The organism is Rhodococcus sp. KRD175, from assembly GCF_017168275.1.
GTDB lineage: Bacteria > Actinomycetota > Actinomycetes > Mycobacteriales > Mycobacteriaceae > Rhodococcoides > Rhodococcoides fascians.
On sequence record NZ_JABFAQ010000011.1, the window covers coordinates 224038 to 280825 of the forward strand.

Consider the following 56788-nt stretch of genomic DNA (forward strand, 5'->3'; position numbering starts at 1 on the left):
GAACACTACGACACGCTCACCTCCCACTCGCATCGATCACCATCCCGGCAACAGGAAGCGGTGGCACACACGACGGTGCGTGCCACCGCTTCACCATGCCGTCGTTGACAGGCCGACCTCCATATGAGAGCGGCTTCGCCGCATGTGAGTGGAACTTCGACCCCTGCTACGAAGTTCCACTCACATAGGTTGGTCTGCGTGACGGCACCAGTTGGGGCCGCGTTCACCATTCGTTAGCCGCGACTGAGCACAGTCCTCGCGGTGAGTGCGACAACCGAACGAGTGCTGCCCACGGCAGGCAAGAAGAGCTTCTTCTCGCGGCCGTGGACCGATTACGCACTGTTCCTGATTCTCGTGGGCCCCAACCTGGTTCTGTTGGCGGTGTTCACGTACCGCCCGTTGGTGGAGAACTTCCAGTTCTCGTTCTTCGACTGGAACCTGTCCTCGCCCACGTCCACGTTCGTCGGATTCGAGAACTACCGCGAGTGGGCCTCCCGCGACGACACGTGGCAGATCGTCGGCAACACCGTCGTGTTCACCGTGGCCGCGGTCGTCGGCTCGTTGGTGCTCGGCCTGATTCTCGCGCTGCTGCTCGATCGTAAACTGCGGGGCCGCAACTTCGTTCGCTCCGCGGTGTTCGCGCCCTACGTGATCTCCGGTGCCGCGATCGGTATCGCATTCCAGTTCGTCTTCGATCCCAACTTCGGACTCGTCCAGGACCTGATGCGCAGATTCGGCCTCGGTGCGGTCCCGGATTTCTATCAGGATCCGAAATGGGCGATGGTCATGATCACCGTCACCTACCTGTGGAAGAACCTGGGCTACACCTTCGTCATCTATCTCGCGGCGCTGCAGGGTGTGCGCAAGGAATTGATGGAAGCGGCCGAGATCGACCAGGCCGGCCGCTGGACCACGTTCCGGAAAGTGCTTCTACCGCAACTGCGTCCGACGACGTTCTTCCTCTCGATCACGGTGTTGCTCAACTCCCTTCAGGTCTTCGACATCATCAACGTCATGACGCGCGGTGGCCCACTGGGCACCGGAACCACCACGATGGTCTACCAGGTCTACGAGGAAACGTTCCGTAACTTCCGGGCCGGCTACGGGGCGACCGTCGCGACCATCCTGTTCCTCGTGCTGTTGATCGTCACTCTCGTACAGGTACGAATCATGGATCGGGACGATCAGCGATGACCTTGGTGAGCAAGCCCGATGCTGCAGTGCCGGAAAAGCCTTCGCTCGGTCGGGACCCGCAGCGCACGCGTCGCAGCGCGAATGTCCTCGGCTACGCGGCCATGGTTGCCGTCCTGCTGATGATCGGCCTACCGCTGTTCTGGATTCTGGTCACCTCGTTCAAGGACCGACCCGACATCTACGTTCAACCGGTCACGTGGTGGCCCAGCACTTTTCACCCCCAGAACTACGACGAGGCGACGACGGAGGTGCCGTTCTTCACGTATCTGCGCAACTCGATCGTCATCACCACGGCGGTCGCGTCGATCAAGTTCGTCCTCGGTGTGCTCAGTGCGTACGGCCTGGTCTTTCTGCGCTTTCCGGGCAAGAACATCGTCTTCCTCGTCATCATTGCCGCACTGATGGTGCCCAATCAGATCACCGTCATCTCCAACTACTCGCTCATCTCCGAGCTCGGTTGGCGAAACTCGTTTCAGGGCATCATCATTCCGCTGGCAGGCGTTGCATTCGGTACCTTCCTGATGCGTAACCACTTCCTGTCGCTGCCACCGGAGATCATCGAGGCCGCGCGCATGGACGGTGCGGGTCCGGTGCGGTTGATGTTCCGCGTCATCCTGCCGCTGTCGGGTCCGACGATGGTGGCGTTCGCGATCATCACCATCGTCACCGAATGGAACGAATACCTCTGGCCGTTCCTGATGTCCGACGACTCGTCGGTTGCTCCGCTACCGGTCGGCCTGACGCTGCTGCAGAACAGCGAGGGCTACACCAACTGGGGAGCGGTCATGGCCGCGACAGTGCTCACCATTCTGCCGATTCTTCTCGTCTTCCTCGTCCTGCAGCGCCACATGATCAAGGGCCTCACCTCCGGTGCGGTCAAGGGCTGATCCACCTCACTATCAGGAGTCGAACACCATGGCACACATCATCAATCGGCGTGGCTTCCTCACGCTCACCGGTGCGGCTGCGGCCGCCGCAGCCCTCGCGGCGTGCAGCGGTCCCGGATCGGGCTCGTCCGGCGGCGGCGGCGTCGAAGGCGATGCGAACACCATCAACTTCTGGTCGAACCACCCGGGCAAGTCCCAGGAATTCGAGAAGGAGCTGATCTCGCGGTTCCAGGCGCAGAACCCCGGACTGACGGTCAATCTCATCGACGGCGGCAAGAACTACGAGGAGGTGTCGCAGAAGTTCAACGCGGCGCTCTCGGGCAACGATGTGCCCGACGTCGTCGTACTCTCGGATGTCTGGTGGTTCAACTACGCACTCACCGGTGCGATCGAGCCCCTCGACAAGCATTTCTCTGCGGCCGGGGTCGACCAGTCCGATTACGTGGATTCGCTTCTTGCCGATTACAACTGGAACGGTAGCCACTGGGCTCTGCCGTACGCGCGCTCGACTCCGCTGTTCTACTACAACAAGGCCGTCTGGTCGGCAGCCGGCCTGCCCGATCGCGGACCGGCCACGTGGCAGGAATTCGACGAGTGGGGCCCGCGCATCCAGGCCGTCGTCGGAAACGGCAAGCTCGCCCATGGCTGGGGCAACGCCGTCGACTATCTCGGGTGGACGTTCGAGGGACCGATCTGGACGTTCGGCGGATCGTACTCCGATCAGTTCGAGCTTAAGTTCGACGATCCCAATACCATTGCGGCAGGCAAGTTCCTGCAGGACATGATCCACACCAAGAAGTACGCGGCGGTCTCCAACGACATTGCCAACGACTTCGCCGCGGGCATCCTCGCCTCCACGATCGCCTCCACCGGAGACCTGTCCACCATCACCAAGGGTGCCGCGTTCGATTTCGGTACGGCCTTCCTGCCGGCCACCGACGGTGCGCCCGGATGCCCCACCGGCGGCGCGGGTCTGGCCATCCCGGCCAAGATCTCCGACGAGCGCAAGGTGAACGCGCTCAAGTTCATCGATTTCGTGACCAACGGTGCCAACACTGCGTACTTCTCGCAGAACACCGGGTACATGCCGGTCCGCAAGTCGGCGCAGCAGGACCCGTCGGAAATCGCGTTCCTCGAGGCCAACCCGAACGCGAAGACAGCCGTCGACCAGTTGGCGCGTACCCGATCCCAGGACGCTGCCCGCGTGTTCGTGCCCGGCGGCGACAAGATCATCGGTAGCGGTCTCGAGCAGATCGCTCTGCAGAATGCCGACGTCGCAACGACATTCGCGTCCGTCTCGGATCAATTGCAGCAGATCATCGACCGTCAGATCACCCCGAAGCTGCCGAAGTAATGGCGACCGTTCACTATGCGGGTGTCTCGCACAGGTACCCGGGCGCGGACTCTCTCGCTGTCGACACGCTCGAACTCGACATAGCGGACGGCGAGTTCATCGTGCTGGTGGGACCGTCCGGATGTGGAAAGTCGACAAGTCTGCGGATGTTGGCCGGCCTCGAATCCGTCGAGAGCGGCCACATCGACATCGGCGGAGTGGACGTCACCTCGCTCGCCCCACGGGCGAGGGACGTCGCGATGGTGTTCCAGAACTACGCGCTGTACCCCAACATGACCGTCGGCGACAACATGGGCTTCGCACTGCGAAACGCGGGAATGAGCAAGGCCGACACAGCGGCTCGCGTATTGGACGCGGCGAGGATGCTCGAACTCGAGCCACTGCTGGGTCGCAAGCCCGGCAAGCTCTCCGGTGGGCAGCGGCAGCGAGTGGCCATGGGGCGAGCAATCGTTCGTCAACCCAAGGTGTTCTGCATGGACGAGCCGCTGTCCAACCTCGACGCCAAATTGCGAGTGTCGACGAGGGCCCAGATCGCCGGACTGCAGAAGCGATTGGGAACCACCACCGTGTACGTCACCCATGATCAGGTCGAGGCGATGACGATGGGTGACCGGGTTGCGGTGTTGCGGGACGGCAAGTTACAGCAGATCGACGCACCGCGGGAGCTGTACGACAACCCCGTCAACACCTTCGTCGCCGGGTTCATCGGATCTCCCGGCATGAACCTCGTCGACGCTCCCGTGCACGAGGGCGCTGCGGTCCTCGGAGACATTCGGATCCCCGTTCCGTCGTCGGCGGGCCAACGCGTCGTCGTCGGGGTTCGGCCGGAATCGTGGGAGCTCGTCGGCGAACATGCGGGTGGACTCCGACTCACCGTCGAATTGATCGAGGAATTGGGTGCGGAGTCGTTCGTGTACGCCTCGGCACCCAACGTCGACGGTCAGTGGACGACGCCCTCGGGACGTATCTCGGTGAGGGTGGATCGCAAGCTGTCGGTCGCCCTCGCCGAGACCGTCCGGTTGAAGCCGGTGCTCGACGAACTGTTCTTCTTCGACTCCGCTACCGGACTGCGGTTGTCCTGACGGGTTCGCCCAGATCCACCGGAAGTGTTGCCCACCCGTGCAATACGCGCGTGTCGCGACGGGTTCCTTCGCCTGCAGACCGTAGGTGGGGGAACCTGTCGAACAACGTCTTCAGACCCACCTCCGACTCTGCTTTGGCCAGCGCCGCGCCCAGGCAGTAGTGGCGTCCGCCGGAGAACGACAGGTGCTTACCCGCGTTGTCGCGCGTGACGTCGAACCGGTCGGGGTCCTCGAACACCAGCGGATCGCGGTTGGCACCGGCCAGCACGAGGACGACCAGTGAGTCCTTCGTGATCGGCACACCCTCCACGACCACGTCGTGCTTGGCGGCCCGAGCCGTCAGCTGAACCGGAGATTCCATCCGCAACATCTCGTCGATCGCGGTGGGCCAGTGCGATGGATCCTGTTGCAGCACAGCCAGTTGATCCGGATGATCGAGCAAAAGTTGGATGCCGCTGCCGAGCAGATTGACGGTTGTCTCGAACCCGGCCGCCAATACCAATCCTGCTGTGGCCCTGAGCTCTTCGTCGTTCAGGCCGATGCCCTCGTCCTCGGCGGCGATCAGTTGGCTCATCAGGTCGTCGCCGGGGTTGCGGCGAAGTTCGGCGATGTGCTGCGAGAGCCACGCGTCGAAACCGATGAGGCCACGCTCCACCTGCTTGAACTGGCTCCACGAGATACCGATGTCGAGGCTGGGTGCCGCCATTTCGCCGAATTCGAGGACGCGCTGATTGTCCTTCTCCGGAACGCCGAGGATGCGGCCGATGACTGCGACGGGAAGGCGAGCGCAGTATCGGTCGACGATGTCGACGACAGGGCTGCCGTCGGACAATTCGTCGAGTAGCGCGTCCGCGGTTTCCTGCACCTGATCTCGCATCTGCGCGACCGCCCGGGCGGTGAAGACCGAGGACACCAGCTTGCGGTAGCGGGTGTGATCGGGCGGCTCGACCGACAGCAGGGACGGCGGAAGGATCGGATGCAGGGCACCGGAGCGGGTGTGGCGTTCCACCCACTTCAGCGGTGCCGGCAGCGTGCCGCCCAGCTGGGTGACCCGAAAATCGTCGGAGCGCAGCAGCGCGAACGCCACCCGGTGATGCACGGTGATGTTGGAGATCCGAGTCTTCACCAGCGGTGCCGTCGCCCGAAGTTCCTCGTACACCGGCGTCGGATTTGCCCGCGTCGCGGGATCGGCGACCAGCATGGCCTGCCGGTCACCGGCGGCCGCAGCACGCTTGGCTCCGAACCTGATGACCCCGTGTGCCGCGATCCACCGTACGAATTCCCTCATCCGACTGTCCTCCCCGTTGTCCCGCCCTATGTGAGTGGTTTCTCGTAGCAGACTACGAAGTTCCACTCACGTGCTACCAGATCTTGACGCGCTTCCCCGGGTCCAAGTACAGCGCATCACCGGGCTGAACGTCGAACGCTTCGTGAAAACTGTCCAGATTGCGCACGACTCCGTTGCACCGGAACTCCGGCGGCGAGTGCGGATCGACGGCGAGACGACGGATCGCTTCGGCGTCTCGTGCCTTGGTGCGCCATACCTGCGACCAGCCGAAGAACACGCGCTGCAACCCGGTCAGGCCGTCGAGCACCGGTGCGTCCTTGCCCTCGAGCGAGATCTCGTAGGCGGCGACGGCGATGGACAGGCCACCCAGATCGCCGATGTTCTCTCCGATGGTGAATTCGCCGTTGACCTTGTGGCCGGGCAGTGCCTTCGGCTCAAATTCGTTGTACTGCTCGATCAGGGCTGTGGTGCGCTTGCCGAATTCGGTGCGGTCGCTGTCGGTCCACCAATCCACCATGTTGCCGTCGCCGTCGTATTTGGCACCCTGGTCGTCGAATCCGTGCCCGATCTCGTGCCCGATGACGGCTCCGATTCCGCCGTAGTTGGCTGCGTCGTCGGCCTCGGCGTCGAAGAACGGCGGCTGCAGAATGGCTGCGGGAAAGACGATTTCGTTCATCCCGGGGTTGTAGTAGGCGTTGACGGTCTGCGGCGTCATGAACCATTCGTCGCGATCGACCGGTCCGCCGAGCTTGTCGAGATCACGCTGATAGTCGGCTTCGTAGCCGCGGCGGTAGTTGCCGAGCAGATCGTCGGCGGTGATGTCGACGCTCGAGTAGTCGCGCCAGCGGTCGGGGTAGCCGATCTTGGGGGTGAACTTGTCCAGCTTGTCCAAGGCTTTGCGGCGCGTCTCCGGGCTCATCCATTCGAGCTCGGAGATGTTGCGGCGGTAGGCCTCGGTGAGGTTGTCGACGAGCACCTGCATGCGTGCCTTCGAGTCCGCCGGGAAGTGGCGTTCGACGTAGAGCTTGCCGACGGCCTCGCCGAGGACGTCCTGTACGAGCGAGACGCCGCGCTTCCAGCGCTCGCGGTTCTCCTCGGTTCCGGTCAGCGTCGTTCCGTAGAACGCGAAGTTCTCGTCGACGAGTGCGCTGGTCAGGAACGGAGCCCGGGCATGGACGACGCGCCACGCGAGCCACGCCTTCCACGTCTCGATGTCCTCCGACGTCCACAGGGACACGAACGTGTTGACGAACGGTGGCTGGCGCACGACGATCTCGGCGAACTGTTCGGTGGTGCCGCCGAGGCCGGAAATCCATGCGGTCCAATTGAATCCGGGCTCGTTCTGCACCAGAGTGTCGAACTGGACGAGGTTGTAGCTCTTCTCGGCGTCGCGCCGGGCGACGACGTCCCAGTGGCCCGCGGCGATCTTGTGCTCGAGATCGAACACCGTCTGCGCGTCGTACTCGACGCCGCTGAGCGCGAACATCTTCGCGATGTGCGCGATGTAGCTCGCGCGGATGTCGGCGTACTCGTCCTGGCGGTAGTACGACTCGTCGGGCAAGCCGATTCCGGACTGGCTGAAGTGCACCAGGTAGCGGTCGGATCGCTTGGCGTCGGTGTCGACGTAGTGAGCGATACCGCCGCCGACTCCGGTGCGTTGCAGAGAGCCGAGAACGCCTGCGAGCGTGACCAAGTCGGTCGCATCGGCAACGGCGGCGAGCTCGTCGGCGATCGGGGTGGTGCCGAGCTGTTCGGCCCGGTCGGCGTCCATGAAGCTCGAGAACAGGTCGCCGATCTTCTGTGCGTCGCTACCGGCGGGCGGATTCGCGGCCGCCGATTCTTCGATGATGGTCTGTACATCGACCTCGGCGCGGTCGTACAACGTCCGGAACGCACCGTCGACGGCGCGGTCGGCGGGAATGCTGTAGTCCTCCAGCCATTTGCCGTTGACGTGCACGAAGAGGTCGTCCTGCGCGCGTGTGTTCTCGTCCTGGTAGCTGAGATCGATGCCCGAGTTCACTACTGAAGTCATGTATCCATCTTTACACTCTTGCGCTCGATTGAACGGGTGTTTAATGTGCTGTACATGCGTTCAGCATCGGAGGATCTGACCACTCGCGCGCGGATCCGCGACACCGCGATCGACGTCTTCGGCGTGCAGGGTTTCACCGCCGGTGTGCGGTCCATCGCCGGCGCCGCCGGCGTCTCACCCGGGCTGCTCAACCACCACTTCGGGTCCAAGGACGGACTTCGCGCGGCGTGCGACGAGTACGTCCTGCGCACGATCCGCGAATCGAAGGCCGCCTCGGCCGGTCCTACCGGGGTGATGGAACAGCTTGCTCGCATCGACGAGTACGCACCGCTCGTCGCCTACATCGTGCGGAGCTTCTCCTCGGGCGGAGCGCTGGCCCGAGAGTTGTTCGAGCACATGGTCGACGACGCGGTCCGGTACCTCGACGACGGAGTGCGCGACGGCCGATTCACACCCAGCCGCGACCCCGCGGCGCGCGCCCGGTTCCTGACGCGCCAGAACGTGGGCGGTCTGCTGTTGTACGTGCAGATGGCCGGCCCGGACGTGGATTTCCGTGCGGCTCTGAGCGCGCTCGGCGACGAGGTCATGCTGCCGGCACTCGAGCTGTACACCGATGGATTGTTCACCGATTCTCGAATCTTGGACACCTATCTGGAGGCCGAGCAATGACCGACGCCATCGCAGTCGACGATCTGGTGAAGACGTTCGGTTCGGTCCGGGCCCTCGACGGCCTGAACCTGCACGTCGAGACCGGTGATGTGCACGGCTTTCTCGGCCCCAACGGGTCGGGTAAATCGACCACGATCCGCGTCCTGCTCGGTCTCGTGCGCGCGACGTCGGGGACGGTCCGGTTGCTCGGCGGTGATCCGTGGGCCGACGGCGTCGCACTGCATCGACGGCTGGCCTACGTTCCCGGAGATGTGACGCTGTGGCCGTCGTTGACCGGCGGGGAGGTGATCGATCTGCTCGCCAGGATGCGCGGCGGTATCGATTCCGGCCGCCGGGCCGAGCTGATCGAACGGTTCTCCCTCGACCCAGGAAAGCGGAGTCGCACCTATTCGAAGGGCAATCGCCAGAAGGTCGCTCTGATCTCGGCCCTGGCATCGAACGTGGAGCTGCTGCTCCTCGACGAGCCCACTTCCGGTCTCGATCCCCTGATGGAGCAGCAGTTCGCCGAATGCGTGAAAGATGCTGCGCGACGCGGAGTCACGGTGCTGCTGTCCTCGCACATCCTGTCCGAGGTGGATGCGTTGTGCAGTTCGGTCACCATCGTCCGGGACGGGCGCACGGTGGACACCGGGACCCTGGCGTCGATGCGGCACCTCACCCGCACGACGATGATTATCACTGTGGATCGAGTACCCGGCGATCTCGACAGGCTCACCGGGGTCAGTGGGGTGACCGTGGACGGGTCCACGATTACCTGCACGGTGGAGAACGAGGCGCTCGCTGCGGTGATGCACGTCCTGGCCGACGCAGGCGTGCAGAGCATGATCAGCTCCGCGCCGACTCTCGAAGAGCTGTTCCTGAGGTACTACGCATGAACAGCCTGAGCGGAACGGCGGCCTTGCTGCGGTTGTATCTACGCCGCGACCGACTCGTGTTGCCGATCTGGGTCGTTCTGCTCGGAGCGCTCCCGCTGCTGTACGCGGTCAGCTTCGAGGGGCTGTATCCGACGGCGGCAGACCGTCGAGCGTTCTATCTCGGCACCGAGGCAGTGCCGGCGCAAGCGGCTCTCGTGGGGCCGATCTTCGGTAGCGACCTCGGTGCCCTGGTGTCGTGGCGCGCCGGACTGATGCTGACCCTCGTTCCGTTGGCGGCGATCCTCACTGTCGTTCGGCATACCCGCGGTGAGGAGGACGCGGGTCGTGTCGAGCTGGTCGGGTCGACTGCAGTGGGCAGATTTGCAGGGTTGACAGCGGCCGTGCTGCTTGCGGGCGGCGGTGTGATGGCGACGGGAATGCTGACGTTCGTCTCGCTGTGGGCGTTCGGTCTGCCGGTGGCCGGGAGCGTCGCGTTCGGTGCCTCGATCGTCGTCGCCGGTGCGGTGTTCGTCGGCTGCGCGGGGCTGGCAGCACAGGTGGCGTCCGGGGCTCGCGCGGCTCGCGGCTATGCCCTCGGCGTGTTGGCCGCAGCGTTCGTTCTCAGAGCGATCGGCGACATCGGTTCGGGAACCCTGTCGTGGTTCTCGCCGATCGGGTGGTCGGCGCAGGTGCGACCGTTCGCCGACGAACGGTGGTGGCCGCTGTTGCTGTCGCTGGCGACCGCTACGGCGTTGGTCGCCGCAGCGTTCGTGGCAGCGAATCGACGCGATCTCGGCAGTGGTCTGCGGGCCGAACGCCGCGGCCGGGTGGCTGCCGTTCCGTCACTGTCCGGTCCCGTCGCCCTCGCGTGGCGACTGTCCCGCGGAACCACCGTCGTCTGGACCGTCGGCCTCGCCCTGTTCGGTATCGCGATCGGGTCGTCCACGGACGGCATCGGTGATCAACTCGGCAGCAGCGCCGCCATCAGCGACGCACTGGGCAAGTTCGGCGGCACCACGATCGAACAGTCGTTCATCGCCGTCGTGCTGAGCATGGTCGGCATCATGGTGGCGGCCTATTCCGCGTCGGCCGTGCTACGTCTGCACAGCGAGGAAGAGTCGGGTCTGGCCGAGATCGTGCTGGCCGCCGGCATCTCGCGCCGTCGGTGGGCGGCGGGGTATCTGCTCTTCGCCGTCCTCGGCCCGGTGTGGCTACTGCTGGTCGTCGGCCTCACCATCGGGCTGACGTACGGGTCGGCAACCGGCGACATGTCGCGCGAACTGCCGTCCGCCGTGGTCGGCGCTCTGGCTCAGCTCCCGGCCGTGTGGGTGGTGACGGCCATCGGCGTGGCATTGTTCGGCGCTGTCCCTCGATTCGCGACCGTCCTGTGGGCGGTCCTCGGCGGCTTCGTTGCCCTGGGGCAGATCGGGGCGGTGGTCGGGCTGCCCCAGTGGTCACAGGACATCTCGCCGTTCACCCACCTGCCCAAGCTGCCGGGTGGAGAATTCTCGGTAATGCCCTCGCTGTGGCTCGTCGCCATCGCCGCCGCCGCAGGCGGTGCCGGAAGCACCGCGCTGCGTCGACGGGACGTCCGCGGCTGAGTGAATCGGCCGCGACTCAGTTCGGTGTCGAGTCGCCGTACTGGTTCTCGACGTTCTGCTGGAATTCGTCGGCGCATTGTTGTTGCGCTGCAGTATCGCTGCCTGCGTTGGTCATGCAGTCGGTGAAGTCCTGTCCACCGACTGCGTTGAACAGGCCGACGCCGACGACGACGAGAACGATCGACAAAGCCGCCGCCACGAAACCGAGAATGATCGCGATGAGAGACACGGTGCCGTTGGTGGCGACGCGCTTCTTGTACCTCGACCGACCGATGAAGCCGAGGACGATCGCGATCAGGCCGAGAACAATGCCGCCGACGATGGTCCAGGAGAACAACACGCCGAGAATCGCGAGAACCAGAGCCACTGTGCCGATGGTGTTCTTCGGCGCTACCGGCTGTTGCTCGTATCCACCCTGCTGATATCCACCCTGCTGGGGGTACTCGCCGGGTGAAGGGTAGTTTCCGGGCGGGGGATAGTCATTCGACACGTCTGATACCTCCGAGATCGGCGATCGTGAACGCTCGGAGTGTATGCAGATCTCAGTCGTGCGCGCAGACGCCACGTGCCCCCGTGATCAACTTGTCATCGAGCGTTCCTGTCAGCCGCCCAGTCGCGAGTGCATCTCCCAGATCAGGATCTCGGCTGGTTCCGAGGCTGTAATTCGCTGTCCGCCAGTGGAACTCATGCGTACCGCGTCACCCTCGTACAGTTCTCCGACACCCTCCATCGAGACGGTGCCGCGGACCACGAACACGTGCACGAACGGTGCGTCGGGAACGGTCACGGTCGAATCCGGTGTCAGTCGCGCAGCGTGCAACGCGGCCGATTTCTGGCCGATGCCGATGGCCGCCTGACCACGGTGTCGGTTCATTCCCGACGCGACGGTGACGAGTCCGCCGCGCAGCAGTTCGTCGTCGATCTCGAGTTGCTCGTAGCCCGGTGCGGTGCCGGGGCTGTCGGGCATCACCCACATCTGTACGAAGCGGACGGGTTCGGTGTGCCGATTGCCGTCGATACTCCAGGAGTCGTTCTTCTCCGAGTGCATGATGCCTTTGCCCGCACTCATCCGTTGCGCCAGTCCGGGATAGATGATGCCGGAGTGCCCGATCGAATCCTGATGCACCAGAGAGCCCTGCACCACCCACGTGATGATTTCCGTGTCGCGGTGCGGATGCGTCTCGAATCCCTGCCCGGCGGTGACGATGTCGTCGTTGTTCACCAACAACAGGCCGTGGTGGGTGTTCTCGGGGTCGTAGTGCTGACCGAAAGAGAACGAGTGCTTCGAGTCGAGCCAGGACACACGGGTTTTCAGTCGATCACCGGCACGATGCACGTCGATGTGGGCGGTCAGTGGAGCGGACATGTCCCCACTGTACGAGCATGTCGATGCACCGGCGTACGACCTGCATAACGTTCGGGTGTCTTTGCCGCCGGGGTGTGACGGCGGCCCCGAGTGGGTAGGTTCGGACACGGTACGGTCACACGCTCTGCAACTCCCCGAAGGCGGCGAGAGATACTCATGGTCGGTTCCAGCTCGAGCGCGGCACACGCTGTTCGACACTTGCTCGAGGACGCACTGGTGTCGTGGTTGCCAGGTCAACGATGGTTCGGCGCAAAGGGTTCGACGGTGGGTGCCGTGCGGATCGTCGCTCGGGACGTACTGCACGACGAGCCGCATTTCGCCGCCGAGCACCTGCTGGTCGAGGTGGACCTCGTCCAAGACGGCACGTCGGTGACCCAGACCTATCAGGTGCCCCTCGGTTTCCGCACCGAGGTACCCGAGGAACTACGCCCGTGGCTGTTGCCGGTGCCCGGTGAGGTGGCAGTGTTCGACGGGTTACGTGATCCGGAGATCATCGCCCTGTACGGTGACGCGTTCTCCGATGAGAACCCCACGGGCAGTATCGAATTCAAGGTCGTCGGCGGTTCGAGCGTGCCGCAGGGCATGCGCGGTCGGGTTCTGGGTGCTGAGCAGTCCAACACGTCGGTGATCCTCGGTGATCTGCTGCTGCTCAAGCTGTTTCGTCAGGTACCGCCCGGAATCAGTCCGGACGTCGAGTTGCACCGTGCGCTGGCCGAGGCCGGCAGCGTCAACGTGGCACCGCTGCGAGGGTGGCTCGAAGCCCAGGTCGGCGGTGAGACGACCACGCTGGGGATGATCCAGGACTTCGCCGCGAATTCTGCCGAGGGATGGACCACTGCGCTGGCCAGCGTGCGCGAGGTGTTCGATTCCCCCGACACACCGATCGAGGATTTGTCCGCCGATTTCGCTCCCCACGCGTATCGACTCGGCGCTGCCGTCGCGCAGGTACACCACGACCTCGCTTCGGTTATGGGTACCGCCGAACGTTCCGTGGAATCAACGGCCGTCGAAGAGATCCTCGAGCGCATCTCCGGAGTAGCGCGAGTGGTTCCGGAGATCGCCCAGTACATCCCCGCCGCGACGGCCCTGATCTCACGGGCAGAGGCGTCGAGCAGTACCACCGTCCAACGCATTCACGGCGATCTGCATCTAGGGCAGGTATTGGGGACCCCCGAACGGTGGCTGCTCATCGATTTCGAGGGAGAGCCGGCCAAGACGCTGGACGAGCGCAGACAAATGGACAGTGCTTTGCGCGACGTCGCGGGAATGCTGCGGTCGTTCGACTATGCCGCCAACCACCTCCTCGTCGACCTGCCGGAGGACCCGGCTAGACGGGAACGCGCCGAGCAGTGGGCTGCGCGGAGCATCACGGCCTTCTTCGATGGGTACGCATCGGTGGCCGGCCACGATCCACGCGACGAAGCCGATCTGCTGCGCGCATACGAACTGGACAAAGCGGTCTACGAGGTTCTGTACGAAGCGCGCAATCGACCGACCTGGCTCTCTCTGCCGATGCGCGCGGTCGAACGGTTGGTCAGCTGACGGCCGGGAAACGGGCTGTAGGGGCGGGCGTGGACCGGCCCGTCTACGACAAGTACCGTATTGCCTGACACGGGAGGCAGGACATGAACGGTATTTTGGCAATTTTCGGCATCGTGGTGGTAGTCATCACCATCGTGGTCGTGGTCGTGCTCGTCGCGGTGTTGTTCGTCGCGTCGATCAAGCCCGACAAGCTGAACATCGACCTCGGTCGCAAGAAGCGTGAACGGGAAGAAAGTTCCTCGAAGGTCTGAGACCTCGGTCACCTCTGGCACCGATTCGCGCAGACGCGGAGTTGTATCGATTCGAAGCGTCGGTCGACGCTTCCGGTTCTACAACTGGAGACCTCGTGAGCACAGCACTGTCAGCGCCTACGGAGCCCGACTGCAGGGCGCGCCTGTTCGGTGAGACTGTGCCGGCCCAGTTCGCTCGTTTCGTGATCGTCGGGGTATCGAGCAACGGCGTCTATGCACTGCTGTTCGTCGCTCTCGCGTCGTTCGGGTCTTTCCCCGCCAATCTGGCGGGAGCGTCGGCGAGCACCGTTCTCGCCAATGAGTTGCACCGTCGCCACACCTTCCACGCCGCCGACCGCGTCGGCTGGTTCCAGACCCAGTGGGAAGCGGGAGGACTCGCACTGATCGGGCTGGGTCTGAGTACCGCCGCGTTGGCCGCAGTCCACCTCCTCGTTCCCGCCGCCGCCACGTACGTGCAAGTTCTGGCTGTGATCGCCGTCAGCGGTCTGGTCGGTGCCGCTCGATTCCTCGCCCTTCGCGGATGGGTATTCCGTTCGCCGAGCCTCCCCGGGATGGAAGCGGCTCATTCGTGATGCTGTGACAGAGCACGACCGGTCTCGAAGATCGGTTGCTACCTGTAACAGAGTTTCGGCGAGGCTTCGTGATAGTCGCCCGTATCGACCTAGGCTCGTGAGCTGACGTCAATGCGAGGAGGCATGTCGAATGGCCAGGGATCTGACACAGCTCGAGCTTCTGCAGGAGCTGGTGCCCACTGCCGAGGACAACGTGAACCGTCACATTTCGATGGCGCGCGAATGGCATCCCCACGACTACGTGCCGTGGGACGAAGGCCGTAACTTCGCCGCCCTCGGCGGTACGGACTACGACCCGGGGCAGTCCAAGCTCTCCGACGTCGCGCAGGCCGCGATGATCACCAACCTGCTCACCGAGGACAATCTGCCGTCCTACCACCGTGAGATCGCCGAGAACTTCTCCCGGGACGGTGCCTGGGGAACGTGGGTCGGCCGCTGGACTGCCGAAGAGAACCGTCACGGCATCGTCATGCGCGACTACCTCGTCGTCACCCGAGGCGTCGATCCCGTCGCCCTCGAAGAAGCCCGCATGATCCACATGACCAACGGCTACGCGTCGCCCGCCGGCGCAGGGGTCGGTCTGTTGCACTCGGTGGCGTACGTGACGTTCCAGGAACTCGCGACCCGTGTCTCGCACCGCAACACCGGCAAGGTCTGTGACGACCCGATCGCCGACCGCATGCTCCAGCGCATCGCCGCCGACGAGAACCTGCACATGATCTTCTACCGCAATATCACCGGCGCAGCGATGGACATCTCGCCGGATCAGACGTTGCAGGCCGTCTCCGACATCGTGACGAACTTCGTCATGCCCGGTGCCGGCATGCCGAACTTCCGCCGCAACGGTGTGTTGATGGCCAAGCACGGCATCTACGACCTGCGTCAGCACCTCGAAGACGTCGTCTGGCCCGTGCTGCGCAAGTGGCAAGTGTTCGAGCGCAACGACTTCACCGCACGCGGTGAGAACAAGCGTGAAGAACTCGCCGCGTTCCTCGAAGACCTCGAGCGCCAGGCCACCAAGTTCGAGGAGATGCGAGATCGCTCGCTGGCCCGCGAACGCGCCAAGGCCGAGGCGCGCGCGTCCTGAGGTGACCCATGTGAGCGGAACTTCGTAGTCTGCTACGAAGTTCCGCTCACATAGGGTGTGGTGTGAACGAATTCTGGGACCGCATTTCCGCGGTGAGTCCTGATCCACCCGTGTGGATCGTCCAAGTGGCTGCCCTGGCGGCGCTCGTCATCGTCGTGTTGCCGCAGACCTGGCGGATTGCACGCAATGTGGTGACCATCGCGCACGAGGGTGCGCACCTGTTCGTCGCGTTGATCACCGGGCGTCAGTTGATGGGTCTTCGGCTGCATTCGGATACGTCCGGCGTCGCGATCTCCAAGGGCAAGCCCACCGGTCTCGGGGTCATCGCCATGACTTTCGCGGGCTACGTCGGGCCGTCGCTTCTCGGACTCGGAGCCGCTCTGGTGCTGGGTACACAGCGGGCGTCGGCGGTGTTGTGGATCGGCATCATCTCGATTACGTTGATGCTGTTGATGATTCGTAATATCTACGGACTGCTGTCTCTCGTCACCGTCGGTGGGCTGCTGTTCGTCGTATCCTGGTGGGGTACCGGGGAACAGCAGGTCGCTGCGGCGTACTTCATCACGTTCTTCCTGCTGATCGCCGGTCCGCGCCCCGTTCTCGAACTGCAGAAATCCCGAAGTGCCGGACGGGCGCGGGACTCCGACGCCGATCAACTGGCTCGGCTCACCTTCCTGCCCGGCATCGTCTGGGTCGGACTGTTTCTCGTCGTCACCGTCGGCGCACTCGCACTGGGGGCGTGGAGAATCCTCGTTCCGGTGCAGTGACGGCGGCTTGGATGAAGCGCTAGAACACCACCCACAGCAGTGATGCGAGGGCGAATATCGCCAGTCCCAGTGTCGTTTCCATGACCGTCCAGGTCTTGAGGGTGGTTTTCTCGTCCATGCCGAAGAAGCGGCTGACGAGCCAGAAGCCGGAGTCGTTGACGTGGGAGAGCACGGTGGCTCCGGCAGCCAGTGCGAACACCAACAGCGCGATCTTGAAATTGCTCAGATCGAGCTCGGCGACCTGGACCGAGATCAGCCCGGCGGTGGTGGTCAAGGCGACGGTGGCCGAACCCTGCGCCACGCGTAGCGCGGTGGCGATCAGGAAGGCCTGCAACAGGATCGGCAGTCCGAGATCGGACAACGAGGCGGTCAGAGACTGGCCGATGCCACTGGCCCGAAGTACTCCGCCGAACATGCCGCCGGCACCGGTGATCAGGATGATCGAGCAGATCGGCCCGAGGGCCTGATCCATGTACTTGGCACCGTCGGCGACGGGGAAGCGTCCCGGCGCGAGGATGAACAGAGCCAGCAGCAAGGTGATGAGCAGCGCGATGGGCGTCTGACCGATGAGAGTCAGGGCCGCTGCCCAGGTTTCGTCTCCGGTCAGCACACCCGAGGTGGTCAGCGTGTTGACGACGGTGTTGAGCGAGATGAGGACCAACGGCGTCAGCAGGATGAGCAGCACCGCAGCGAACTTGGGGGCGGGGTCGCGGAGTGCGGCCATCTCCTTGTCGTGTTCTTCGGAGTTCTGCGACCCGGCTGCGAAGAGGTCGGCAGGCGCGGTGACGAATCGTTTGCCGAGCTGGGTACCGACGAGGTAGGAGCCGACGAACCAGGAGACGACGGCGACGGGAACTCCGACGAGAAGCACCGAACCGATATCTCCGCCGAGGAGTTCCGTGGCGGCGACGGGGCCGGGGTGCGGGGGAACGATGGCGTGCATCGCGGCGAACGCGCCTGCGGTCGGCAGCGCGTACAGCAGCACCGACCCGCCGAAGCGCTTGGCGACTGTGAAGATGATCGGTAGGAAGACGACGAGTCCGGCGTCGAAGAAGATGGGGAAGCCGAAGATCAGCGCGGCGACACCGAGGGCGAGCGGTGCGCGCTTGGCTCCGAATCGGTTGATCAGGGTATCGGCCAATACTTGAGCGCCACCGGTGATTTCGAGCAGTCTGCCGACCATCACACCCAGGGCGACGAGTAGAGCGACCGAACCGAGGGTGGAACTGAAGCCCGAGAGCAATGCCGACGGCACGTCTGCCAGTGGAATGCCCGCTGCGACGGCGGTGACGGCGCTGACCAGAACCAGCGAGACGAAGGCGTGCAGTTTCACCTTCATGATCAGGAACAGCAGAACTGCGACGGCTGCTGCGGCGATCAGGAGTAGGGGAGTCGTCCCGTACGCCGGTTCGATCGGATCCATCTGTGTACCTCGTTCACTCGGCTGGAGATTCGACCATAACGGACAGCTCGGTGCCCGCGCGGGGATACCGAGCACGGTCGTCGGACCTGGAGTTCGTGGTGGAGTACCGTGCGGGTATGAGTGATGGGGATCACGTAGTGGGTGGGGACAGCTCCGACAAGCCTTCGAAGGACGCTCTACGCGAGCAAGCGCAGCGCTATGCCGCAGCGGCTCGGCTGAAGATGAAGGAGCGACGCGAGAAGGCGTCGGGGGGCCTCGGGTCCGTGGTCGCCGACCGTGCAGGAAATTGGGATCTCGACGATCAGAACACCGTGGCGATGGACCGTCAGCAGAAGCTCTGGAACGGGGTGATGGATCGCTACTTCCGGATGGAGATCGACGGTTGGGAGACGATTCCCGAGTCGCCGGTTCTGGTCGTCGGAGTGCATTCGGGTGCGCCGTTCGTGTGGGACGCGTGGACGGTGGGTGCGCAGTGGTGGCGGCATTTCGGCGACAAGCGAATCCTGCACGGCACTGCGCACGACGCGCTGATGGCATTTCCGTTGATCGGCAAGGTCTTTCGATCCATGGGTGTGTTGCCGGCGGCTCCGGACTCGATGTCGACCGCATTGGCCGAGGGCCGAGACGTGATCGTGTGGCCCGGTGGTGAGGTCGATTCGCTGCGTCCGTGGAGCAAGCGTGACGAGGCGACACTGGGTGGTCGTACCGGTTTCGTCAAGCTTGCGATCCGGATGGGTGTGCCCATCGTGCCGGTGGCGACCGTGGGCGGGGCCGACGCCATGCCGGTGCTCATTCGAGGCGACAAGCTCGCAAAAGCGCTCGGACTGGACAGGTTTGCGCGCCTGAAGGTCTTTCCCATCGCCATCTCGCTGCCGTGGATCATCGCGCCTGCCGCGCTGCCGCAGATTCCGTTGCCGGCCAAGATCCGAACCCGGTTCATGCCTCCGGTCGAGCTCGACCACGATCCGTCGCGCTGTGACGACGAGGCCTACGTCGACGCGAAATACGACGAGGTCCGCGCCAGTATTCAGGCCGGCATGGACGAGCTCGCCAGCAAGCGCAAGTTCCCGGTGTTCGGCTAGTTCGCTCGCGCCGAGCATCGCGGACCGTAGCTGACCGCGATCGTTTCTAGCGTCTCCTCTCGTACGGATTCACCGATACGACGAGGGGCGCACGAGATGATCGAAACATCGGGATTGACCAAGACTTTTCGGCAGGGCAAGAAGACCGTGGAGGCGGTGCGCGGCATCGATCTGACGATCGGTGAGGGAGAACTGGTCGCTCTCCTCGGCCCCAACGGTGCAGGCAAGTCGACCACGCTGCGAATGCTCACCACGCTGCTGGCACCGACGTCGGGTTCGGCCCGGATCGCGGGGTTCGACGTGGGCAGGGACCGGGACAGTGTCCGGCGCAGTCTCGGCTATGTGGGGCAGGGAAACGGCGCGGGACACAACCAGCGCGTGCGTGACGAACTCGTCGTGCAAGGCCTGTGCTACGGCATGACTCGTCAGCGATCACGAACTCGCGCAGACGAATTGATCGACGCACTCGAGCTCGGCGAACTGCGCTCGCGCACCGTCTCGACGCTCTCCGGCGGACAGCGTCGCCGACTCGATATCGCCCTGGGGCTGGTGCACCGACCGGCACTGTTGTTCCTCGACGAGCCGACCACCGGAATGGACCCGCAGAGTCGGGCCAACCTGTGGGGTCACATCCTCCGGCTACGACGCGAGATGGGCACGACCATCGTTCTGACCACCCACTACCTCGACGAGGCCGATTCGATGGCCGAGCGGGTCATCGTCGTCGACCGCGGAACCGTCATCGCCGACGACACCGCCGCGTCGCTGAAATCGGAACTGGCAGGCGATCTGATCGTTCTCACCGTGTCCGACGCGTCGGCGCTCCTTCCGCTTCTCGCCGGCATCGACGGCATCAGAGACGTCACGAGATCCGGTTCGCGGCTGAACCTGCGTGTCGGACGCGCCGAAGTCGTTCTCCCGGAAGTGGTGCGGCGGAGCGAGTTACACGGTATCCGCGTCCATACTGCGGACATGACCCGACCGACTCTCGACGACGTGTTCCTCGGACTGACCGGCCGTAGTCTTCGGGAAAGTGCCGCAGCCCTCGACAACGCGAGCGTGGCAGGAGAACTCCGATGAACGTTCTCTCCGGAAGCACTCTGGTGATGGGTCGGGAATTGCGGCCGATGGTGCGCGATCCGTTCACCGTCATCTTCAGTCTCGTCCAACCGCTGATCCTGCTCGCTCTGTTCGGCCCACTGCTCACCGATGTCCCCGGTCTCGGCGACGGAAGTGTCTGGGACTGGTTCGTGCCGGGTGTTCTCGCGATGATCACCATCTTCGGCACTTCCATGACGGGCTCCAATCTGCTGGCCGAGTTGCAGCAGGGTTCTCACGAGCGAATGTTGGTGACCCCGTTGCCGCGATCTGCCCTGCTCGTCGGGCGGGCGTTCAAGGAAATGGTGCCGCTCGCTGCGCAGGCCGTGTTGATCGTTCTGGTCGCATTGCCGCTGGGGTTGTCCGTGAATCCGATCGGTGCCGCTGTGGGAATCGTGCTGCTCGGGGTGTTCGGCGTCGGGCTCGGCGCGCTGTCCTACGCGTTGGCTTTGGCTGTGCGCGGACAGGATTGGGTGTTCTGGTCCATTCAGCAGACGTTGATGTTCCCGCTGCTGATCCTCTCGGGCACGATGTTGCCGCTGACGGCCGCACCGGTGTGGATGCAGTTCCTGGTGAACATCAACCCGCTCGGATATCTCGTCGACGCCGAACGTGCACTGTTCGCCGGAGACTTCGCGAGTTCGACGGTGACGGCAGGTGTCGTCGCAGCCGTAGCCACCGCGGCGGTCGGGTTGATCGTCGGCATCCGGGCTATGGGCTCCTCGCGCGAGTGAGGCTAAGCTCGCGTCATGGATCGGCCTGCGGTAATTCTCGAGAACGACGAGACGGTGTACGACTTCTATCTGCGTCATCAGCAGAATCGTCAGGTTGCGAGGCTGGCGTACGCCGCCCTCGCCCGACGCTTCCGCCCGCGGGTGTCGTACTCCGACGGTGCCCAGGAGGAGCTGCGGCGTCTGGTGTACGACAACACGCGTCTGCTCATCGCGGTCAATCACCTCACCGAGAGTGATCCCTACACCCTCGCAGCGGCGGCCTGGGCGTCGCCGCTGCGTCCGGTGATCGGGCGCACCAGAGTGCTCGCGAAGGACGAATTGTTCCAGGACCCCAAGCAGCGCAAGCGAATCGACATGATGGGCGGCATTCCCGTCTTTCGCGGCAAGAATCACGGGATGCGGGCAGTCAGCGCGGCAGGCAACCGCATGATGGACATCAGTGCCGAAAGAATGAAGCGCGGCGACGACCTCGCGGTGTTCCCGGAAGGCACCTGCAACCTCGAGGACCCGACGACGGTGCAACACGTCGGCAGCGGAATCGGCCACATCGCGATGCGGGCCCGCAAACTCGGCGTCGAGCCGACGTTGATCTGCATCGGACTGAGTTACGGCCCCGGCTCGGCGAAAGTGAAGCAGGCGAGCGTCTACTTCGATACGCCCATCACCGATCTGCCCCAGAAACCGATCGACATCACCCGGGTGGTGGCAGGGGGAATGCAGAAAGCACTCGACGGAGCGGTGGCTGCGTACTGACTGCGCCGCCGGGGTTGGTAGAAACAGATGACAGATAATTCGATTCGGCGTTGTGTCAGGAGATATTCGTGAGCGATCAGATCAAGACGGCCATCGTTACCGGTAGTGCCCGGGGCATCGGTGCAGCAGTGGCCAAGCGACTGGCCAAGGACGGTTTCGGCGTCGCGGTGGTCGACCTCGACGAGGCCGCATGCAGCGACACCGTCGGTGCGATCGAGTCCGCAGGCGGGCAGGCCGTGGCCATCGGCGCGAACGTGGCCGACGAGGAGTCGGTGCAGACTGCAGTCGACCGCATCGCGAGCGAGTTCGGTGCACCGACCGTACTGATCAACAACGCTGGCATCACCCGCGACAACCTCCTGTTCAAGATGACGGTGCAGGACTGGGATTCCGTGCTCGGCGTACACCTGCGCGGCTCGTTCCTGATGACGCGTGCAGTGCAGAAGCACATGATCGACGCCAAGTGGGGCCGCATCGTCAACCTGTCGAGCACCTCGGCCCTGGGCAATCGCGGCCAGGCAAACTACTCCGCGGCCAAGGCCGGCATGCAGGGATTCACCAAGACTCTCGCCATCGAGCTCGGCAAGTTCGGCGTCACCGCCAACGCCATCGCCCCCGGATTCATCGAAACAGAGATGACGGCAGCCACCGCCGAGCGGGTCGGAATGTCGTTCGACGACTTCAAAGCTGCTGCGGCGTCGCAGATCCCGGTCAATCGCGTCGGACATCCCGACGATATCGCCCACCTGGCGTCGTTCTTCGTCAGCGAGGGTGCCGGCTTCATCTCGGGTCAGGTCGTCTACGCAGCCGGTGGCCCGAAGGACTGACGTCTCCCGAACGCGTGAATGGACCATTCACGAGCCCAGACGGGTGTGAATGGTCCATTCACGCAGAGCGCGAAGGCGACTACGGCGTCGGCATTCCGCCGTTGACGTTGAGGGTGTCGCCGGTGACGTATCCCGATTCCGCTGAGGACAGGTACACGTACGCGCCGGCGATCTCGGCCGGCTGACCGGCCCGGCCCAGTGGGGTTTCCTTGCCGAATTCCGGCAGTGCCGACGTCGGCTGCCCGCCCGCGGCCTGCAGTGGAGTCCAGAATGGGCCCGGTGCAACGACATTGACCCGAATCCCCTTCGGTGCCAACTGCTGCGCGAGAGCCTTGCTGATGGTGTTGATGGCCATCTTCGTCGTCGCGTAATCCACCAGTCCGGGCGAGGGGGTGTACGCCTGGATGGAGCTGGTGTTCACGATCGTCGAGCCGGCAGGCATGTGCGGCACCGCTTCCTGAATGATCCAGAACAGTGCGTACACATTGGTTTTGAAGGTCTGGTCGAACTGCTCCGACGTGAGATCCGCCAGATCCTCGACGAACTGCTGCTTGCCTGCAACGTTGATCAACAGGTCCAGGCCGCCGAGCTCGTCGACGGCGGTATGCACGAGGGCGCGGGCAGCTTTCTCATCGGTGAGGTCTGCCGGTGCCAGGACGGCGGTGCGACCGGCGTCGCGAACCAGCCGGGCGACGTCCTGAGCGTCCTTCTCCTCCGACGGCAGGTAGTTGAGAACTACGTCGGCACCCTCGCGGGCAATGGCGATGGCGGCCGCACGGCCGATGCCGGAGTCGGCACCGGTGATCAGGGCCTTACGGCCGGTCAGCCGTCCGGACCCGCGGTACGTCTGCTCGCCGTGGTCGGCCAGGGGTTGTAGATCGGCAGCGAGACCGGGCGGATCCTGGTGCTGCTCAGGGAATCCGTCCTGGCGGTACTGCGTGACGGGATTGGTGAAGGTGTACTGATCACTCACGATGGGGTCGTCTCCGAACCTGGTATTCATTGCGTGGGGAACCTGCTGCTCGATTCCGTCTTCACGCCGAATGCCCAGAGTCGCCCGCAAACAAACTGAGTCGGGTCTCTCCCTGGTTCACGCCATCCCCCAAGTTCACACCATCCCCACCAACGGATGAATGCGGCATTCAGCTACTTGGAGTAGCTGAATGCCGCATTGATCCGGAAGGGGGGGCGTGCCGGAAAGCAAGGCTGTGGGCTAGGAGTACGTGTAGAAACCCTTGCCGCTCTTGCGACCCAACATTCCCGCGTCCACCATGCGCTGCAGCAGCGGGGGCGGAGCGTAATGCGGCTCGCGGAATTCGGCGTACAGCGATTCTGCGACCGCGAGGGTGACGTCGAGGCCGACGGTGTCGGTCAGACGCAACGGTCCCATGGGGTGGGCGCAACCGTTGACCATGCCGTCGTCGATGTCCTCGGCGCTGGCGAAGCCGGATTCGAGCATCCGGATGGCCGAGACCATGTAGGGGATGAGCAATGCGTTGACGATGAATCCCGCACGGTCACCCGCACGAATCGTCTTCTTGCCCAGGGTGTTCGCCGCGTAATCGGTGACGGCGTCGACGGTCTCTTCGCTGGTGAGGAGGCTGACGACGATTTCGACCAACGGCAGTACCGGTACGGGGTTGAAGAAGTGCACTCCGACGACCTGGTCGGGTCGCTTCGTCGCGTTGGCCATCTTGATGACGGGGATCGACGAGGTGTTCGTCGCCAGGATTCCTTCGGGTTTGACGATGGAATCGAGCTTGCCGAACAGATCCAGCTTCAGCGATTCGATCTCCGGTGCCGCCTCGATCACGAGGTCGCGATCGGCAAAATGGTTGATATCGAGCGTCAACGAGATTGCGGCGCGGGCTTTCTCGGCCGCGTCGGCGTCGATGCGGCCGGACTTGACGGCCCGCGCGAACGATTTGTCCAGGCGTGCTTCGGCGGCGTCGGCGGTGCCCTGGCTGGTTTCCAGGATCAGCACCGAGCTACCGGAGCGGGCGCACATTTCGGCGATACCGGCACCCATGGTGCCGCCGCCGATGACGCCTACGAGTTCGATGTTGCTCATTTGAGCAGCGCCCGCGACATGACGACACGCTGAATCTGGTTGGTGCCCTCGTAGATCTGCGTGATCTTGGCGTCGCGCATCATGCGCTCGACGGGGAAGTCGGTGGTGTAGCCGGCACCGCCGAAGAGCTGGACGGCGTCGGTGGTGACCTCCATCGCGACATCGGAGGCGAAGCACTTCGCTGCGGCAGAGATGAATCCGAGGTTCTTCTCGCCGCGCTCGGCGCGTGCTGCGGAGCTGTAAACCATCAGGCGGGCAGCTTCGACCTTCATTGCCATGTCGGCGAGCATGAACTGCACGGCCTGGAAGCTCGAGATCGACGTGCCGAACTGCTTGCGGTCCTTGGTGTATGCGATGGCTGCGTCGAGAGCGCCCTGAGCGAGGCCGACGGCCTGTGCGCCGATGGTGGGCCGGGTGTGGTCGAGGGTTTCGAGCGCGGTCTTGAACCCGGTGCCGGGCTCACCGATGATGCGGTCTCCGGGGATCTTGCAGTTCTCGAAGTAGAGCTCGGCAGTGGGCGAACCCTTGATGCCGAGCTTCTTCTCCTTGGGGCCGACGACGAATCCTTCGTCGTCCTTGTGCACGATGAACGAGCTGATGCCGTTGGCACCCTTGTCGGGATCGGTGACGGCCATGACGGTGTACCAGTCGGACTTGCCGCCGTTGGTGATCCAACACTTGGAGCCGTTGAGGATCCAGTCGTCCCCGTCGGCCTTCGCGCGGGTGCGCATGCTGGCGGCGTCGGAGCCGGCTTCGCGCTCGGACAGTGCGTACGACGCCATCGCGCCGCCTGCGAGCGAGGGCAGAACCTGCTTCTTTAGCTCCTCGGAGCCCTTGAGGATGAGGCCCATCGTGCCGAGCTTGTTGACGGCGGGAATCAGTGAGGACGAGCCGCAGACGCGGGCGACCTCTTCGATGACGATGCAGGCGGCAACCGAGTCGGCACCCTGACCGTCGTACTCCTCGGGAACATGCACGGCGTTGAAGCCGGACGCGTTGAGGGCATCGAGCGCCTCCTGCGGGAAGCGCGAGTCCTCGTCGACCTCCTTGGCGTACGGGGCGATCTCCTTCTCCGACAGGGCCCGGATCGCTGCGCGCAGCTCCTCGTGCTCCTCGGGTGACTGGTAGAGATCGAAGTCGGGATTTCCGGCCATGTCGGCCACGCTCCTCGCGATGTCGGGGGTACAGCACTGCCCAGAAAGGGCACTCAGTGCCAAGCTTCACCCCAGTGTACGACCGGACCGGCCTCGATTCAAGGGTGGGGCTCGCCAAGGCGGCACTGAGTGCCACCTTGGGTGGGCGTCACTCCGGAAGGTGGCGGGCCAACGCGTCGGCGACGGTGTTCACGGACGTGCCCCGCGGGAATGTCGCGACCACGACGTCTCCCGAGGACTGGGCGCGGACCTGCGCCAACGCTGCGCGCAAGTCGGTGACGGACGTCGGCAGGCCGTCGCGAATCATCCGTCGTAGAAAGTAGTTGTGGGTCGCGGTCACCGAGGCGGAGAACTGCAGGATCTCCAGATGAGGGTGGTCGGGAAGCGCCCGCTGCAGGTATTCGACGAAGAGACGGTCGTAGCGGAACACGGTGACGATCTCGCGATCGCGCAGGGCGGGAATTCGATGCACCACCTGATATCGCAGCCGCGACATCTCTTTCCAGTCCGAGAATCGCTCGTACACCAACTGTGCGGCATCGCAGACGGCCTGCCATGGGTCGCCGGTGTCGGCCGCGAGCAGAGCGCCGACCTGCTCGAGCAGGATCTCGTGATCGGCGAAGACGACGTCTTCCTTGGCGCGGAACTGCCGGAAGAACGTTCGACGCGAGATTCCGGCCGCCACCGCGATGTCGTCCACCGTCGTCGAGTCGTAGCCCTTGACCGAGAACAGATCCAGGGCCGCGGTGGCCACGGTCAGCCTGAAGTCGGTGGATTCCTCGGGTTCTCCGCGCATGCCAGTGAAGGTAGCGGAGTTTCGGCAGGGGCACTGAGGTCGTCCTTCTCGGTGGCTGATTGCTAGTGTTCGCAAGTAGCCTGCTTCGCAGTGCTCGGCGAAGCGGAAGGACGTCATGACCACGGATTCGAGTCGACCGCTGTACAGAATGAAGGCCGACTTCTTCAAGACGTTGGCTCATCCCGCGCGCATTCGAGTGCTGGAACTGTTGAGCGAACGCGAACACGCAGTGTCCGAGATGCTGCCCGAGGTGGGCATCGAGCCGGCAAATCTGTCGCAGCAGCTGTCGATTCTGCGTCGCGCGGGTCTCATCGAGGGCACTCGGGAGGGATTGTCGGTGTCGTACACGCTGACATCGCCCAAAGTGGCGGACCTCCTCGTGGTGGCCCGGGAGATATTGACCGGCGTGGTGGCCAACCAGGTGGAACTGCTGGACGGCGAGTCCGGATCGCGCACCTGAGCCGACCGTCGAGGGAGGTGTGCAGCATCTCTCCGCATCTGATTCATTACTTGCTAAACTTAGCAATCAACTGGATCAAGAACGATGAGCTTTCAGGAATCGTCGCATGTCCGAACCGACGAAACGCACCCGTACGAACGACGCCTTGAGGGCGGTATCCGCCCTTCTACCCCGCTGGAGCGAGTGGAAGCCCGCGCTACGCGCACCCGGTTCGGATCTTCTCGCCGGCCTCATCGTGGCGCTGGTGGCGCTGCCCCTCGCGCTCGGATTCGGAGTCAGCACCGGGCTGGGTGCAGCGGCGGGACTGACCACCGCCATCATCGCGGGAGTCGTGGCCGCGGTATTCGGTGGCTCACGGTTTCAGGTATCGGGTCCGACCGGTGCGATGACGGTGGTGCTGGTCCCGATCGTCGCCGAATACGGGCCGACGGGAGTGCTCGCGGTCGGGCTGCTGGCCGGCATCATTCTGTTGGTGCTCGCGGTAGCAGGAATCGGCCGAGCCGTGCGGTACATGCCCGCGCCCGTCATCGAAGGATTCACCGCGGGCATTGCCGTTGTCATTGCACTGCAACAGGTTCCGTCGGCGCTGGGCATTACGGACGCGGAAGGCGACAAGGTCTGGCAGTCCGCGTTCGATGCTGTCCGTTCGTTCGTCGCGCATGCAAGCATCCTCACCCCCGCTGTGGCGATCGCCGTCGCGATCGTCATGCTCGTCGGCGGCCGCCTGGCACCGAAGATCCCGTTCTCACTGGTCGCGGTTGCTGCCGCTACCGTGGCCACCCAGCTGCGATCTGGACATCGCCCGCATCGGCACCATTCCGTCGTCGTTGTCCGCCCCGAGCCTGGGCTTTTTCCACCTGGGTGACGTGACGGCGTTGCTGGTCCCGGCGTGTGCCGTCGCCGCTCTGGCTGCCCTGGAATCGTTGCTGTCCGCCACCGCCGCGGACTCGATGGGCGTCGGCGCTCGCCACAACCCCGACCGGGAGTTGGTCGGACAGGGCCTTGCGAACATCGCCGCACCCCTGTTCGGGGGCATCCCCGCCACAGGTGCCATCGCCCGGACTGCGGTCAACGTTCGATCCGGTGCCCGCACCAGGCTCGCGGCCCTCACCCACGCGGTGATCCTCGCCGCCATCATGTACTCCGCGGCGGGGTTGGTCGCCGATATCCCGCTTGCAGCCCTGGCCGGAGTGCTGCTCGCAACCACGGTGCGGATGGTCGAGACCGCGTCCATCCGGGCGATCACCCGCGCCGGCCGCGGGGATACCGTGGTGATGGCGGCCACCTTCCTCGTCACGGTGGTCCTCGATCTCGTGACGGCGGTGGCGGTCGGCGTCGGGTTCGCTGCCGTCCTGGCTCTCCGGGCCATTGCGCGATCGGCCACGGTCGAGCAGGTCCCGTTGAACACACTCGATGCGGTCTCGAAGGAAGAAGGCGACCTGCTGCGGGAACACATCGTCGCGTACCGCATCGACGGTGCGCTGTTTTTCGGTGCCGCGCACAGCTTCCTGCCCGAACTCGCCGACGTCTCGGACGTGAAGGTGGTGATCCTGCGCATGTCCCGAGTCACCACGATCGACGCCACCGGCGCAATTGTTCTCAAGGACACCATCACCGAACTCGAACACCGACACATCACCGTCCTGATCTCCGGTGCCAAGCCCGAGCATCTGCGTCCCCTCGCGGCCCTGGGTGTGTTCACCACCAGGGACGACGACGCTCGACACGTCTTCGACACCACCCCGCAGGCCATCGCCTGTGCACGCACGCTGGTGACCGAGGCGGCCACTCCCCGCGGGTAGGGTCGTAGGTCACACTTGCGTACGAAAGGACCAGCTCATCGTGGCTCTCGTTGCCGGAATCGACTCTTCCACCCAATCGTGCAAGGTTTTTGTTCGCGATGCCGACACAGGGGAGTTGGTGCGTCACGGCCGTGCCGGTCATCCCGACGGCACCGAGATCGACCCGCAGCGGTGGAAGGAAGCACTCGACGAGGCCGTCGACGCCGCCGGCGGGCTGGACGATGTCGCTGCGGTGTCGGTCGGCGCGCAACAACACGGCATGGTCTGCCTCGACGACAATGGATCCGTGGTCCGTAAAGCATTGCTGTGGAACGACACTCGGTCGGCCCAGGCGGCAGAAGATCTGATCGCGGAACTCGGCGAGAAGACCGGTGGCAACGGCGGTCAGGCCTGGGCCGACGCGGTCGGCGTGGTTCCGTTGGCCTCGATCACCGTCGCCAAGCTGCGGTGGCTCGCCGACAACGAGCCCGACAACGCCGATCGCGCTGCGGCGGTGTGCCTTCCACACGATTGGATCGGCTGGCAGCTCGGTGGTGCGTCGGGGCTCGACGCCTTGGCCACCGACCGCGGCGATGCGAGCGGCACCGGATACTTCTCGGCGGCCACGAACGAGTATCGAACGGATCTGTTGCAGCTGGGTTTTCGTGGCCGCAACCCATTGCTGCCCCGCGTGGCAGCGCCGAACGAGGCGATAGGCCACACTGCCGCCGGTGCGCTGATCGGCCCGGGTACCGGAGACAATGCCGCGGCGGCGCTTGCCCTCGATGCGCAGCCCGGTGATGTGGTGGTCTCGATCGGCACGTCCGGCGTCGTCTCGGCGGTGACCACCGCAGCCGCGGCCGACGGTTCGGGCCTGGTCGCCGGATTCGCCGACGCCACCGGGCGTCAGCTGCCGTTGGTGTGCACGCTCAACGCGGCGCGTGTCCTCGATGCGACGGCGCGAATGCTGGGCGTCGATCACGACGAGTTGTCGCGGTTGGCTCTGTCGACGACGAGCGACGGTGTGGTGATGGTGCCGTACTTCGAGGGCGAGCGGACGCCCAATCTCCCCGACGCGTCCGGTGCGATTCATGGACTACGACTGAACAATTCGACTCCGGGCCACCTGGCTCGCGCTGCCGTCGAAGGACTGCTGTGCGGACTGGCCGACGGTATCGACTACCTGCGTGCACAGGGAGTGGACGTGCAGCGAGTACTGCTCATCGGCGGCGGTGCCAAGTCCGCGGCGCTCCGAGCCTTGGCCCCGGCAATTCTCGGGGTGCCGGTGGCCGTACCCGAGCCCGGTGAATACGTCGCCGACGGGGCAGCGCGCCAGGCAGCATGGACTTTGGCCGGGACCAGTGAGCCGCCGACCTGGGCGCAGGCCACCTCGAAGACATACGAGGCAGACCCCACGCCGGCGGTGCGAGAGCGCTACGCGCATGTGAGTGGAAACTCGTAGCAGCGGTCGAGTTTCCACGCACATGCGGCGCAGCCGCTCAGGGAATCAGGCGCGCATCTCGGTAACGCTGAATCACCGAGGCGATGGCATCGGGCGTGGATCGGAAGCCCAGGAAGCCGGCCTTCTTGGACTTGTTCATGTCTGTCAGGCATTCCATGTCGCGGCCGAGGTCACCGTCGGTGTGCCACCACGACGCCAGCCGGGAGACATCGCTCTCGACCAGATCGTGCTTCTCGGCGATGCGCTTCCACGCGGCGGCCGCGTCGGACATGCGGGGTTCGAGGGAACGCGGTTCGGTGTCGAAGCCTTCGGGTTCGACACCGAAGTGCTCGGCGAACTGCGGCCACAGCCAGCGCCAGCGAAAGACGTCACCGTTGGCGATGTTGAACGCCTCGTTGCGCGCGTTGTCGTCGGTTGCGGCCCAGACCATCTGCTCGGCGAGCAGGTCGGCGTCGGTGAGGTCGGTCAAGCCGTTCCACTGGGTTTCGGAGCCGGGGAAGACGAACTTCTCGCCCAGTTCCTTACAGATCGACGCGTAGACGGACAGCGTCAGCATCATGTTCATCGCGTTGCCCACGGCAAAACCGGAGACGGTGTGAGCGCGGTGCACACTCCATCCGAACCCGTATTTGTCTGCGCCGGCGAACAGTTCGTCTTCCTGCGCGTAGTAGAAGTTCGGCGTGTCGAGGCGGTCCTCGGTTTCGTGGAACGGCGTCTCGGCCATCACGGCCTCACCGTATGCATCGAACGGGCCGAGGTAATGCTTGAGTCCGGTCATCAGCGCGACGTGCTTCACCGAATCGAGGGGGCCGAGAACATCGAGCACATTGCGTAGGGTCGCCGAGTTGACCTCGATGTTCTCCTGCTCGGAGTCCTTCTTCATCCACGCGGTGAAGAACACGACCTCGGGGCGGACGTCCTTCAGCGCTTCCTCGAGGGACTGCGGGTCGAGCAGATCCGCCGCGACCGGCACGACGCCGTCGACGGGGGTACTGCCGCTACGACTCAGTCCGTAGGTGGTCCAGCCTGCATCGAGTGCTGCGCGGCACAGCGCCTGCCCGGAAATGCCGGTGGCGCCGACGATCAACGCGCGCGTGGTGTTCGTAGTCATCGGATCCGGTTACCCACTGGAGCCGATGCAACACGTGACGCTTCACTCACGTCAGGGCCAGTACTTGTTGGACGACGAGCACGATCGCGCCCACGGCCGAGACGGCGATTGCCGTGATACGTAGGCGTCGTCGATCGAGAACTCGGTTGATCACCCGAGAGAGCAGGAACCCCAGAACTGTCGCCGGGGCCAGGAACGCGAACAGCGTGGCGGTGTGGCTGTTCACCGCTCCGGCCACCGTCAACACCGCGATGGAGATGATCGAGCCGACGAGGAAGAAGCAACTCATCGTGCTGCGGAGTTCGGCTCCGGAGTTGCCTTGCCACACCAGAGCCATCGGTGGCCCACCGATGGAGGTGGCGGTTCCCAGAACTCCCGACGCGGCCCCGGCGACGACGAGATTACGTCTGTGCGGCAACGGAACCCAGCCGAACGACGTCAGCGCGACGCCGCCCAGGACCACGAGTGCCAACAGTATCGCCAGCCCGCGTTCGGGCAACAGGACCAGTAGCAGCGCACCCACCACCGAGCCGGGGAGTCGTCCGGCGAGTGCCCACCCGGCTCCCGAGAGATCGAGAGCCGTCCGGTCGCGTACCAGTACGAGCACGCTGACCACGACCGCGAGCATGATCAGCGTTCCCGGTACCAGTCCGGGGTCGACGATGGCCACGATGGGGGCGGCCAGCATGCCCATGCCGAAGCCGATCGACGCCTGCATCGCGGATGCGAAGAAGATCGTGAGCGCGACGACGACGAAGCCGGTGACACTCAGGTGCGTGAGTGTCATGTTCCGGCGGCGACGAGACCGAGATTTCCTGCCACGAGCGGATAATGGCATTCGGCAACATGATCGGCCTCGTCGGCGTCGTGTGCGACGGGTGGTGCGTCGCTCGCGCACAGGTCGGTCGCCTTCCAGCAGCGAGTACGGAAACGGCATCCCGACGGCGGATTCAGTGGCGACGGCACCTCGCCTTTCAGCAGAATCTTGTCCCCGCGGCTCGACGCGTCGAGTGTGGGTGCGGCCGACATCAACGCTGCGGTGTAGGGGTGGGCGGGCCGATCGAATACTGCCTCGGTGGCTCCGGATTCGACGATGCGGCCCAGGTACATCACCGCGACTCGGTCGGCGACGTGCCGGACCACCGAGAGATCGTGCGAGATGAAGACGTAGGAGATGCCGAGTTGCTTCTGCAGATCGTTGAGCAGGTTGAGCACCTGGGCCTGGACCGAGAGATCGAGAGCCGACACCGGCTCGTCGCAGATGATGACGTCGGGGTTCAGTGCCAGAGCTCGCGCGATGCCGAGGCGCTGCCGCTGACCGCCGGAGAACTCCTGAGGGAACCGGTTCTCGTCGCTCGGTCGCAAGCCCACCAGGTGCAGCAGCTCACGCACCCGCGCGGAGCGGTCACGTCGAGTCTTGTACAGGCTCTTGTGGGTTCGCCACGGCTCGCCGATGATGTCCCCGGCCGTCATGCGTGAGTTCAGTGAACCGTACGGATCCTGGAACACCATCTGTACGCGGCGGCGCCAGGCGAGGAGTTCCTTGCCGCGGAGCGCGAACGGATCCGTGCCGTCGAAGGCGACGGTGCCCGAGTCCGGGCGTTCGAGCATCATCAACGTCCGCGCGAGAGTGGACTTGCCGCAGCCGGATTCGCCGACCAGGCCGAGGGTTTCGCCCCGCCGCAGGTCGAGGTCGATGGAGTCCAGAGCGCGTAGCTTCCCGCGGCCGACGTCGAAGGTCTTGTTCAGGCCACGAACGGTCAACAGTTGCTCAGACATTGCGCGATACCTCGTTCGGGAAGTGGCAGGCCGACAGGCGGCCGTTGCCGACGGATTCGAGCGGCGGGCGGCTACTGATACAGATCTCACGGGCGAGAGGGCAACGTGCCTGGTAGACGCATCCGTCGGGGATCGAGTGCAGATCCGGCGGGGTGCCGCCGATGGATTTGAGATCCTCGCCGCGGACGGCGTGCACGGGGACCGAGTCGAGCAGTCCCTTGGTGTAGGGGTGGCGCGGCGATCCGAACACCTCCGAAACCAACCCGGTTTCGACGACGTTGCCCGCGTACATGATTGCCACTCGATCGGCCTCTTCGGCCACCAGAGCGAGGTCGTGGGTGATCAGGACGACGGCCATGTCGTGCTCGGTGCGCAATTCCTTGAGCAGTGCCATGATCTGCGCCTGCACGGTCACGTCGAGGGCGGTGGTCGGTTCGTCGGCCAGCAGTACCGACGGACTCAGGGCCACAGCCATCGCGATCAGCAGGCGTTGCCGCATGCCGCCGGAGAACTGGTGCGGGTAGGAGTCGGCGCGTGATTCGGGCTCGGGGATACCCACGCGGGCCATCAGGGCGATCGCTTCGACTCGCGCCTGCTTGGCCGACATACCCCGGTGGATCCGAAACGGCTCGGCCAGTTGAGTTCCCACGGTGTAGACGGGATTGAGTGCGGTCAGTGCATCCTGGAAGACGATGGCCAGTTCGGTGGCCGCGATGGTGCGTCGCACCTTGGTCTTGGCGGTGACCAAATCGACGTCGCCCATCTCCACCGAGCCGCCGGTGATGTCGGCGATCGGCTCGAGCAACCCGACGATGGCCTGCGCCGTCATGGACTTCCCGCAGCCGGATTCGCCCAGCAGAGCTAGGGTTTCACCGCGGCGGGCGGTGAAGGTGACGTTGTCGACGGCGCGAATGACGCCTGACGGCGTCCGCAGGTCGACGGTCAGTCCGCGTACGTTCAGGGCGACACTACCGGTGTCGGGTCGCGCCGACGGTGCGCTGGTTGCCGGTGCGCTCATGAGACGACCTTTCGTGCGGGGATCAGGCGAGACCGCTTGGAGCGGGGGACATTGAGTCGCCACCGCTGCGCGGGATCGGTGGCGATGCGGGCCCAGGCGGCGAGAACGGTGGCCGAGACGGTCGTCAACACGATCGCGAGGCCGGGGAAGAAGGAGAGCCACCAGGCGGTCTGCAGGTAGGTACGGCCCTGCGAGACCATCAGGCCCCAGGAGACGTCGGGCGGCTGAATGCCGATGCCCAGGAAGCTCAGTGACGATTCGGCGAGAATGACGAAGCAGAAGTCCAGGGTCGCGACGGTGAGCAGGGTCGGCAGCAGGATCGGGGCCACATGGCGTCTGATCACCGATCCGCTCTTCGCGCCGAACGTACGGGCAGCGTCCACGAACAACCGACTCTGCAGTTCTGCGGACTCGGCGCGGGCGGTACGCAGGTAGATCGGGATACGCGTGACCGTCAGGACCAGAACGATGTTCGCGGCACTGGGCGAGAAGACGTAGAGCACGACGACGGCCATCAGCAGGGACGGAAAGCTGAGGATGACGTCGGCGACGCGCATCGCCGCGGTCTCGCGCCAACCGCGATGGAAGCCGGCCCACATTCCGATGAACGAGCCGATGATCGCCGAGAGGATCACGGCCGGAATGGCTACCGACAGTGTGGTTCTGCTCGCCACGATCAATCGGGCCAGCATGCTGCGTCCCAATGGATCGGTGCCGAGGATGTTCATCCAACCGGTGTCGAGGGTGAACGGTGGCAGGTTCGAGCGATCGAGATCTTGGTCGGTGGCGGCGTCCCCGACCAACATCGGGCCGAAGACTGCGGTGAGGAAGACCAGCACCAGGATTGCGGCAGCGACGGTGGCGACTCGGTCCCGCAGGAGTAGCTTCCACAGCGGGGCCGACGACTTGCGGGCTTCCACCGGAGCCGTCGGTGGAACATCCTCCGGCTCGGATGTTTTCGGTGCTTCGAAGTCGAGTGACATGTTCTTAGACCTTCACCTTGTCGCGAACCCGGGCATCGAGCAGTGCATAGCAGGCATCGATGACGATGTTGAGCACGAAGATGCTCACCGCCGTCAACAACACGGCCGCCTGCAGAACAGCGAAGTCGCGCTGCAGGATGGCGTCGATCATCAGTTTTCCGATACCCGGCCAGCCGAAGATGGCTTCGACGACCACCGCGCCGTTGACGAGTCCGACCATCAGGTCGCCGGCCACGGTCAGCGCCGGTGCCGCGGCGTTGCGCAGAGCGTGGTGGGTGACAACTCGAAGGTCGCCCGCCCCTTTGCTTCTCGCCAATCGAACGTACGGTGCCGACAGTGCCGAGACCATCGCGCCACGGACGACCTGAGTCAGGACGCCGAGCGGTCGAATGAGCAGCGTGGCGATCGGCAACACCCACGAGAGCATTCCGCTGTCCACCCCGGAGGTGGGCAGCCAACCGAACAGGATGGCGAAGACGTAGACGCCCATGATGGCGAACCAGAAGTCGGGAATGGACGCCGCCGTCATCGACAGCAGGCTCGAGATGCGATCGGCGAGCGAGTTCGGCCGGTATGCGGCCCAGCAGCCGATGATCACCGCACCGAGGATGGCGAGGAACATCGTTGCGAACGCCAGCTGCAGCGTTGCGGGGAAGGCGCGCAGGGCCATTGCCGACGCGTCCTCGCCGGTGCGCAGTGACTGCCCGAAGTCGAGTTGTACGACACCCTTGAAGTAGTCAAGCAACTGAGTCAGCACCGGCTGATCGAAGCCGTTGGTGGCGCGGAACGCTTCGCGCTGCGCCTGGGTGGCCGACTCGGGTAGGTACAGGCTGGTGGGGTCGCCGGTGAGCCGAGCGAGGAAGAAGACGCCCAGTAGAACGACGAACAGCGGGATCAGGCTGGTGTAGATCCGTCGGCGCAGAAATCTGAACATGTCAGGGCCTCTCGGTCTCGGCGCGGGTCATCGCGGCCAGATGCATTTCGTCGACCGTGGCCGAGTCCGGGGTGTAGTCCACGGAGGCGGCCTTGGCGAGCACCCCGTTCATGTGCGCGATGTAGGCCATCTGCATGATGTCCTTCGGTTCGTCGGCGAACACCTGGGCGTACGCGGCCTGCCTGTCTTCTCCGGTGAGAGCGCCGGCAGCGGCGATCTCCTTGTCGAAGTCCGCTGTGCCGTAGGCACTCTGGAACCCATCACTGGTGAAGTACTGATCGACCGTGAAGGCGGAGTCGCCGGCCTGGTTGCCGTGCTGGATGACCAGCAGGTACGGACCGACGTCCGGGAACGGCCGCTCCTGGTACTCGGCAGTTCCTGCGGCGTCCATCATTTCGATCTTGACATTCATGCCGATCTTGGACAGCGAGTTCTGAATGACCTCCACCGTTTCGTTGATCTTCGGGAACTGACCGGTGCGTCCGATGAGACGGATCTCGGTGTCCACCGGAACCCCGTCGGCACGGGCCTGCTCGATCAACGTCCTGGCCTCGTCCATGTCGTAGGGCCAGGGAGTCAGGTCTTCGTTGTATCCCACGACGCCCTCGGAAATGAGCTGTGCTGCAGGTGAACCGAGTCCGCGGAACAACGCCTTGACGATGCCGTCGCGATTGATGGCGTAGTTGATCGCCTGCCGAACCCGCATGTCGTCCAGTGGCGGTTGCGCGGCCTGCATGCGTAGTGCCGTGGTCTCGTTGTTGGGATAGGCCACGCCGAGGTCGCCTGCACCGTCCTCCGGTCCGACCGACGTGGCGATCTCGGCCTCGCCGTTGGTCACCATCGACGCGCGGACACTGCCCTCGCTGCGCCATTGGTATTCGGCCCTGGCGTATTCGGGCTTCGGGCCCCAGTAGGTCTCGTTGCGTACCAGGGAGAGCTTCTGGCCGTAGTCCCACCGCTCGATCGCGAACGGGCCGGTGCCGATCGGTTCGCGTACCCGCTCGGTGTAGCTCGCAGTGCGCGGAACCATCTCCACGAACGAGAGCCGCAGCGGCAGAATGGGATCGGGCTCGGGTGACTGCACTGTCAGCGTCAACGGGTCGACGGCTTTCACCACCAGGTCGGCGTCGCCGAAAACGTATCCCTCGACGTTGCATCCCAGTTCGGAGTTGACGGTGCGGTCGATGGAGAACGCGGCATCCTCGGCTTCGAAGGGGCTGCCGTCGCTGAACGTCACGCCGGGGTGAATGGCGAACGTCCACTCGGTGTCCGAGGTCTGCTCCCACGAGTCCGCCAACTTCGGTTCGAGATCACCGGTACTCGGATTGCGCTCCATCAGCGGCTCGGTGATGTTCGAGCGCGTGACCACTCCGACCGACGTCAGCGATACGTCGCAGGCTTCGAGGGTGGGCGGTTCCTGAGGCAGAACGATGCGCAAGGTGTCTGCGCGGGCTGCGGCTCCGTTGCTCGAGTTCGCGACGGTGCAGCCGCTTGCGATCAATGAAAGTGCTAGTGCGCCAACAGCAATAGCGGCGACGCGATGGGTCCGTCCCTGCTGCACGGAGAGTGCAGGGCTCATGGTGGCCTCCAGTGGGAAAAGGGATACGCGTCATCGAGCCGCATTCGGATCTGTGACGGTAGACACACGGTAGGAGTGGGTGATCTCCACCGTCAACCGGACGAAAGCGACGTTTCGGCCCGTTATCCACGTCACAATCGTGCTGGATCAGTGCGGCTACTCGCAGTTCAGCGCCTCTGAGCAGGTCGAACGTCCAAACGGGTTAGGTATACCTGCATGCTGAGGGTCATGTTCATGCCGTTTGGGTATCGGTCCATGTTATTTGCGTGTTGGACAGGTATCCGAGAAGCGGCATACCGTACAGGAAACGCGCACGCTCCACCACATCGCGAGGAGAACAACGGTGACCACCGGTCAACAGGAAAAGTCTGTGTTGCAACAAGATTCACGTCAGGGGGGCCGCGTGCTCCGAGTCGGGCCGCTGAAGCCGTCCCTGATGGACACTCTGGTTGCCGACTACGACGCGCTGACCTTGCCCGACGGGGACGAGCGTGAGCAATTCCTGGCCGAACACGGCCCGTCGATCACCGCCGTCGTCACCTCCGGCCGAACCGGCGTCGACGCAGCGCTGATGGAGCGGTTGCCGCAGCTCGGAGCCGTCGTGAACTTCGGAGTCGGATACGACACCACCGACGTCGACGCGGCCACCGAGCGTGGCATCGGGGTCAGCAACACCCCGGACGTGCTCACCGACTGCGTCGCGGATCTTGCTGTCGGCCTGGTGATCGACACCGTGCGTGGGCTCTCGTCCGCGGAGCGATTCGTACGGGCCGGCCGCTGGCCGGCCGAGGGCAACACTCCGCTGACCCGCCAGGTCACCGGCAAACGAGTCGGGATCATCGGGCTCGGCCGGATCGGATCTGCAATCGCGGACCGGCTCACCGCATTCCGCTGCCCCATCTCGTACCACAACCGCAACGAGATCGACGGTTCACCGTATGCGTACGCGGCCAATCCTGTAGCGCTCGCCGAGAGCGTCGACGTACTGATCGTCGCCGCCTCGGGCGGCTCGGGAACGGCCCATCTGGTCGATCGCGCGGTGCTCGACGCGCTGGGGCCGCAGGGCTATCTGATCAACGTGGCGCGCGGAAGCGTCGTCGACGAGGAGGCGCTGATCGAACTGCTCGCCTCCGGGCAGCTCGCCGGTGCGGGTCTGGACGTGTTCGCCCACGAACCGAACGTGCCCGACTCTCTGCTCGCGATGGACAACGTGGTGCTGCTGCCGCACGTGGGCAGCGCAACGGTGGAGACTCGCGCCGCCATGGAAGCACTGACACTGGAGAACCTCGATCGATTCCTGGCCGACGGCTCCCTCGTCACGCCGGTGACGAAGTGACCGTCGTCGTCGGCTACTCGCCGACCACCGAAGGAAAAGGCGCGCTGCCCTTCGCATTTCGCGAGGCCCAGATGCGCGGAACGGATCTGCTCATCGTCGCCGAGGACAACAGCGCGGCAGACGCCGAGTTCGCTGCCACCGTCGAATCGGCTCGCGAGGAGGCGTCGGCGGTCGGTGTCACGACGAAGATTCACGACAACGAGGCCGGCCGCTCGCACGCCGACAACCTGATCGACCTGTCGTTCGACGAGCAGGCTCAGCTGGTCGTCATCGGCATCCGACGTCGATCGCCCGTCGGAAAGTTGTTCATGGGCAGCATCTCTCAGCGCGTACTGCTCGAGGCGCACTGCCCGGTGACGGCCGTCAAGCCGCCGGTGGGGGCACCGCGGTAGTTGGGTCGGCCGGCCGGCCGGCGATACTGCGTTGGTGCATTCGGTAGTGAGGTTGGCGGCGGAGGATACAAAGGTGAGCTGTTGACGTTGCAGCGCGCTGCCCAGAAACTCATCGGCACGAAACTTCCGGTGGGTATGCGCTGATCTATCTCTCCAAGAAATCTCGCGTAGCGAGTTCTCGAACCTCAGTGGTGCTCGAATTCGCATGCCGATTCGTGTCGGTGGGTCGGGCTACGGTCTTCGTACCCAATGGTGGGAACCGTCAGCCAGCGCACTCGGGCAGACAACCGTTCCCAATCCTGGCAACGCATCACCTGGTGCCTCGAACGGACCGTCAGCGAAAACGACGACGAAGCCGAACTCGGCTGGAAAGTATTCGGCACCGTCGCCACAACACCGTTCATCGCGCGCACCGATCGCGACACACTGCAAGCGATTGCAGATCTCACCGTAGTGACACCGGACGACCTGGCGGAAACGACCCGAACCGGCGACAATAGAGATTGACAGAGAGACGGAGGGCCCTCGATGACCACCACCGAGAATCGCACCACAGGCCGAGGACGCTCGTTGAAAGTCCGATCCGCAGCGGCCGAAGCCTCCATCAAACTCCGCGAATATGACAACAAGCCGGTCCCTCAATGGCTCCGTGACGTCGCCGCTGGCAAAGACACCAAGCCGCCCAAAGACTGATCAACCCACGAACCGAACCCCATCTCGTACCGCACTCGCGCGGTCACCGTCCCGTACGCAACTCGATCAGCGTCGCATCACGCCCACTCACGTGTCGGCAGCACATCGGTCATGAAGCGATGCAGTGCCGGGTTGTCGTTGTCGACGCGCCAGGCGGCGTCGAGTTCGACGGGGCGTTCCTTCACGGTCCGAACCGGTCGGAACACAACGCCTTCCGGCCGCATGGTCGACGCCGACTCGGGCACCAGGGCCAGTCCGATTCCCGAGCGAACGAGCACCAGCATCGTGTGCACCTGCGTCACGTACTGCACGTAGCGCGGTGAGACCCCGACGATGGTGAAGGTGCTGATCAGCAGTTCGTGGAAGTACCGCGCGTCGACGGGCGAGTACATGATGATCGGCTGCTCGTCGAAGTCCTCTACCGACAGCTCGTCCTTCGCGGCCAGCGGGTGTTCTTCGGGCATCGCCGCGATCAACGACTCGTGCAGCACCGGCCGGGACGCGATGCCCGGTCGCTTGAGCGGGGGTCTGGCCAACCCGAGATCCAGATCGCCGATGGCCAAGGACTCCATCTGTACCGCCGAGACCATCTCGCGTAGAACGATTTTCACGTCCGGTAGCTTCTCGCGCGCGGCGTCGAGCAGCTGCGGGAGCACCGCATGCGCCGATGCCCCGGTGAATCCCACGATCACTGTCCCCAGGTCTCCGGTGGGAACGCGTCGCACCGTCAGCAGTGCACCCTCGGCGAGGTCGAGGATGCGTCGGGCCTCGGGTAGGAAGGCCAATCCCGCGGCCGTCAGGGTCACCGACCGGCTCGTGCGGTCGATCAGCTGCACGCCGACTTCGCTCTCGAGTTGTTGGATCTGCCTGCTGAGCGGCGGCTGCGTCATGTGCAGACGTTCGGCGGCGCGGCCGAAGTGCAGTTCCTCGGCGACGGCGATGAAGCAGGACAGCCTGTTGAGCGAGAACATCGATTCATTCCTTGCATCGCGCTGGGAGTTCCGGCGTGCCTTTTCGTATAAATCTAGCGCACGTGGTCCACGCTTCGATGATTAGTAACCTTCCCTCCGGTAAGAGTAGAGTTGCTCGCGTATTGGACGCCCATCCCGGTTGTCGTCCCTCGTAACCATCGAACGGAGTCGTCGTGTCTCGAGCTGCCCAGGTGCCCGGCACCGCCGTCGAAGACGTCTCGGTGCTGGGTGCGTTGCGCTCACCGAGGCGACTGAAGACCGAGGTTCTTGCCGGGCTGGTGGTGGCGCTGGCGTTGATCCCGGAAGCCATTTCGTTCTCGATCATCGCCGGTGTCGATCCCCGCGTCGGCCTGTTCGCGTCGTTCACGATGGCCGTCACCATCTCCATCGTCGGGGGTCGACCGGCGATGATCTCCGCGGCCACCGGAGCCATCGCCCTGGTGGTCGCCCCCCTGGCTCGCGAGTACGGCCTCGACTACCTCATTGCCGCGGTTATCCTCGGAGGAGTCCTGCAGATCGTGTTGAGCGTCCTCGGTGTCGCCAAGTTGATGCGATTCATCCCGCGCAGTGTCATGGTCGGATTCGTCAATGCGCTGGCGATCCTGATCTTCACCTCACAGGTGCCGTACCTGATCGGGGTGCCGTGGTTGGTCTACCCGATGGTCGCCGTCGGACTGCTCATCATGTTCTTCCTGCCGAAGCTCACCACTGTCGTGCCGGCACCTCTGATCGCCATCGTGATCCTCACCGCCGTCACGCTCGTCTTCGCGCTGGCCGTCCCGGACGTGGGCGACGAGGGCGAGCTGCCGTCCTCGCTGCCGTCGTTCCTGATCCCGGACGTGCCGTTCACGTTCGACACCCTGTCGATCATCGCGCCGTTCGCTCTGGCCATTGCCCTGGTCGGTCTGCTCGAATCACTGATGACGGCCAAGCTCGTCGACGACATCACCGACTCGCACTCCAACAAGACTCGTGAGGGCTGGGGTCAGGGCGTGGCGAATCTGGTCACCGGACTCACCGGCGGTATGGGCGGCTGCGCGATGATCGGCCAGACCATGATCAACGTGAAGGTCTCCGGTGCCCGCACCCGTATCTCCACGTTCCTCGCCGGCACCTTCCTGCTGATCCTGGTGGTCGGTCTCGGCGACATCGTCGCACTCATTCCGATGGCCGCATTGGTCGCCGTGATGATCATGGTGTCGGTCGGCACCTTCGACTGGCACAGCATTCACCCGAAGACGTTGCGGCGCATGCCCAAGAGCGAAACTCTCGTCATGGTGGCCACCGTGGCTGTCACCGTGGTCACCCACAACCTCGCGTACGGCGTCGTCGTCGGAGTGATCACCGCGATGGTGCTGTTCGCTCGCAGGGTTGCCCATCTGACCGAGGTCGTCGACGTCGCACATCCCGACGACGACACCCGCGTCTACGCCGTCAAGGGCGAGTTGTTCTTCGCGTCGAGTAACGATCTGATCTACCAGTTCGACTACGTCGGAGATCCGAAGAACGTCGTCATCGATATGTCCGAGTCGCACATCTGGGACGCGTCGACCGTTGCGACCCTCGACGCCATCACCACCAAGTACGCCGCCAAGGGCAAGACGGTGGAGATCGTGGGCCTGAACGCGCCGTCGACCGAGCGGCACGATCGTCTCAGTGGGAACCTGGGTGCCGAGCACTGACTAGGGTGGTTGGTCGGGCGAAGAGAGGCGGCACATGACAGACGACGGCGTACACATGCAGATCGGGCAGGTAGCTCAGCGAACCGAGCTGTCGATTCGCACGGTTCGTCACTACGACGATGTCGGTCTGGTCACGCCCTCTGCTCGGACCGTCGGCGGCTTTCGGCTCTACACCGAGTCCGACGTCGAACGACTGCTCGTGATTCGCCGGATGAAGCCACTCGACTTCACGTTGGCCGAAATGAAACAGCTACTGGAATCCCTCGACGTTCTCGGCGACGAGAACGCGACCGACGACGCGAGGTCGTCGGCCGCGGCCTTCGTTCGTGATTGCCACACCAAGGCCGAGGAAAGCTGCCGCACGTTGCGGCGGCAGCTCGCCTACGCCGAGGAGCTGACCGAGGTGCTGTCGACTCGCGGCGCAGCGGCCCAAATCTGACCGCCCAGTTCTAGCCGTCCACGACCACCGGGACGATGAGGGGCTGGCGGCCCAGGGTCTGCTTGGCCCAGCGGGCCGATTCCTGCACGATGCGCTTCTCGATGTTCTCGCGGGACGCAACCTTGACGTCGCTCTCGCGTGTGAGGGTCTTGCCGATCGCCTTGGCCAACGAGTCGAAAGCGTTTGCCTCGTGGGCGAATCCGCGTCCGATGAAGTCGACGTCGTCGACCAGCAGCCCGGTGTCGGGATCGACGATGGCGATGACGGTCAGCACGCCCTCGTTCGCGAGGAGGCGACGCTCGGCCAGTGAATCCTCCGTCACGCCACCGACGGCACTGCCGTCGACGTAGATCAGCTCGATGGGGACGGAGCCGGTGATCTGCGCGACGCCGTCGTACAGGTCGATGACGCTTCCGTTCTCGGCGATGAGCACGCGATCGCGAGGAACACCGGTCCTGATTGCGAGATCGGCATTGGCACGCAGGTGCCGCGACTCACCGTGTACGGGAAGCACATTGGCGGGTTCGAGGATGTTGTAGCAGTAGACGAGCTCGCCGGCGCTGGCGTGACCGGAGACGTGCACCTTCGCATTTCCCTTGTGCACCACGCGCGCACCCTTGTCGACCAGGCCGTTGATGACGCGGTAGATCGCGTTCTCGTTGCCGGGGATCAAGCTGCTCGCCATCAGCACGGTGTCGCCGTCGCCGACCTTGATCTGGTGCTCACCCGACGCCATCCGCGACAGCGCCGCGAGGGGCTCGCCCTGCGAGCCGGTGCAGATCAGCGTGATCTTGTTGGCCGGGAGCCGGTTGAGCTTCGGGAGGTCCACGACGAGGCCGTCGGGAACGTCGAGGTAGCTCAGGTCGGTCGCAATCTTCATGTTGCGCACCATCGATCGGCCGACGAACGCAACCTTGCGGCCCTGTGCGTGTGCGGCGTCGAGTACCTGTTGAATGCGGTGCACGTGACTGGCGAAGCTCGAGACGATCACGCGTCCCGTCGTTTCGCGGAACACCTTCTCGATGGCCGGGACCAGGTCGCGTTCGGAGACCATGAACCCGGGCACTTCGGCGTTGGTGGAGTCGACGAGGAGGAGATCGAGCCCTTCTTCGCCGAGGCGTGCGAAGCTCCGGAGGTCGGTGATCCGACCGTCCAGCGGGAACTGGTCCATCTTGAAGTCACCGGTGTGCAGCACCAGCCCGGCGTCGGTACGAATGGCGATGGCCAGACCGTCGGGAATCGAGTGGTTGACGGCAATGAACTCGAGTTCGAACGGGCCTTCCTGTCGGGTTTGCCCCGCCTCGACCTCGATCAGCGTCGTCGAGACCTTGAACTCCTCGAACTTGGCAGCCAGGAAATGCAGCGTCAGCCGCGACGAGATGACGGGAATGTCGCCACGCTCGCGCAGCAGATACGGGACGCCGCCGATGTGGTCCTCGTGCCCGTGCGTCAGAACGATGGCAACGACGTCGTCGAGGCGATCCCGGATGCAACTCCAGTCGGGGAGGATGACGTCGACGCCGGGCTGATGCTCCTCGGGAAACAGCACGCCGCAGTCGACGATGAGCAGCTTTCCGTCGAATTCGAAGACGGTCATGTTCCGGCCGATCTCGCCGAGACCGCCCGTCGCGATCACGCGAAGGTGCCCTGCCGACAGCGCTGAGGAGGATCGCTTTCGAGGTGCGGCGGGGGATCTGCGGTTCCGTGGTGATCTCGACATGCCTCTTACGCTACGGGGGCCGCCCGACCTGGCTTCGACCCCGGTCCGAAGATCCACGCATTGCTCGCCGTCGAGGGTGGAATGCCGACCGTGTCATGGCCGTCCTCGAGCCATGGGACAGCTCGTCGTCCACGTCGATCTCGCGGCCGGCGCTCGTGTCGTCAGGGGGTGCAGAGTGAACGCGATGCAGCAACCAAGGCTGCAGCGTGCACGATGTCCCTGTCGTGGGCGGTGTTCGTGGCAACGACCGCTTGGACGAGGTCCGTGTAGCACGTCGGTGATCGAAGGGCTTGCGCGTTCGAGGCAAGCTGGGTGACCACCGCAGAAGTGAGTGCGGTGATGCGTTCCCGGATCGGCGCGAGGTCCGCGGGCGCATCGGGAGCGCCGGCCGGATCGGCGTGCCACTGGGCCAGGCGGAGCGATTGGATCGCCTTGCCCACCTCGATCTGGTCGCGAACCACAGTCCCTGCGCGTTCTGGTGCAAGTCCGAGCCCGATGGCAGCGTTCTGCGCCGCATCGATCACCTGGGCCTCGCGCTCGGGATCGCTGACGGGGCCGCCTGTCTTCCACTTCACCGCGGCCACGCTGTCTGCGGTGGCCAGACGGTCTGCAAGAACGTCGGTCAGAGATTGCAGATTCTCGGCAGGCGTCTCGGCCGCGCTCGTCGCCGCCGTCGGTAACAGGACCAGCGGTACGACCGCTGAGATCACGGCAATTCTGGCGATGCGACGCAGCCGCGACGCGTTTGCCGGTAAGGACACCTCAGGAGACATCTCACGCACCTTTCGTTCGACGGTTCGACGCCGATAGTGCCCGACGACGGTGAACAACAAGGGAACCGCCATTGCGGAATCACACGTCATCACTTTAAAGTGATGACGCGCAACATCGGATTGCGTCTTGTGCTGGAGGGGTTCGTCGATATGCGTATTCACACCGTGGTGATCATCGGTAGCGGCTTCGGAGGTCAATGCGCCGCCAAAGCCCTGCTCGACCGCGGTATCGACGACCTCGTCATTCTCGAGCGAAGGCCCTTTCTCGGTGGAACCTGGAAGCAGAATCGCTACCCGGGCGCGGCAGTCGACGTGCAGAGTCCCCTGTACTCCATTGCCTCCGAGCCGTTCGAGTGGTCGCGCATGTTCGCCGAGCGGGAGGAACTCGAGCGCTACACCCAGCACGTGCTCGAGTCCAACGGGCTGCCGCAACGCACACATGCCGACACCGACGTTCAGAAGATCCAATGGGTCGGCGATCACTGGCTGATCACCACGTCGCACGGTGATTACGCAGCGAAGTTCGTCGTCAATGCATCCGGGCCGCTCAGCACCCCGGTGATCCCCCCGTTCTCAGGCCGAGAGAAGTTCCGCGGCAAGCAGTTCCACACCAACGACTGGGACACTTCCTACGATCACGCCGGAAAACGGGTAGCCATCGTCGGTAGCGGTGCCAGCGCCGCACAGGTGATCCCCGCGATCCAGCCCGACGTCGAGGCGTTGCACGTCTTCCAGCGCACACCACACTGGGTGATGCCGCGTCACGATCGCGAATTCACGCCGCTGCAACGAAAGTTGCTGCGATTCGAGCCCATTCGACGGCTGGTGCGAGCCGGCATCTACTGGAGTCTCGAGACCCGCATCATCGGGTTCAAGTACTCGCGGCGGATGCTGAAAGCCGTGGCCCAGCGGACTGCCCTGAAGCACATCGAGTCTCAGGTTCCGGACTCCCAGCTTCGGGCGAAAGTCACCCCCGACTACACCATCGGGTGCAAGCGCGTGCTGCTGTCCAACACGCTGTATCCCGCACTGGGAGAAGCGAACGTGACCCTGCACGACAAGAACGACGGCATCGCCGAGATCACCGAAACCGGGATCGTGACCACCTCGGGGGAACACGTCGACGTCGACCTGCTGGTGTGGTCGACCGGATACGACGCCACCGACGGGGTCATCTCGTATCCGGTGATCGGGCGGGACGGCCGGGCGCTGTCCGAGGTCTGGGATCCCTACCCCCGCGCTTACCTCGGCACCACGATTCCCGGTTTCCCCAACCTGTTCGTGGTCACCGGACCGAACACCGGAATCGGGCACACCTCCGCCATCTTCCTCATCGAGGCGCAGATGGAGTACATTGTGCGAGCCGTCGACGCAGTTCAGCACGCGGGTGCAACCGCCATCGAGGTCACTGCCGCCGCCGAGCAGGAGTACACCGACACGATTCACCGCGAGATGGACGGCACCGTCTGGAAGGACGGCGGCTGCCACAGCTGGTACCAGTCGAAATCCGGGCATGTCGTCGCCATGTTCCCCGGCTTCAGCTTCACGTTCCGACGGTGGGCCAAGCGTTTTCGGCCGGAAGCCCATCACATCCATCGGTCGTCCACCGACGTGACGACGAAGGACGAGGTATCGGCATGAAGAATCATTCGGGCCAGGTAGCGCTGATCACCGGGGCGGCAGGCGGTATCGGCTCTGCTGTGGCGGCAGCACTGCATCGGCGCGGTGCCTCGATCGTTCTGGTCGACATGGAGTCGACCGATCTCGAATCGGTTGCTGCAAAGCTGGGCAACCAGCGCGTAGCGATCGCCCATGCCGACGTCACCGTGCGAGAGCAACTCGACGCGGCGGTCGCCACCGCGATCCAGACGTTCGGCACGCTCGACATCGTGATGGCGAATGCGGGAATCTCCAGCGGTGCACAGGCATCGACGATCCGTTCCGTCGACGACGGTGTGTTCGAGACAGTCATCGGGGTCAATCTCGTCGGTGTGTGGAACACGGTGCGAGCGGCGCTGCCGCACATCGTCGAGTCCGGGGGCTACGTGCTGCTCACCTCCTCGACGTACGCCTACCTCAACGGTCTGGCGAACGCACCGTACGCGGCCTCGAAGGCGGCGGTGGAACAACTCGGTCGTGCTCTGCGTGCGGAACTCGCGGGCACGAAAGCGACAGCGGGAGTGCTGTATCCGGGGTGGGTGGCGACGCCGATCGCCGACGTTGCGTTCGGCGGCGACACCGTCGCTACGGCGATGACTGCCCGCGCCTTTCCCTCGCCACTGCTCCGCCCGATCACACCGGACAAGCTTGCCCGCGTGGCCGTACGAGGCATCGGACGCCGAGCCGCGCGCATCGCCGTTCCCGGTCGCTGGATCCCGATCTCGATATTGCGCGGCATCGTCAACCCGATCATGGACGCCGCGATGGAGCGGGATGCCGAATTGATCCGTCTGACTGCCGAACTGGATGCCCGGCGGTCATGAGCACCGTGTCCGAAGCGGCCGGCCGCGCCTACGGCGGTGAGAGCGCGGCCGACCGCGACGACCGCAGGCGGCGGCAGCTGCTGGATGCGGGACTGCGGGTGTTCGGCAGCGTCGGGTACCGCGCCGCGACCGTCCGTGGACTGTGCCGTGAGGCCAAGATCGCCGATCGCCACTTCTATCAGTATTTCGACAAGACCGAGGATCTTCTGCTCGCCGTCTATGCCGAATGCATTGCACGCCTGACCGATTCGGTGTCCGACGCAATTGTGCAGGTGAATCGGGACGGTGATCTGAGGGCTGTCACCGAGCAGTTGCTCGACCCGTTCTTCCGGGTCGTCGAGGACCCGCACCTGGCCCGCGTGGTGTGGATGGAGGTGCTCGGCGTCAGCCCTCGCGTGGAGCAGACGTATCTGACGGTGATGCAGCAATTCGGCACCCTGCTGCTCGGCTACCTCCGCACGTTCGCCGGCGAGGTGCCGTCGGGCCCGGAGCTCGACGTGGACCTGCTCGCCACCGCTGCCATCGGCGCAATCAGCCACACCGCCATGACCTGGTACCAGAGCGGCTACGCCGCAGAACGACGCATCGTCGTCGCCACGATCGCGACCATGCTCGCCAATATCGTCGCGCCGCTGCAGACGTAGAGTCCGATCACCAACGCGGGCAGGTGTTCTCGAAGCGCGGATCGATGCTCTGCATGTATCCGGTGTCGTCGCGGTCACGAATTCCGCAGTCCAGGTACTGCTGATGCAGTGCCGCGAGCGCGTCCTCGTCGATCTCGATGCCCAGACCGGGTCCGGTGGGAACGGCCACTGCGCCGTCGACGAAGTTCAACACCCCCGGCACGACGACATCCTCGTTCTTCCAGGGCCAATGCGTGTCGCAGGCATAGGTCAAGTTCGGTGTCGCCGCTGCGAGATGAACCATGGCGGCCAGACTGATTCCGAGGTGGCTGTTCGAGTGCATCGACAGTCCCATCTCGAACGTCTCGCAGATTCCGGCGAGCAACCTCGATCGCTGGAGTCCGCCCCAGTAATGGTGGTCGGACAACACCACCTGCACCGAGTCCTTCACCACGGCAGGCTTCAGGTGATCGAAGGCAACGACACACATGTTCGTCGCCAGCGGCATCTTGGCTTCGCGCGCAACCTCGGCCATCCCGTCGAGCCCGGGTGTGGGATCTTCGAGATATTCGACGATGCCGTCGAGCTCGGCGGCTACCCGGATGGATGTGTCGACAGTCCAGGCGGCGTTGGGATCCAACCGCAACGGCAGCTCCGGGAACGCCTGCCGGAGCGCCTTGATTCCGGCGATCTCCTCGTCGGGCGGAAAGACGCCGCCCTTGACCTTGATTGCCCCGAAGCCGTACTCGTCGATCATCTTTCGGGCCTGACGAACCAATCCGTCCGGATCGATCGCCTCGCCCCATTCGTCGGGCTCCTGGCCGGGATGAGCTGCCCACTTGTAGAACAGATACGCACTGAACGGAACGGAGTCCCGAACCTTGCCGCCGAGCAGGTCGGACACCGGTCGACCCAGGACCTTGCCCTGCACGTCCAGGCACGCGATCTCGAAGGGGGAGAACACCCGATCGGTGGTGCTGGCTGTGGTGATCATGCCTGCGACGCCGTCGCCGCCTGTGATCGACAGGGTTCCCAGGACGGCATCGATGGCATCTCGGATCTCGTTGAGCGCGAACACGTCCAGACCGAAGATGGCGGTGGAGGCCGCTTCCAGTCGAGCCAGATGAGCAGTGTCGGCGTACGTTTCACCGAGTCCGACGACACCGGCGTCGGTGTCCAGCTGAATGATCGCGCGGAGCGCATACGGCTGATGCACGCCGACGGTGTTGAGCAACGGAGGATCGACGAAGGCGATCGGTGTGATTCGAGCCCCGGTGATCAGTACCGGTTCTTGCATCAGTGCACCGCGAGCTCGTCTGCCAACACGGCCCGGCCGGCGGCAACGATTGCGGTGAGTTCCTCGAGGTGCGGTGCGCTGATGTCCACCAGGGGTGGGCGAACCGGCCCTGCTTCGATGCCCTCCATCGTCACGCCGGCCTTGATGAGAGAGACGGCGTAGCCGGGAACCTTGTCGCGCAAGCGCACGAGCGGGTGGAAGAACTCGCGGAGCAGTGCGGCAGTGAGCTTTTCGTTTCCGCTGTCGAGAGAGCGGTAGAACGCCAGTGCCAGTTCGGGTGCGAACGCGAATGTCGCGGAGGAATACAGCGTGACACCGATCGCTCGGTACGCCTGCTGGGAGACCTCGGCGGTGGGTAGTCCGTTGAAGAACTGGAAGGGCTTGCCCGACGGCTCCAGAGCGTCCAGTACCGCGCGGACGATGCGGCCGACCTGATCGAGATCGCCGGTGCCATCTTTGAATCCGACGACGGTGGGAAGCTGCGCAACCTCGACGGCGGACTCCTCGGTGAAGCGAGCGTTGCCGCGGTTGTAGACGATCAGCGGCAGATCCGATGCGGCGGCAACGGCCTTGGTGTAATTCACGAGACCGGCTTGCGGCATCGTCACCAGGTACGGCGGCAGCAACAGGATGCCGTCGGCTCCGTTGGCCTTCGCCGCGTGTGCGAATGCCTTTGCCTGCGCGACGGATCCGCCTGCACCGGCGTAGACAGGAACGCGGCCTGCGACGCTGTCGACTGCGGTACGGACGATCTTGCCGAACTCCTCGAGTTCGAGGGCGTGGAATTCGCCGGTGCCGCAGGCAATGAACACTCCACCGGGTCCCGCGTCGACACCCTTCGTGATGTGAGCGGCCAGGAGGTCGTAATCGACCTCACCGGATGCGGTGAACGGGGTGACGGGGAAGAACAGAACTCCGTCGAGCATGGGGGTCTCCTCGAGAACTAGGTTGGGTGTGTCAGTCTTGGGTGAGCTGGCCGTCGATGCGGCGGAAGATGCCGTCCGGATTTCCGTCTGCGATGGCGTTGGGCAACAACGATTTCGGTACGTCCTGGTACGCGACCGGGCGCAGGAAGCGTTCGATCGCGAGCGATCCGACCGACGTGGTGCGGGAGTCCGAGGTCGCGGGGAACGGCCCGCCGTGCACCATGGCATGGCCGACCTCGACTCCGGTGGGCCATCCGTCGAACAGGATCCGGCCGGCCTTGAGTTCGAGCACCGAGAGCAGCTTTCCGGCCTCGGAATGATCGGATTCGTCGGCATGAATGGTGGCGGTGAGCTGACCTTCGAGCTGTGACGCCACCCGCCGAACCTGCTGGGCATCTGCACAGCGCACGACGAGGCTCGACGCGCCGAACACCTCGGCCTGCGCTGCCTCCGAGGTGAGGAACGTGGCCGCATCGGTGTCGAACAGCGCTGCGCGGCAGGCATTCGGGGCGTCGGTGTCGGATCCCCGCGCTACCACCGTCACCGCGTCGGACAGTGTTCGCACACCCTCGGCGTAGCTCGAGGCGATGTTCGGCGTCAGCATCGTCGAGGGAGCGGATTCTTGCACTGCGGCGGCAGCGGCGTCGATGAACGACTGCAAGCCCGGGCCGTCGACGGCGATGACCAGACCGGGATTGGTGCAGAACTGGCCCGAGCCCATCGTCAGCGATGCGACGAACGCGCGGCCCAATTCGGCTCCACGGGTGGCGAGTGCACCGTCCATGACGAACACCGGATTGATGGAACTCATCTCGGCGTACACCGGGATGGGCTCACGACGACCCGCCGCAGCAGCAACGAGAGCTGTTCCACCCGAACGCGATCCGGTGAATCCGACGGCCTTGATGCGAGGGTCGGTCACCAGAGCGGTGCCGAGTCCGCGGCCGGAGCCGAAGAGCAACGAGAATGTGCCGGAGGGCATTCCGGTGGAGATAACCGCGTCGGTGATGGCGCGGGCGACCAGCTCGGACGTTCCTGGATGGGCGTCGTGTGCTTTGACCACTACGGGGCATCCGGCCGCGAGGGCAGAGGCGGTGTCGCCACCGGCGACGGAGAAGGCGAGGGGGAAGTTGCTGGCACCGAACACAGCAACCGGCCCGAGGGGGATCTGACGCTGACGGATGTCTGCACGCGGCAGCGGGCTGCGCTCGGGCTGGGCGGGGTCTATGCGGGCTCCGTTCCAACTGCCCTCGCGCAGAACCGAAGCGAACAGACGGAGTTGACCGGTGGTGCGGCCGACCTCGCCGGTGATGCGTGCCAGCGGCAGACCGGACTCGGCGACCGTCCGCTCGATGAGCGTGTCGCCCAGGGCCGCGATGTTGTCGGCGATGGTCTCGAGAAACCGTGCGCGAGTGTCCGACGAGGTAGCGCGGTAGTCGGCGAAGGCGTCGGCCGCTGCGGCACAGGCGCGCTCGACATCCGAGTCGTCGCCGTGGCCGTAGGCGGGTTCGAGATTCTCTCCGGTACCGGGATCGATTCCGTGAATCTGCGTCCCGGCACCGAAAACCGGAACGCCGGCGATGATCATCCGACCGGTGAGGTCGGTGGACTGTGTCGTCGACGCTGTCATGGGGTGACTCCTAAGGCAGTGGTGCGGTACGTGCAGTGACGCCGAGGCCGTGACCTGGCTCATAACTCACCACCGTAGGAGCCGGATCGATACATGTCCAAGTCTAAAAATGTTGTGTTTGATGCAGTCTCGGTATCGCCTGGCTGACCGTCTACTCGAGCGTGGATGCCGATCCTCGATACCTCGACTGCATCAGTCGATGCGCAGATGGTGTTGGACGGGAATCGATAGCTGGCCATACTGTCGTCTGTGAGCCGAGTCACCAGAGGTATGCGAGAAAGGTCGGGCATGGTCGTCCACACCAGCACCCCCGTCGTCACCGAAATGCGTGTCATTCCCATTGCCGGTCACGACGACATGTTGCTGAACCTCAGCGGCGCGCACGCGCCGTATTTCACCCGCAATCTGGTGGTGCTCACCGACTCGGACGGGCGCACCGGCGTCGGCGAAGTGCCGGGCGGGGAGCCGATTCGGCAGACGCTCGAAGACGCGCGCGTGCTGGTCGAGGGGCAGAACATCGGCCGGTACAACGCGGTGCTGGCCGCCATGCGTCGCGCGTTCGCAGATCGTGATGCCGGTGGCCGCGGCGCGCAGACGTTCGATCTGCGGATCGCCATTCATGCGGTGACCGCAGTGGAATCGGCATTGTTGGATCTGCTCGGTCAGCATCTCGGCGTCAGCGTCGCGGCGTTGTTGGGCGAGGGGCAGCAGCGCGAGAAGGTGCAGGCGTTGGGCTACCTGTTCTTCGTCGCCGATCGCAACAAGACCGATCTCGCATACCGGAGCAGCGCCGACGAGGCGGCCGGAGCCGACGACTGGCTGCGGATCAGGCACGAGGAGGCGATGGATCCGGAGTCGATCGTGCGCCTCGCCGAGGCTGCGCAGGCACGCTACGGCTTCCAGGATTTCAAGCTCAAGGGTGGTGCACTGCCGGCACCCGAGGAGGCCGCCGCTGTTCGTGCTCTGGCCGAGCGCTTTCCCGAGGCGCGAATCACGTTGGATCCCAACGGCGGCTGGTTGCTGAAGGATGCGATCGAGACCTGCCGAGGGCTGCGTGACGTGCTGGCGTACGCCGAGGATCCCGTCGGCCCCGAGGGCGGTTTCTCGGGCCGCGAGGTGATGACGGAGTTCAAGCGGGCCACCGGGTTACAGACCGCGACCAACATGATCGCGACGGACTGGCGCGAGATGGGCCACACCGTCCGGTCCGGTGCCGTGGACATCCCGCTGGCCGATCCGCACTTCTGGACGATGGCCGGGTCGGTGCGTGTCGCGCAGCTCTGCGACGCGTGGGGCCTGACGTGGGGATCGCACTCCAACAATCACTTCGACGTCTCCCTGGCGATGTTCACGCACGTCGCTGCTGCAGCTCCCGGGAACATCACCGCCATCGACACCCACTGGATCTGGCAGGACGGGCAGCGAGTGACCAAGGAGCCGTTCACGATCGAGGATGGCTACCTCACGGTGCCCGACAAGCCGGGTCTGGGTGTCGAACTCGACTTCGAGCAGATCGATGCGGCGCACGAGCTGTACCAGAAGGAAGGACTGGGGGCCCGAGACGACGCCATCGGCATGCAGTACCTGATCGAGGGCTGGACGTTCGACAGCAAGCGCCCGGCCCTCGTTCGATGAGTTCTGGTGCGTCGAGTTCTGGTGCGTCGATGAAGATCGTCGTCGGTGACCGCAACGTCGTGCCGCATCGCGAGCAGTTCGAGGCGGGTCTACCGGCGAACGCCGAGGTGGTGTGGAGCGTTCCGTTCGACGAGCAGGACGTGATCGCCCATCTCCACGACGCCGACGTCTATGTCGGCGGCAAGTTCAGCGCGGCCATGGGGGCGGCTGCCCCAAGGCTGCGGATGGTTCACGTTGCCGGCGCCGGTACCGACAACGTGGATCGATCCGGAATGCGGCCCGATGTGCAGGTGTGCAACACCTTTCACCACGAGCAGTCGATTGCCGAATACGTCGTCGCGGCAACGGTGATGTTGCGACGAAAGTTCCTGGAGCAGGACCGTGCCCTCCGCTCGGGGTTGTTTGCCACGTCCGTGTACGACCCGACCATCCCGCAGCCGTTGTCGCTCAGCGGTGCGCGGATCGGGTTCGTCGGGTTCGGGCACATCGGCCGGCAGACCTGGCAGCTGTTTCGGGCATACGGGGCAACCGGTGCTGCCGTCACCGGAAGCGGTCGGGCTTCGGACGAGGGTCTCGAATGGGTGTCGGATGCACAGGATTTGGGAAAGCTTGCCGAGTTCGCCGATGTACTCGTGGTTTCCGCACCACTGAACGAGCACACCCGCGGCATGATCGGTGCCGAGGAACTGCGCAGGCTGGGAAGCGGAGGGGTCGTCGTCAACGTCGGTCGAGGCCCGCTGATTCAGGAACGACCACTGTTCGACGCTCTGTCTCGCAACGAGATTGCCGCGGCCGCCATCGATGTCTGGTACAGCTACCCGGGGCCGGACGGGCGTGGTGAGCCCAGTTCCCTGCCGTTCCGCGAGCTGGAGAACGTGCTGATGACGCCGCACTCGTCGGGCGTCACGCATCACACGTTCGTCGGCCGGGTCGCCGACATCGCGTCGAACATCAATGCACTTGCCGTATCGATGGCCCGCTGAATTGTGTTGGACGCGTATCGGAACCTGAATTAGGCTGTGAGGCAACACCCTTCGCAAACACAGGAGATGTGACATGACAACGTACATCGACAAGCCCTCGAGCGGACTCACCGCGCCCGATGCGACGATTCGGGCCCTCGCATCCGGTGACGCGTCCGTCGACAGCATCTCCGAGGTGACGCTGTCCTCGATCGTGCTGCCGCTGCGCAATCCGATCAGCGACGCCAAGGTTCTCACCGGTCGACAGAAGGCGATGACCGAGGTGGTGTTTCTGTTCGTCGAGATCCGTACCGAACAGGGCCATGAGGGAATCGGTTTCAGCTATTCGAAGCGGGCGGGTGGGCCTGCCCAGTTCGCGCACGCCCAGGAGATCGCGCCGGTGCTCATCGGTGAGGACCCGAACGATATCGGCAAGGTCTGGACCAAGTTGGTGTGGGCCGGAGCGTCGGTCGGCCGCAGTGGCGTTGCGACACAGGCCATCGCTGCGATCGATATTGCCCTGTGGGATCTCAAAGCCAAGCGTGCCGGGTTACCGCTGGCGAAGCTGATCGGCGCGTCCCGCGATTCGGTGCAGACGTACAACACCTCCGGTGGATTTCTGCATACTCCGATCGAGGAGGTCATGGACAACGCGGCCCGGTCGCTCGCGAACGGAATCGGCGGTATCAAATTGAAGGTGGGCCAACCTGATTGGCGCACCGACATCGCCCGCGTCACCGCGGTACGCGAGTTCCTCGGTGACGACGTCCCGCTGATGGTCGACGCGAATCAACAGTGGGATCGTCCGACGGCGAACCGCATGTGCCGCATCCTCGAGCAGTTCGACCTCGTCTGGATCGAAGAACCGCTCGATGCCTACGACGCCGAGGGTCATGCGATGCTGGCGAGAAATTTCGACACCTCCATCGCGACGGGGGAGATGCTGGCCAGCGTCGGCGAGCATGTCCGTCTCCTCGAGGCCGGCGCGGTCGACATCCTGCAGCCCGACGCACCCCGCATCGGCGGCATCACCCAGTTCCTGAAATTGGCCGGGCTGGCCGAACATCACAACGTGCAGCTCGCCCCGCACTTTGCGATGGAGATTCATCTGCACCTCGCAGCGGTGTACCCACTGCAGACATGGGTGGAGCACTTCGACTGGTTGGACCCACTGTTCGACGAGCACCTCGAGACGCGCGACGGCCGGATGCACCTGTCCGCTCGCCCGGGGCTGGGATTCACACTGAGCGAGCAGGGCCGGGCCTGGACGGTGGCGAAGGCAGTGGTGCGCTGACGTGGAGCCCTGACGTGGAGCGCTGACGTGCGCGGAAACTCGACCCCTGCTACGAAGTTCCGCGCACGTGCCTCGAAGCGGTTCGTCCCACCGGTACTGTCTGCCGGGTGACAGACGCTCACCAGGCATCACGACGGTTCGCGCTCTTCAGGCCGACGCCGGTCAGAGTGATGGCAACGGGTTTCGCGGTGGCCATACTCCTCGGTGCGGGCATCCTGATGGTTCCGGCGGCTACCGTGCCTGGAAACGACACCGGGATTCTGCAGGCGCTGTTCACGTCGACCTCGGCGGTGAGCCTGACGGGTCTGATCGTGGTGGACACCCCGGTGTACTGGTCGGGT

At 64.5% G+C, this 56788-nt stretch carries 54 protein-coding genes and 1 pseudogene (1 of these 55 cut by a window edge); 33 read left to right on the forward strand and 22 right to left on the reverse strand.

The genetic code is table 11. From position 1 onward, the window contains the following. Window positions 1-261: 261 nt before the first annotated feature. Genes J1M81_RS17650 through J1M81_RS17665 form a run of 4 tightly spaced genes read left to right on the forward strand, consistent with a single transcriptional unit; the run spans window position 262 to window position 4517 of the window. Window positions 262-1194: a carbohydrate ABC transporter permease gene (locus tag J1M81_RS17650; protein ID WP_176457186.1), complete on the forward strand. Its 933-nt coding sequence runs from the start codon at window positions 262-264 to the stop codon at window positions 1192-1194. Then, window positions 1191-2081: a carbohydrate ABC transporter permease gene (locus tag J1M81_RS17655; protein ID WP_032374750.1), complete on the forward strand. Its 891-nt coding sequence runs from the start codon at window positions 1191-1193 to the stop codon at window positions 2079-2081. The genes J1M81_RS17650 and J1M81_RS17655 overlap by 4 nt, the downstream gene beginning before the upstream one ends. Window positions 2082-2109: 28 nt before the next feature. After that, window positions 2110-3435 (forward strand): ABC transporter substrate-binding protein, encoded by a 1326-nt coding sequence (locus J1M81_RS17660; protein WP_045840995.1) that lies wholly within the window; start codon window positions 2110-2112, stop codon window positions 3433-3435. Beyond that, window positions 3435-4517 (forward strand): ABC transporter ATP-binding protein, encoded by a 1083-nt coding sequence (locus J1M81_RS17665; RefSeq protein ID WP_206498487.1) that lies wholly within the window; start codon window positions 3435-3437, stop codon window positions 4515-4517. Before J1M81_RS17660 ends, J1M81_RS17665 begins: the two co-directional genes overlap by 1 nt. Here J1M81_RS17665 and J1M81_RS17670 read toward each other — a convergent pair. Both J1M81_RS17670 and J1M81_RS17675 read right to left on the reverse strand, forming a co-directional pair. Beyond that, complete coding sequence (locus tag J1M81_RS17670) at window positions 4495-5805, reverse strand: cytochrome P450 (RefSeq protein WP_206498488.1); 1311 nt, start codon at window positions 5803-5805, stop codon at window positions 4495-4497. The genes J1M81_RS17665 and J1M81_RS17670 overlap by 23 nt on opposite strands. A 73-nt stretch (window positions 5806-5878) precedes the next feature. Then, entirely contained in the window at window positions 5879-7837 is a 1959-nt protein-coding gene (locus J1M81_RS17675; protein WP_032374754.1) for a M13 family metallopeptidase, read from the reverse strand. A gap of 54 nt (window positions 7838-7891) precedes the next feature. Here J1M81_RS17675 and J1M81_RS17680 point away from each other — a divergent pair, with 54 nt between their 5' ends. From J1M81_RS17680 to J1M81_RS17690, 3 genes are read left to right on the forward strand one after another with little or no spacing between them, the layout of a single operon-like run. Next, entirely contained in the window at window positions 7892-8506 is a 615-nt protein-coding gene (locus J1M81_RS17680) for a TetR/AcrR family transcriptional regulator (protein ID WP_032375045.1), read from the forward strand. Further along, window positions 8503-9381, forward strand: a complete 879-nt coding sequence (locus tag J1M81_RS17685) for an ABC transporter ATP-binding protein (protein ID WP_032401356.1) — start codon at window positions 8503-8505, stop codon at window positions 9379-9381. The genes J1M81_RS17680 and J1M81_RS17685 overlap by 4 nt, the downstream gene beginning before the upstream one ends. Then, window positions 9378-10961: an ABC transporter permease gene (locus J1M81_RS17690; protein ID WP_241258206.1), complete on the forward strand. Its 1584-nt coding sequence runs from the start codon at window positions 9378-9380 to the stop codon at window positions 10959-10961. The genes J1M81_RS17685 and J1M81_RS17690 overlap by 4 nt, the downstream gene beginning before the upstream one ends. Window positions 10962-10977: 16 nt before the next feature. On the opposite strand, the gene J1M81_RS17695 is transcribed toward J1M81_RS17690, so the two are convergent. Both J1M81_RS17695 and J1M81_RS17700 read right to left on the reverse strand, forming a co-directional pair. After that, complete coding sequence (locus J1M81_RS17695) at window positions 10978-11451, reverse strand: DUF4190 domain-containing protein (RefSeq protein WP_228139326.1); 474 nt, start codon at window positions 11449-11451, stop codon at window positions 10978-10980. 111 nt (window positions 11452-11562) lie between these two features. Then, a complete protein-coding gene (locus J1M81_RS17700) occupies window positions 11563-12327 on the reverse strand; it encodes a pirin-like bicupin family protein (RefSeq protein ID WP_032382365.1) in 765 nt (254 codons plus the stop codon). 156 nt (window positions 12328-12483) lie between these two features. Here J1M81_RS17700 and J1M81_RS17705 point away from each other — a divergent pair, with 156 nt between their 5' ends. The 5 genes from J1M81_RS17705 to J1M81_RS17725 all read left to right on the forward strand — a co-directional run bounded on the left by J1M81_RS17705 (window position 12484) and on the right by J1M81_RS17725 (window position 16546). After that, the gene (locus J1M81_RS17705) at window positions 12484-13869 is read left to right on the forward strand and encodes a hypothetical protein (RefSeq protein WP_045841000.1); all 1386 of its coding nucleotides are present in this window, start codon (window positions 12484-12486) and stop codon (window positions 13867-13869) included. A gap of 83 nt (window positions 13870-13952) precedes the next feature. Further along, window positions 13953-14120 carry a hypothetical protein gene (locus J1M81_RS17710; protein ID WP_197077433.1) on the forward strand — a complete coding sequence of 56 codons (168 nt, stop codon included), beginning with the start codon at window positions 13953-13955 and terminating at the stop codon, window positions 14118-14120. Between the two features lie 95 nt (window positions 14121-14215). Further along, window positions 14216-14692, forward strand: coding sequence for a GtrA family protein (locus J1M81_RS17715; protein ID WP_045841001.1), 477 nt, complete (start codon window positions 14216-14218; stop codon window positions 14690-14692). A 130-nt stretch (window positions 14693-14822) separates the two neighbouring features. Next, window positions 14823-15779 (forward strand): acyl-ACP desaturase, encoded by a 957-nt coding sequence (locus tag J1M81_RS17720; protein WP_206498489.1) that lies wholly within the window; start codon window positions 14823-14825, stop codon window positions 15777-15779. 62 nt (window positions 15780-15841) lie between these two features. Beyond that, window positions 15842-16546, forward strand: coding sequence for a M50 family metallopeptidase (locus J1M81_RS17725; protein WP_206498490.1), 705 nt, complete (start codon window positions 15842-15844; stop codon window positions 16544-16546). 19 nt (window positions 16547-16565) lie between these two features. Here the strand turns inward: J1M81_RS17725 and J1M81_RS17730 are convergent, their stop codons facing one another. Further along, the gene (locus tag J1M81_RS17730) at window positions 16566-17969 is read right to left on the reverse strand and encodes a GntP family permease (RefSeq protein WP_032374757.1); all 1404 of its coding nucleotides are present in this window, start codon (window positions 17967-17969) and stop codon (window positions 16566-16568) included. Window positions 17970-18085: 116 nt separating this feature from the next. Between J1M81_RS17730 and J1M81_RS17735 the strand changes: the two genes are divergently transcribed. From J1M81_RS17735 to J1M81_RS17755, 5 genes are all read left to right on the forward strand, one after another. After that, entirely contained in the window at window positions 18086-19051 is a 966-nt protein-coding gene (locus J1M81_RS17735; protein ID WP_094718981.1) for a lysophospholipid acyltransferase family protein, read from the forward strand. A gap of 96 nt (window positions 19052-19147) precedes the next feature. Next, complete coding sequence (locus tag J1M81_RS17740) at window positions 19148-20131, forward strand: ATP-binding cassette domain-containing protein (protein WP_032374758.1); 984 nt, start codon at window positions 19148-19150, stop codon at window positions 20129-20131. After that, on the forward strand, window positions 20128-20883 hold the full coding sequence (locus J1M81_RS17745; RefSeq protein ID WP_032401357.1) for an ABC transporter permease: 756 nt from the start codon (window positions 20128-20130) through the stop codon (window positions 20881-20883). The genes J1M81_RS17740 and J1M81_RS17745 overlap by 4 nt, the downstream gene beginning before the upstream one ends. A gap of 15 nt (window positions 20884-20898) precedes the next feature. Beyond that, a complete protein-coding gene (locus J1M81_RS17750) occupies window positions 20899-21636 on the forward strand; it encodes a 1-acyl-sn-glycerol-3-phosphate acyltransferase (RefSeq protein ID WP_206498491.1) in 738 nt (245 codons plus the stop codon). Between the two features lie 68 nt (window positions 21637-21704). Further along, entirely contained in the window at window positions 21705-22463 is a 759-nt protein-coding gene (locus J1M81_RS17755) for an SDR family oxidoreductase (RefSeq protein ID WP_027495292.1), read from the forward strand. Window positions 22464-22542: 79 nt separating this feature from the next. Here J1M81_RS17755 and J1M81_RS17760 read toward each other — a convergent pair whose 3' ends face one another. The 4 genes from J1M81_RS17760 to J1M81_RS17775 all read right to left on the reverse strand — a co-directional run bounded on the left by J1M81_RS17760 (window position 22543) and on the right by J1M81_RS17775 (window position 26484). Continuing rightward, window positions 22543-23466: an SDR family oxidoreductase gene (locus tag J1M81_RS17760; RefSeq protein WP_206498492.1), complete on the reverse strand. Its 924-nt coding sequence runs from the start codon at window positions 23464-23466 to the stop codon at window positions 22543-22545. A 210-nt stretch (window positions 23467-23676) separates the two neighbouring features. Beyond that, window positions 23677-24525, reverse strand: coding sequence for a 3-hydroxybutyryl-CoA dehydrogenase (locus J1M81_RS17765; protein WP_287454853.1), 849 nt, complete (start codon window positions 24523-24525; stop codon window positions 23677-23679). Window positions 24526-24530: 5 nt separating this feature from the next. Continuing rightward, window positions 24531-25688 carry an acyl-CoA dehydrogenase gene (locus J1M81_RS17770; protein WP_027495295.1) on the reverse strand — a complete coding sequence of 386 codons (1158 nt, stop codon included), beginning with the start codon at window positions 25686-25688 and terminating at the stop codon, window positions 24531-24533. A gap of 148 nt (window positions 25689-25836) precedes the next feature. Beyond that, window positions 25837-26484: a TetR family transcriptional regulator gene (locus tag J1M81_RS17775; RefSeq protein WP_032374763.1), complete on the reverse strand. Its 648-nt coding sequence runs from the start codon at window positions 26482-26484 to the stop codon at window positions 25837-25839. Window positions 26485-26599: 115 nt separating this feature from the next. Here J1M81_RS17775 and J1M81_RS17780 point away from each other — a divergent pair, with 115 nt between their 5' ends. From J1M81_RS17780 to J1M81_RS17790, 3 genes and pseudogenes are all read left to right on the forward strand, one after another. Further along, the gene (locus J1M81_RS17780) at window positions 26600-26944 is read left to right on the forward strand and encodes a helix-turn-helix transcriptional regulator (RefSeq protein WP_206498493.1); all 345 of its coding nucleotides are present in this window, start codon (window positions 26600-26602) and stop codon (window positions 26942-26944) included. A gap of 106 nt (window positions 26945-27050) precedes the next feature. Then, window positions 27051-28746: pseudogene (locus J1M81_RS17785) on the forward strand (SulP family inorganic anion transporter). Window positions 28747-28786: 40 nt separating this feature from the next. Then, a complete protein-coding gene (locus J1M81_RS17790; protein WP_206498494.1) occupies window positions 28787-30187 on the forward strand; it encodes a xylulokinase in 1401 nt (466 codons plus the stop codon). A gap of 37 nt (window positions 30188-30224) precedes the next feature. On the opposite strand, the gene J1M81_RS17795 is transcribed toward J1M81_RS17790, so the two are convergent. Genes J1M81_RS17795 through J1M81_RS17825 form a run of 7 tightly spaced genes read right to left on the reverse strand, consistent with a single transcriptional unit; the run spans window position 30225 to window position 37591 of the window. Then, complete coding sequence (locus J1M81_RS17795) at window positions 30225-31298, reverse strand: SDR family oxidoreductase (protein ID WP_206498495.1); 1074 nt, start codon at window positions 31296-31298, stop codon at window positions 30225-30227. A 46-nt stretch (window positions 31299-31344) separates the two neighbouring features. After that, window positions 31345-32085 carry a sulfite exporter TauE/SafE family protein gene (locus tag J1M81_RS17800; protein ID WP_371831451.1) on the reverse strand — a complete coding sequence of 247 codons (741 nt, stop codon included), beginning with the start codon at window positions 32083-32085 and terminating at the stop codon, window positions 31345-31347. After that, window positions 32082-33077 carry an ABC transporter ATP-binding protein gene (locus J1M81_RS17805; RefSeq protein ID WP_027495302.1) on the reverse strand — a complete coding sequence of 332 codons (996 nt, stop codon included), beginning with the start codon at window positions 33075-33077 and terminating at the stop codon, window positions 32082-32084. The genes J1M81_RS17800 and J1M81_RS17805 overlap by 4 nt, the downstream gene beginning before the upstream one ends. After that, entirely contained in the window at window positions 33070-34095 is a 1026-nt protein-coding gene (locus J1M81_RS17810) for an ABC transporter ATP-binding protein (RefSeq protein ID WP_206498496.1), read from the reverse strand. The genes J1M81_RS17805 and J1M81_RS17810 overlap by 8 nt, the downstream gene beginning before the upstream one ends. After that, the gene (locus tag J1M81_RS17815) at window positions 34092-35078 is read right to left on the reverse strand and encodes an ABC transporter permease (protein WP_206498497.1); all 987 of its coding nucleotides are present in this window, start codon (window positions 35076-35078) and stop codon (window positions 34092-34094) included. Before J1M81_RS17815 ends, J1M81_RS17810 begins: the two co-directional genes overlap by 4 nt. Before the next feature lie 4 nt (window positions 35079-35082). After that, window positions 35083-36012 carry an ABC transporter permease gene (locus J1M81_RS17820; RefSeq protein WP_027495305.1) on the reverse strand — a complete coding sequence of 310 codons (930 nt, stop codon included), beginning with the start codon at window positions 36010-36012 and terminating at the stop codon, window positions 35083-35085. A 1-nt stretch (window position 36013) separates the two neighbouring features. Next, window positions 36014-37591 (reverse strand): ABC transporter substrate-binding protein, encoded by a 1578-nt coding sequence (locus J1M81_RS17825; RefSeq protein WP_048317910.1) that lies wholly within the window; start codon window positions 37589-37591, stop codon window positions 36014-36016. A gap of 436 nt (window positions 37592-38027) precedes the next feature. Here J1M81_RS17825 and J1M81_RS17830 point away from each other — a divergent pair, with 436 nt between their 5' ends. The 4 genes from J1M81_RS17830 (at window position 38028) to J1M81_RS17845 (ending at window position 40012) form a co-directional block, all read left to right on the forward strand. Further along, complete coding sequence (locus J1M81_RS17830; RefSeq protein WP_176456780.1) at window positions 38028-38927, forward strand: 2-hydroxyacid dehydrogenase; 900 nt, start codon at window positions 38028-38030, stop codon at window positions 38925-38927. Continuing rightward, a complete protein-coding gene (locus J1M81_RS17835) occupies window positions 38924-39319 on the forward strand; it encodes a universal stress protein (RefSeq protein WP_206498498.1) in 396 nt (131 codons plus the stop codon). Before J1M81_RS17830 ends, J1M81_RS17835 begins: the two co-directional genes overlap by 4 nt. A 249-nt stretch (window positions 39320-39568) precedes the next feature. Then, window positions 39569-39826 carry a hypothetical protein gene (locus J1M81_RS17840; protein ID WP_052061537.1) on the forward strand — a complete coding sequence of 86 codons (258 nt, stop codon included), beginning with the start codon at window positions 39569-39571 and terminating at the stop codon, window positions 39824-39826. A 21-nt stretch (window positions 39827-39847) separates the two neighbouring features. Then, on the forward strand, window positions 39848-40012 hold the full coding sequence (locus J1M81_RS17845) for a hypothetical protein (protein ID WP_155288708.1): 165 nt from the start codon (window positions 39848-39850) through the stop codon (window positions 40010-40012). 77 nt (window positions 40013-40089) lie between these two features. On the opposite strand, the gene J1M81_RS17850 is transcribed toward J1M81_RS17845, so the two are convergent. Beyond that, complete coding sequence (locus J1M81_RS17850; RefSeq protein WP_027495309.1) at window positions 40090-40983, reverse strand: LysR substrate-binding domain-containing protein; 894 nt, start codon at window positions 40981-40983, stop codon at window positions 40090-40092. 173 nt (window positions 40984-41156) lie between these two features. On the opposite strand from J1M81_RS17850, the gene J1M81_RS17855 reads away from it, so the two are divergent. Both J1M81_RS17855 and J1M81_RS17860 read left to right on the forward strand, forming a co-directional pair. After that, on the forward strand, window positions 41157-42665 hold the full coding sequence (locus tag J1M81_RS17855) for a SulP family inorganic anion transporter (protein WP_032374775.1): 1509 nt from the start codon (window positions 41157-41159) through the stop codon (window positions 42663-42665). Window positions 42666-42699: 34 nt separating this feature from the next. Next, window positions 42700-43104 (forward strand): MerR family transcriptional regulator, encoded by a 405-nt coding sequence (locus J1M81_RS17860; protein WP_032367131.1) that lies wholly within the window; start codon window positions 42700-42702, stop codon window positions 43102-43104. A gap of 10 nt (window positions 43105-43114) precedes the next feature. Here J1M81_RS17860 and J1M81_RS17865 read toward each other — a convergent pair whose 3' ends face one another. Both J1M81_RS17865 and aroQ read right to left on the reverse strand, forming a co-directional pair. Then, window positions 43115-44740: a ribonuclease J gene (locus J1M81_RS17865; RefSeq protein ID WP_206498499.1), complete on the reverse strand. Its 1626-nt coding sequence runs from the start codon at window positions 44738-44740 to the stop codon at window positions 43115-43117. Window positions 44741-44985: 245 nt separating this feature from the next. Then, complete coding sequence (gene aroQ, locus J1M81_RS17870; protein ID WP_157889872.1) at window positions 44986-45669, reverse strand: gamma subclass chorismate mutase AroQ; 684 nt, start codon at window positions 45667-45669, stop codon at window positions 44986-44988. A gap of 30 nt (window positions 45670-45699) precedes the next feature. Here aroQ and J1M81_RS17875 point away from each other — a divergent pair, with 30 nt between their 5' ends. From J1M81_RS17875 to J1M81_RS17885, 3 genes are read left to right on the forward strand one after another with little or no spacing between them, the layout of a single operon-like run. After that, window positions 45700-47238, forward strand: a complete 1539-nt coding sequence (locus J1M81_RS17875; protein ID WP_230595357.1) for an NAD(P)/FAD-dependent oxidoreductase — start codon at window positions 45700-45702, stop codon at window positions 47236-47238. Then, window positions 47235-48080, forward strand: coding sequence for an SDR family NAD(P)-dependent oxidoreductase (locus J1M81_RS17880; RefSeq protein ID WP_032374776.1), 846 nt, complete (start codon window positions 47235-47237; stop codon window positions 48078-48080). The genes J1M81_RS17875 and J1M81_RS17880 overlap by 4 nt, the downstream gene beginning before the upstream one ends. Then, window positions 48077-48724, forward strand: coding sequence for a TetR/AcrR family transcriptional regulator (locus J1M81_RS17885; protein WP_032374777.1), 648 nt, complete (start codon window positions 48077-48079; stop codon window positions 48722-48724). Before J1M81_RS17880 ends, J1M81_RS17885 begins: the two co-directional genes overlap by 4 nt. Before the next feature lie 7 nt (window positions 48725-48731). Here the strand turns inward: J1M81_RS17885 and J1M81_RS17890 are convergent, their stop codons facing one another. The 3 genes from J1M81_RS17890 to J1M81_RS17900 are packed head-to-tail and all read right to left on the reverse strand — an operon-like array spanning window position 48732 to window position 52556. Next, a complete protein-coding gene (locus tag J1M81_RS17890; protein ID WP_371831450.1) occupies window positions 48732-50000 on the reverse strand; it encodes a glucarate dehydratase family protein in 1269 nt (422 codons plus the stop codon). Beyond that, the gene (locus J1M81_RS17895; RefSeq protein WP_032374779.1) at window positions 50000-50926 is read right to left on the reverse strand and encodes a 5-dehydro-4-deoxyglucarate dehydratase; all 927 of its coding nucleotides are present in this window, start codon (window positions 50924-50926) and stop codon (window positions 50000-50002) included. Before J1M81_RS17895 ends, J1M81_RS17890 begins: the two co-directional genes overlap by 1 nt. Before the next feature lie 31 nt (window positions 50927-50957). Next, complete coding sequence (locus tag J1M81_RS17900; RefSeq protein WP_032374780.1) at window positions 50958-52556, reverse strand: aldehyde dehydrogenase (NADP(+)); 1599 nt, start codon at window positions 52554-52556, stop codon at window positions 50958-50960. Between the two features lie 288 nt (window positions 52557-52844). On the opposite strand from J1M81_RS17900, the gene J1M81_RS17905 reads away from it, so the two are divergent. The 4 genes from J1M81_RS17905 to J1M81_RS17920 form a co-directional block, all read left to right on the forward strand. Continuing rightward, window positions 52845-54191 carry an enolase C-terminal domain-like protein gene (locus J1M81_RS17905; protein ID WP_052061534.1) on the forward strand — a complete coding sequence of 449 codons (1347 nt, stop codon included), beginning with the start codon at window positions 52845-52847 and terminating at the stop codon, window positions 54189-54191. 29 nt (window positions 54192-54220) lie between these two features. Continuing rightward, on the forward strand, window positions 54221-55174 hold the full coding sequence (locus tag J1M81_RS17910) for a 2-hydroxyacid dehydrogenase (RefSeq protein WP_032374781.1): 954 nt from the start codon (window positions 54221-54223) through the stop codon (window positions 55172-55174). 73 nt (window positions 55175-55247) lie between these two features. Further along, entirely contained in the window at window positions 55248-56447 is a 1200-nt protein-coding gene (locus J1M81_RS17915) for a mandelate racemase/muconate lactonizing enzyme family protein (RefSeq protein ID WP_206498500.1), read from the forward strand. Window positions 56448-56617: 170 nt separating this feature from the next. Then, a protein-coding gene (locus tag J1M81_RS17920) for a TrkH family potassium uptake protein (protein ID WP_032374783.1) crosses the window boundary here: on the forward strand, window positions 56618-56788 show its start. The gene runs 1143 nt beyond the window's last position; the window shows 171 of its 1314 coding nt (coding positions 1-171); it begins with the start codon at window positions 56618-56620; its stop codon lies off the right edge, out of view.

Excerpts from the sequence above, each read along its gene's own strand:
- J1M81_RS17845 (WP_155288708.1), top strand. The coding sequence starts at position 39,848 with ATGACCACCACCGAGAATCGCACCACAGGCCGAGGACGCTCGTTGAAA.
- J1M81_RS17740 (WP_032374758.1), top strand. The coding sequence starts at position 19,148 with ATGATCGAAACATCGGGATTGACCAAGACTTTTCGGCAGGGCAAGAAG.
- J1M81_RS17750 (WP_206498491.1), top strand. The coding sequence starts at position 20,899 with ATGGATCGGCCTGCGGTAATTCTCGAGAACGACGAGACGGTGTACGAC.
- J1M81_RS17745 (WP_032401357.1), top strand. The coding sequence starts at position 20,128 with ATGAACGTTCTCTCCGGAAGCACTCTGGTGATGGGTCGGGAATTGCGG.
- J1M81_RS17665 (WP_206498487.1), top strand. The coding sequence starts at position 3,435 with ATGGCGACCGTTCACTATGCGGGTGTCTCGCACAGGTACCCGGGCGCG.
- J1M81_RS17905 (WP_052061534.1), top strand. The coding sequence starts at position 52,845 with ATGGTCGTCCACACCAGCACCCCCGTCGTCACCGAAATGCGTGTCATT.
- J1M81_RS17710 (WP_197077433.1), top strand. The coding sequence starts at position 13,953 with ATGAACGGTATTTTGGCAATTTTCGGCATCGTGGTGGTAGTCATCACC.
- J1M81_RS17670 (WP_206498488.1), bottom strand. The coding sequence starts at position 5,805 with ATGAGGGAATTCGTACGGTGGATCGCGGCACACGGGGTCATCAGGTTC.
- J1M81_RS17805 (WP_027495302.1), bottom strand. The coding sequence starts at position 33,077 with ATGTCTGAGCAACTGTTGACCGTTCGTGGCCTGAACAAGACCTTCGAC.
- J1M81_RS17915 (WP_206498500.1), top strand. The coding sequence starts at position 55,248 with ATGACAACGTACATCGACAAGCCCTCGAGCGGACTCACCGCGCCCGAT.
- J1M81_RS17735 (WP_094718981.1), top strand. The coding sequence starts at position 18,086 with ATGAGTGATGGGGATCACGTAGTGGGTGGGGACAGCTCCGACAAGCCT.
- J1M81_RS17720 (WP_206498489.1), top strand. The coding sequence starts at position 14,823 with ATGGCCAGGGATCTGACACAGCTCGAGCTTCTGCAGGAGCTGGTGCCC.
- J1M81_RS17840 (WP_052061537.1), top strand. The coding sequence starts at position 39,569 with ATGGTGGGAACCGTCAGCCAGCGCACTCGGGCAGACAACCGTTCCCAA.
- J1M81_RS17800 (WP_371831451.1), bottom strand. The coding sequence starts at position 32,085 with ATGACACTCACGCACCTGAGTGTCACCGGCTTCGTCGTCGTCGCGCTC.
- J1M81_RS17705 (WP_045841000.1), top strand. The coding sequence starts at position 12,484 with ATGGTCGGTTCCAGCTCGAGCGCGGCACACGCTGTTCGACACTTGCTC.
- J1M81_RS17830 (WP_176456780.1), top strand. The coding sequence starts at position 38,028 with ATGGACACTCTGGTTGCCGACTACGACGCGCTGACCTTGCCCGACGGG.
- J1M81_RS17680 (WP_032375045.1), top strand. The coding sequence starts at position 7,892 with ATGCGTTCAGCATCGGAGGATCTGACCACTCGCGCGCGGATCCGCGAC.
- J1M81_RS17655 (WP_032374750.1), top strand. The coding sequence starts at position 1,191 with ATGACCTTGGTGAGCAAGCCCGATGCTGCAGTGCCGGAAAAGCCTTCG.
- J1M81_RS17775 (WP_032374763.1), bottom strand. The coding sequence starts at position 26,484 with ATGCGCGGAGAACCCGAGGAATCCACCGACTTCAGGCTGACCGTGGCC.
- J1M81_RS17675 (WP_032374754.1), bottom strand. The coding sequence starts at position 7,837 with ATGACTTCAGTAGTGAACTCGGGCATCGATCTCAGCTACCAGGACGAG.
- J1M81_RS17825 (WP_048317910.1), bottom strand. The coding sequence starts at position 37,591 with ATGAGCCCTGCACTCTCCGTGCAGCAGGGACGGACCCATCGCGTCGCC.
- J1M81_RS17820 (WP_027495305.1), bottom strand. The coding sequence starts at position 36,012 with ATGTTCAGATTTCTGCGCCGACGGATCTACACCAGCCTGATCCCGCTG.
- J1M81_RS17795 (WP_206498495.1), bottom strand. The coding sequence starts at position 31,298 with ATGACTACGAACACCACGCGCGCGTTGATCGTCGGCGCCACCGGCATT.
- J1M81_RS17760 (WP_206498492.1), bottom strand. The coding sequence starts at position 23,466 with ATGAATACCAGGTTCGGAGACGACCCCATCGTGAGTGATCAGTACACC.
- J1M81_RS17770 (WP_027495295.1), bottom strand. The coding sequence starts at position 25,688 with ATGGCCGGAAATCCCGACTTCGATCTCTACCAGTCACCCGAGGAGCAC.
- J1M81_RS17690 (WP_241258206.1), top strand. The coding sequence starts at position 9,378 with ATGAACAGCCTGAGCGGAACGGCGGCCTTGCTGCGGTTGTATCTACGC.
- J1M81_RS17700 (WP_032382365.1), bottom strand. The coding sequence starts at position 12,327 with ATGTCCGCTCCACTGACCGCCCACATCGACGTGCATCGTGCCGGTGAT.
- J1M81_RS17880 (WP_032374776.1), top strand. The coding sequence starts at position 47,235 with ATGAAGAATCATTCGGGCCAGGTAGCGCTGATCACCGGGGCGGCAGGC.
- J1M81_RS17685 (WP_032401356.1), top strand. The coding sequence starts at position 8,503 with ATGACCGACGCCATCGCAGTCGACGATCTGGTGAAGACGTTCGGTTCG.
- J1M81_RS17780 (WP_206498493.1), top strand. The coding sequence starts at position 26,600 with ATGACCACGGATTCGAGTCGACCGCTGTACAGAATGAAGGCCGACTTC.
- J1M81_RS17815 (WP_206498497.1), bottom strand. The coding sequence starts at position 35,078 with ATGTCACTCGACTTCGAAGCACCGAAAACATCCGAGCCGGAGGATGTT.
- J1M81_RS17900 (WP_032374780.1), bottom strand. The coding sequence starts at position 52,556 with ATGACAGCGTCGACGACACAGTCCACCGACCTCACCGGTCGGATGATC.
- J1M81_RS17890 (WP_371831450.1), bottom strand. The coding sequence starts at position 50,000 with ATGCAAGAACCGGTACTGATCACCGGGGCTCGAATCACACCGATCGCC.
- J1M81_RS17875 (WP_230595357.1), top strand. The coding sequence starts at position 45,700 with ATGACGCGCAACATCGGATTGCGTCTTGTGCTGGAGGGGTTCGTCGAT.
- J1M81_RS17810 (WP_206498496.1), bottom strand. The coding sequence starts at position 34,095 with ATGAGCGCACCGGCAACCAGCGCACCGTCGGCGCGACCCGACACCGGT.
- J1M81_RS17860 (WP_032367131.1), top strand. The coding sequence starts at position 42,700 with ATGACAGACGACGGCGTACACATGCAGATCGGGCAGGTAGCTCAGCGA.
- J1M81_RS17850 (WP_027495309.1), bottom strand. The coding sequence starts at position 40,983 with ATGTTCTCGCTCAACAGGCTGTCCTGCTTCATCGCCGTCGCCGAGGAA.
- J1M81_RS17885 (WP_032374777.1), top strand. The coding sequence starts at position 48,077 with ATGAGCACCGTGTCCGAAGCGGCCGGCCGCGCCTACGGCGGTGAGAGC.
- J1M81_RS17660 (WP_045840995.1), top strand. The coding sequence starts at position 2,110 with ATGGCACACATCATCAATCGGCGTGGCTTCCTCACGCTCACCGGTGCG.
- J1M81_RS17910 (WP_032374781.1), top strand. The coding sequence starts at position 54,221 with ATGAAGATCGTCGTCGGTGACCGCAACGTCGTGCCGCATCGCGAGCAG.
- J1M81_RS17895 (WP_032374779.1), bottom strand. The coding sequence starts at position 50,926 with ATGCTCGACGGAGTTCTGTTCTTCCCCGTCACCCCGTTCACCGCATCC.
- aroQ (WP_157889872.1), bottom strand. The coding sequence starts at position 45,669 with ATGGCGGTTCCCTTGTTGTTCACCGTCGTCGGGCACTATCGGCGTCGA.
- J1M81_RS17730 (WP_032374757.1), bottom strand. The coding sequence starts at position 17,969 with ATGGATCCGATCGAACCGGCGTACGGGACGACTCCCCTACTCCTGATC.